The organism is Streptomyces sp. NPDC090445 (assembly GCF_044769385.1).
Lineage (GTDB): Bacteria > Actinomycetota > Actinomycetes > Streptomycetales > Streptomycetaceae > Streptomyces.
In genome coordinates, this window is record NZ_JBIVXV010000013.1 from 1 (window position 1) to 57671 (window position 57671).

Below are 57671 nucleotides of genomic sequence, written 5' to 3' on the forward strand. Positions count from 1 at the left end.
GCCCATTCCGTCAGATTCACGCTCTGACAACGACACTCACTCATACATGGTTACGCTCACTTACCCGACTTCAAGGGCCAACAGGTGGAGACCCCTCCGGATCCTTGGCCCGCTGCGTGCGCTGGACCTCGGCAACAACCTCCGCAATGGCCTCCAAGGCCTTCGTCCGCTCGCTCATGGCACCGATCGTGCCGCCTCAAGTGTGGTTGAGGTCAAGGGATGTGATCACATGTCGGTATGACCCGCACCAAGAGTCTCTACCTGCTCTGCTCCGCAGCCCCGCCCGTCTTCGATGTGGCCCACGTGATCGAGGACGCGCAGGCCCGCGGCTGGGACGTCTGCCTCGGCCTCACCCCCATGGCCGCCCACTGGATCTCCCAAAGCCTCGACGGCCTGGCGGCTCTGACCGGCCACCCGGTGCGCTGGCAGTACAAGCTCCCCGGCGACCCCGACGTCTGGCCGGCCGCGGACGCCCTGCTCTTCGCTCCGGCGACGTTCAACTCGCTCAACGCCTGGGCCCTGGGGCTGACCGACAAGTTCGCCCTCGGCGTTGCCGCCGAGGCCGTCGGCAAGGGCACCCCGGTCGTCACGATGCCCTGCACCAACGCCGCCCTCGCCGCCCACCCGCAGTTCGAGCAGTCCCTGGCCACCCTGCGCGGGGCCGGCGTCACGGTCCTGTTCGGCGAGGACGGCTTCGTCCCCGGCCCGCCCGGCGTCGACGCCCCGCCGCACTTCCCGTGGCAGCTGGCCCTGGACTCGGTGGACGCCACCCCCACCCGCGTGAGCCGGAACCATTAACGGCGTTAACACTCACCCACCGGTCCCGCTGTCACCACCCCCCGCCCCGTTAACGCCGTTAATACCCGGGGCGGGGTCGAGGCGGGGTCGGACCGGAATCGGAGGACCGGAGTCGGGGACATCGGGTAACCCACTGGCGGGGCCGCCGCACGTCTACCCCGACATGTGGGCCGACCCGGACGGCGATCCCCGCAACAACGAGGACAGCCCGGAGGGCGAACTCGCGACGCTCCTGGACTTCCTGAAGAACTACCGCATCACCCTGCGGATGAAGTGCGAGGGCCTGGATCCGGAGCAACTGGCCCGCCGGTCGGTTCCCCCTCGACGATGTCGCTGCTCGGCCTGCTCCGGCACCTCGCCGAGGTGGAACGGGACTGGCGCAACTGGCTCGACGACGCTGATCCGCTGCCGAAGCTGTACGGCGTGAAGGACGCGGACTTCCACGGGGCCGTCCCCGAGCAGGCCGTGGTCGACGCGGCGTACCGCGACCTGGAGCACGAGCAGGCCGCAACCGACGCCGCACTGGCCGGATACACGGACCTGGGCGAGCGCGTGGGGAAGGACGGAACCTCGATCCGCGAGCTGATGGTCCACAGGGTCGAGGAGTACGCCCGCCACTGCAGCCACGCCGACCTGCTGCGCGAATGCGTCGACGGAAGGGTAGGCCATTGGCGAGGCCCGGCCCGGAGCGTTAACGCCGTTAACGCCGTTAACGCTCCGAAGACGGCCGACAGGGCCGCTCAGGCAGCGCACCATGGAACTCGGCAGGTGTGGGGCTCCGTTCCCTCCGGGCACAAGCCCTTGATCACTGCCTTGCGGATCGCCCGCCATGTCCGCAGGGAACACTCCAGGCGGACACGTAGCTCGACCGCTTCCCGCTCGCCGCTGTTCTGACCGGGGTGCTCGATGGCCCACTGTTCCGCCAGGAGCTCGTACGCTTCGGCGGTCGTCAGGCGGCTGTGAGCAAAGGTGCGTGCGATGTCCGCCTGGACGATCCGGGCGCTCCGACGAGCAACCGTCCGGTCGACGAGTTCCCCGACCGATGCCAGCCCCTGCTCGTCCGCGTACAGGCCGAACCTCAGAATGCGCGTCTTCATGATCGCGGAACCTACCGACCCTCAGCCCTTCGGCGGAAGCGAGAGGGCGGTGGTGAACCAGTCGTGTACGGGAGCGAGGGTGGGTGATGCCGGCCAGCCGTTGACCGCTGCCACGAGGTTCCAATACTGCGCAGCGAGGGGCTCGGAGCTGGTCTGCAGGCGGGTGAGGAGCCAGCGGCGCAGGTCGCCGTCACCGTCACCGGCGTTCGCGAAGGCGTGGCCGTAGAGGTCGCTCAGCGCTCGCGCGCGAGGAGTGACCGCGGCGGAGGCGGGGAGGAGGCCCGCGGTTACCGCTTCGTCGATGCGTTCGAGCAGTGCCCGATTGAGGCCTTCGTGCAGGTTCTCGATGTCGTCGCTGGTGGCGAAGTCTGCCGCCTGCGCCTCGGCGCCACGGCGTACTGCCGTCCGGAACGGCGCGCTCTGGCAGAGCTCGGCGAGCTCCACCCAGGCTTCGACCTGCTCGGGCGTGGGATCGTCGGGGAGGTCCGGCAGGGTCGTGCGCAGAAGGGCCTCGAGTTCGGGGTGGGCGTGGGGCTCGGCAAAAGTGGCGTCGACGAAGTCGGCGATCAGCTGGTGTCGTTCGGTGCGGGAGAGCATGGCGAGTCGGTGCATGAGGCTGATCTCCATGGGAGTGGGTCCGCGTCGGGCGACTGCGCGCAGTACGCTCCGGCGCAGGCGCAGGGTCTGGATTTCCACGTCGAGGGCATCGGCGTGTGCTTCCGCGACATCGGCGAAGGATGCCTTCCGGTCCAGCACCTTCCGTACGGCCGACAGGTCCAGTCCGAGGTCGCGCAGCGTGCGGACCAGGTTCAGTCGTGCCAACGCGTCGACGTTGTAGAGCCGGTAGCCTGCCGGGCTCCGGTCGGTCGGGGGAGCGATGTCCTGGTCGGAGTAGTACCGGATGGCCTTCACCGTCAGGCCCGTCAGGCGGGACAGGTCCCCGATGGAATAGAGCGTGTCGCGGTCCATGCCCCAAGTGTGGAGTCTCCCCCTACAGGAGACTCAACGGTGCGCAGCCGAAGCCTCGCCCGCCGACCATTAACGCCGTTAACGCCCACCACCCCAAAGCCCACCCGCCCCAAACCCGCCCCACACCGTTAACGCCGTTAACGCCCACCGCCCCAATGCCCGCCCGGCCCGAACCCGGCCCGCCACCGTTAACGGCGTTAACGCCGAGCCTCCCCGGACCTCTCTCGCCCCTGGGGGCGCCCTCAAACCGTTAACGCCGTTAACGCCAGGCCCAGAACCAGCCGGACGCAGACGAAGTCCGTGCGCAGCACGGGCCGGACCGTTAACGGCGTTAACGGTCCGGCCCGAACCCGCGCCACAGGCGCCCCGTACCGGCGGGGTCTGGGGCAGAGCCCCAGTTTCGGGAAGGGGCGGGTAGGGGAACAGCCCCGCAGGACCCACGCACACCGAGCCAGCCCGCAGCCCGGGGCCGGGCCGGCCCCAGACCATTAACGGCGTTAACGCCCGACCGCCGCCCAGACCACTCGGACCGCAGGCCAGCCGACACCGCCGACACCATTAGGGTCTGTCCGGCGGATCATGCCGGGCGGCCCCGTCGGCGCTGAATCGCTGTAGCGACCTGCCGGACAAGGAGCTGGGTGGAGCAGGGCGGGTCCGTCGGTAATTACCTCGACATCGGTCGCGGTGATCGGGGACGCTTCACGCGATGACCAGAATCGACGACACGCCGCCCGCGTGGGACGAGCGCACCCAGCTCACCACGTTCCTCGACTACGCACGTGACACCGCCCGCGCCAAGTGCGCCGGCGTCTCCGCGGAGAACGCACGCAAGGCACTCCTGCCGGGCTCACCCCTGATGACCATGAGCGGAGTGATCAACCACCTCCGCTGGGTCGAGTACTACTGGTTCCAAATGGTCTTCCTCGGCGAGGAAGACCGGGGCCCCTGGACCGAGGAGGACCCCGACCGCGAGATGCGTATCGCCGTCAACTTCCCGCTCACGCAGTTGCTCGACGAATACGCCGAACAGAGCGCCCGCTACCGCGAACTGGTCGCCGGGAACGGCCTGGACAAGCAGGCCCAGCGAGCCGTCCGCAACGGCCTCCACGTCGACCTGCGCTGGATCCTCCTCCACCTCATCGAGGAGACGGCCCGCCACAACGGTCACCTGGACATCCTGCGCGAGATGCTCGACGGCACGACCGGCGACTAGGGCGCGTATTTGGTCGTGATCAAGCGGTGGTTCTGGTGAGGTCTTTGATCCAGATCATTGCGCCGCGAAGGTGGAGGCCGGCGAGGTAGCTCGCGGGAGTCTTGTCATAGCGGGTGGCGATGCCTCGCCAGGCCTTCAGCTTGTTGATCAGGCGCTCGACGGTGTTCCGGTCCTTGTAGAGCTCGGCGTCGTGGCTGACGGGTCGGCCGCCCGTGCTGCCCTTCTTCTTGCGATTGGCGGTCTGGTCGGCCTTCTCCGGGATGACGGCCTTGATGTGGCGTTTTCGCAGGTGATTGCGGTTACCTCGGGACGAGTAGGCCTTGTCCCCGGCGACCGCGTCGGGCCGGGTTCGGGGACGGCCGACCGGCCCACGGACCCGGACCTTCCGCAGCACGGGGACGAACTGCGGGCTGTCGGCGGCCTGCCCCTCGGTCAGCACGAAGGCCAGCGGGCGGCACCTGCGCTCGCCGGCGATGTGGACCTTGCTGGTCTGCCCGCCTCTGGAGCGTCCGAGCAGGGCGGCCTTCAGGCGGAGCTTGCGCCGACGTCGGATGCGCCGCTCTTCCCGTTCCGGGTCGTCCTGCTCGTCTTGTTCCGGCGGGCCTCCCCCTTTTGCCGGGCCTTCTCCGCCTCCTCGGCCGCTTTCTCCAAGGCGGCCAAGGCGTCGGGCTCCAGGTGCATCCCGGCAGCGTCATGATGGGCCCGGACGGTGGTGGAATCCACGCTCACCAGGGACAAGTCCACCTCACCGCGCTTGGCGGCCTCCGCGATCGCGCCCTCCAGCACGGCCTCGAAGACGCCGGCGTCCCTCCACTGCCGGAAGCGGTTGTGGACAGTCGACCAGGCACCGAACTCCCTGGGCATCTCACGCCACTGGCTACCGGTCTTGAAGTGCCAGATCACGCCCTCGAACTGCTGGCGCAGCCGCTCGGGGTACGGGCCGTACTCGCCGATCGGCAGATACGGCTCGATGAACTCCCACTCCGCATCAGATAGTTGCACTCGCGTCACGGAACACGGTCTACCGGGTCAGGCCGCGCCGCGAGGGCATCTTCCCAGAATGATCACAACCGAATACGTGCCCTAACGGCGTTAACGCCCGACCGCCGCCCGGACCACTCGGACCGGAAGCCAGCCGACACCGCCGACACCATTACTGACTTCGGCTCTTCAGGGTGACGTTGGGTCGTCGAGGGTCAGGCCGGTGCCGGCTATGAAGCCGTCGAGGGTGTCGGGCCGGTACTGGAGGCGTTTGAGGCGGTTGCGGACGAGGGCTTCCAAGCGGTCGAGGGCCATGACGGCGAGGTTGGCCAGGCTGCGCTTGACGTGCGCCCACACGCCCTCGACCGGATTCAGGTCGGGTGAGTAGGCGGGCAGCAGGAACACCGTCAGCCACTCACGGTCGTCGATCAGCTGCCGCATCCTGCGCGAGACGTGGGTGTTGAGCCGGTCCCAAACCAGCACGATCGGCGCCCTGACCAGCTGATGGACACCGTCGACCAGTGCGATGAAGTCCCGCTCGCCCATGCTGCGGCGCTTGCCCTTGCCCGCGGGGTGGGTCCGCAGACGATGGCGCAGCCGGGTCCGGGAACCTGGCCGCATGGCGATCAGCCCGGCCACCGACAGCCGTCCCGAGCGGCGCCCGCTCACTGTGACGACCGGGGTGATACCGCGCCGGCCCCAGGTCCGTCCCCTCGGCGGCCGTCGGGTGAAGCAGGCTTCGTCCTCGAAGCAGACGTAGCCCCCGCAGGCCGCCCTCGCCCTTTTACCTCCGCCCAGGTCGCCTCCTTCCAATCGGCGACGGCCTGTTCATCCCGTTCGGCGACCCGCCGTGCGGGAACCTGCGGGGAGAAGCCGAGCCGGTGCATCAACCGAGTGGCACCGGAGACGCTGTAAGAGGCGTGGAACTTCCTGCCGATCAGCGTGGCCACCCTTGATGCGGTCCACACCTGGTCCTCCACCCAGCCGTGCGCTGCCGGCCCCTCCTCCCAAAACCCCGCCGGCTTCTGAAGGCAGTACGGCGACAGCCGGCATCTCGATCCACTCGGTCCGCGCGAGGACAGAGCCGTGACTCCGCCGTCCCGCCACAGCTGATGCCACTGGTAGGCCGACTTCCGGCTCACCCGCAGTTGGCGCGCGACCTCCACGGGCTTGATCTTCTGCTCGAACAGCTCAGCCGCCTGCATCCGCACGGTTTCACGGCGCTGACGTCCCACAGCGGTCAGCCCGACCCCATCCGCGTATCTCACACACCACGGGATACAGCCACCGAGCCAAATCCTCAGCCACTTCGCAACGAATCACCCTGACGAGCTGAAGTCAGTAACGGCGTTAACGCCCGCCCCTCCCCGCCCCCTCAACCTCCGCACCGCCGCCCCGGATCCGGCCCCCATTTCCCGGCGACCGCGACACCCAGCACCGCCGGTGCCCACCACCACTCGCCGCCTCCGACGGGCAGCCCCGTACCCGTCCTGAGCCCGCTCCCCACGAAGAACAGAGCGGCAGCAGCACCGGCGCCGCGAGCTCCGGCATCCGCTCCGGCGCCGGCGCCTCCACCACCGCCACCCGCGGCAGCACCGCCCCGAACACGAACGCCCCGAACAGCGCGTGCACCCCCTCCGCTTCCGTGGCGTACGCCGCCAGGCACAGCTGCTGTACAGCCCCACCTCCGCTCCGGGTCCCGCGGTGGAGCCGCCTCACCGTTCCACCGCCCGGGGGAGCAACGGCCGCACCCCCCACCACATCGCCGCGAGGAACACCCTGGCGAGCGTTGTGGTGCCGACGGTCTCCCAGCCGCTCCCCGCTCCCGCGGAACCGGCTGTGGCCGCCACCAACGTCAGCAGGCCACCACGTCGGCCACCGCCGCACATGCCATCGCCACCGTTCCCACTGGCGTCTCGTGCAGCTGCTGATCCGCCAGGTTCCGTGCCAGCACGGGGAACGCGGTCACGCCCAGCGCGACGGCCACGAACAGCGCGAACTCCCCCGCCCCACCTCCTCCGGCGCGAACGACCCGTACATCGCCAGTGCCAGCAGGGCCCCCAGCCCCCACGGCACCCACAGGCTCGCCTGGCTGACGGCAGCGACGGCCCGAGCACGATCCCCGCCAGGATCTCCCCCACCACGGCGGGTTGCCTGAGCCAGCCCTGCGCACCGCGGCGCCGGCGATCCCGCATGCGAGCACCACCACGGGTACGGCAGCGGGCACTGCCTCAAGCGGTTCATGTATCGCCCCGCCACCGCCCCGGGCTTCCGCCCGCATCTCCGCGCGGCAACGAACACCCCCACGCTTCCGGGGGGTCGGCGTTAACGCCGTTAATGCCTGACCGGCCGAGCCGACGGGTGCCGGCCAGGCAGGTCTTGCCGCTTAGGATTCCGGAATGGAAATCGAACTGAGTTACGACATGGACGAACTGATCGAGCTGCAGGAAGCGGCCGACGATGCGCATGCCGTGGTGAAGCGCCTTCAGGAGGAACTCGGCGGTGTTCAGAAGTGGACCGACGAGCAGCACGTGGCCTGGCGGGACGCGTGGGAGGACTGGCGTGCGGTCTGGGAGCCGCTGGACGACGCCCTGACCCACCACGCGGAGGCGTTGGGTCTGGACCGTGACGAGCTGGAGGCCGCGGTACGGCAGGCTGCCGGCGTCCCGCTGCCGGTCGAGGACTGACGGGCGGCGGCGGCACCCACGCCGCCGCCCCGCTCCACGGAGATTCACCCTGACGGGCCGAAGTCGGTAACGCCAACTCCCTCAGCCCCTGCCCGCGCAACTACATTGGCGGCAGCCCGGCAACCCGGGCAACCCCGACAAACAGGGGCGGGGCGCCACTCCCCCGCGGCAGAACCGGTGCGTTCGGCACGCCGGAGGCCGACACTGCACCCAATCCGTTAGCAAAACCCAAGCGTGGCGCCCGCATCCGCCTCAGAACGTTAGTAAAGTCCCTCTCATGACTTCGCCTTCCTCTCAGAGCGACCGCGAGAAGGTCGTCTCCAAGCTGCCCCCGTGGCTCCGCCAGGAGTTGAAAATCCGCACCGCCCAACTCCGGGTGGACATCCAGGACGCCGTCCACCAGGGCATCGCCCACTGGAGCGCGCTCGCGTCCGCCCCTTCCCCGGTCGACACCTCGGGCGCCGAGTCGTTCTCGACCTGGCTGCCCGCCGGCCAGTGGGAGTCCTTCCGCGCCGATGCCAAGGACCGCGGTGTCTCTCTCATCCAGGGGCTGGCCCAAGCCGTCCGCCTCTGGCTGGAGATGAACCCGGCCCCCACCGTCAAGCGCCCCTCGGTCGTGCGCCGCATCGTCGTGTGCAACCAGAAGGGCGGCGTCGGCAAGACTGCCGTCACCGCCGGCACCGGCGAGGCGCTGGCGGAGGACCCCGACGTCCTCCACCCCGTCCGCGTGGCCCGCCAACTGGCCCGCCGCTCCTCCGAGGAGGAGGCTCCCCTCCACCCGGACGCCGCCACCCCGCCCCTGGACCTGGAGGACCTCCCGGGCCTCGGCATGCGCGTCCTGCTGGTCGACTTCGACCCCCAGGGCCACCTCACCAAGCAGCTCGGCCACCACCCGCTGCCCATCGGCGGCGACAGCCTCACCTGCCACATGGCCGGCGAGGCCAAGGGCCCGCTCGCCGATCTGGTCGTCCCCATCGAGCACGACCGCTTCGGCGACCGCCTCCACCTCCTCCCCGCGTGCACGGACGCCTTCCTCCTCGACGTCCGCCTGTCCACCGTCCGCGCCCGCGAGGCCTCCCTCGAACGCGCCCTCGCCCCGGTCGAGTCCGACTACGACGTCATCCTCATCGACTGCCCCCCGAGCCTGGGCCTGAGCATGGACGCCGCCATCTACTACGGCCGGCGCCGTGAGACCGAGCAGCAGGGCGCATCGGGCGCACTGATCGTCGTCCAGGCGGAGGACTCCTCGGCCGACGCGTACGACCTCCTCACCTCCCAGATCAACGACCTCCGCGACGACCTCAGCCTCGACATCGACTACCTCGGCCTCGTCGTCAACCTGTACGACGGCCGGCGCGGCTTCATCGCGACCTCCTCGCTCCAGGCCTGGATGGACATAAAGGATCCGCGTGTCGTCGCCGTCGTACCGGACCTCAAGGAACAGCGCGAGGCCGTCCGCATGAAGCAGCCCCTCTTCGTCTACGCCCCCAAGGGCGACCAGGCAGTCGCCCTGCGCGCCCTCGCCCGGGAGATCTCATGAGCAGCAAGGCCGAAAAACTCGGAGTCTCGGCGTCCTTCGCACGGGCCCAGCCCGTGAGCGTCAGCTCCCGCCGGGCGGCCATCGCGGAGGCCACCGGAGCTCCCACCTCCGGTGTGCTCCCGCCCTCCGAGGTGCCGATCGAGGCCCTCGCCCACAACCCGTTCAACCTCCGCGAGGACCTGACCGAGCTCGACGAGCTGGCTCAGTCCCTCGCCTCCCGGGGCCAGCTGCAGCCCCTCGCAGTCGCCACCCGCATGGCCTTCATGGAGGCGCACCCCGGGCAGACGGAGGGCCTGGGCCGCGCCCCGTACGTGGTCATCGACGGCAACCGCCGCCTGGCCGCGGCCCACCTGGCGGGCCTGCGCACCCTGCACATCCACGTCAACGACGCCCTCGCCGCGTCGGCCGCGGACATCCTGGAATCGGCGCTCATCGCGAACGTGCACCGCGTGGACGTGGCCCCCATGGACCAAGCCCGCGCCCTCCAGGAGCTCGTGGAGGTGCACGGCTCCCAGGCTCAGGTCGCCAAGCGCCTCGGCAAGACCCCGGCCTGGGTCTCCCAGCGGCTGACCCTGCTGAATCTGACCCCGGCCCTCCAGGAGAAGGTCGACACGGGCGAGCTGAAGGTGGAGCCGGCCCGCCGCATCGGCCGCCTCCCTCAGGAGCAGCAGGAGGCGGCGGCTTCGGAGTCCATCAACGCCCCCGCGCCGCCCCGCCAGCGCTCGACCCCGGCACCCCCGCCGCCGGCACCCGCCCCCACGCCGACACCGGCACCGGCACCGACACCGGCCCCGGCGCTCGCGCCGCCCCCCGCACCCGCGCCGCCCGCCTTCCCTGCGGCCGCTTCGGTCCCTGCGGCGACCACACCCGCCACCCCCCGCATCATGATCGCCACGGACTCCCCGGAAACGATCGCGGACGCCCTGACCGCCCACCTCACCCCGGACGACCTCAAGGCCGTGACGGAACTCCTGATCACCCGCATCTGAGGCGGGGCGGAGGGAGCAGCAGCAGCACCACCACGCCGGGGGCGCTGACGGCATTAACGCCGTTAACGCCCCCACGTGTGTTCGGCGGGGCGGATTCCCGCAGGGAGGCGTTAACGGCGTTAACGGTCGAGGACAGGGACCAGTGGAGAACCGGGGTGGAGACCCGGGGAGACCCGGAGGGACCGGGGGAGAACCGGGGAGACCCGGAGGAACCGGGGGAGACCCGGGGAGACCCGGAGGAACCGGGGGAGACCCGGAGGGACCCGGAGGAACCGGGGGAGACCCGGAGGGACCCGGAGGAACCGGGGGAGACCCGGAGGGACTCAGCCGGGCGCAGCCGGACGTACAGCGAACAGGCACTCTCAGGGGGCCCGGAGGGACTCAAAGGGTCCGGAGGGACTGAAGGGACCGAAATTCGCCATTGGCTTCAGGCACTATCCGGCCACCCCATCCGGCCACCGTCCGGGCAGCCACATGCGGCCCCTGAAGCGGAACAACAGGCATGCGCCCACCGCGGCGCAGCACAGGAGCAGGCCGAGGAAACCGGAACCGGAGAGGGTCCGAAGGGACCGAAGGGACCGAGTCAGGCAACTGTCGGCGCGGACGCGGACAGCCCGCGCTGCGAGCGGACGGTCTTCTTGCCGACCTGCCGCGGCGCGATCGTGCGGGGGTCCACTGCCTCGCCCGGCGCGCCTTCCTTGTACAGGCCGTGCGGCTCGGCGTCCCGGTCGTGCGGCAGCAGGTAGAACACCCGCCGCTTCTGCAGGCCGCTGTCGGGGTCCGCCTCCGCGGTGTCGCCGAGCTCGGTGAAGCCGATCATGCGCCCGTCACGGTGGTAGCGCGGCTTCCCCCGGCGCCGGGGGGTCTTGTCCAGGGCCTGGCGGACGTAATCGAGCTCTGCGGGGTCCTCTAGCCACACCACTTTGTCCTCGTGGGTGAGATCGCTTGCCGTCAGTAGCGAGCTCATGGCCTGGATCCTTCCTCGTTCACGTCGGCCCTTGCGGGCCCTCGATTCCTCCACGCCGCGAGCGGCGCCGATGCCGATGGCGATATGCGGCAGCGCTCTGTGGGCCACCGCCGGATGGTGGGTCTGTTCATCTTCCTTGTCCATCGTAGGCGTGCCCACCCCGGGGAGGCAGCACACATCGGCCGATCACGTCGCGTTTGCCCGGTTTGCGTGGTGCGGTGTCTACTCCTCGTCGGCCAAGAGAGCCAGACCGGGGTAGAACTTCTGCCCGTTCGAGCGCAGCATCTCACTGGGTGAGGCCACACCGACCTCCGCGCGGATGCGTGTGGCGAACGCGCGGGTCGTGGCCGGGCGCAGGCCCTCGCCGTCCTGGCACCAGGCACTGTAAGCCCGGTAGAGGGCTCCCTGCTCCACTTTCAGATCACGTGAATCGGGCAGGTCCGCCCCAGTGGTGCAGCATTCCACAAGGAACCGCCCGATGTGGTCCTCGGTGGTGGCGTAGGCCTGGGTGGCGGTGCGGACCACGCTGGGCCCGGTCAGGGCCGGCTTGGTCGCGAGGTAGGCCTTGGCTCCCTGGATCATCCAGTGCAGGATGCCCGGGCCCTCCTCCTGGACGAGTGCCTCCGCCAGGTTGTCGATCTTACGGTGGTCGGGTACGACCCGCTCGAAGGGGATCAGCCGGATCCGCCGCCAGAAGGCGTGGCCGCCGGTGCCGACCTCGGGGCGGTGGTTGCCGAGCAGCCACAGCTTGTGGGTGGGCTCGAAGCTGAAGAAGTCCTGCCGCATGCGGCGCGCCTTGAGGCGGTCGCCGCCGGTGAGGAGCTTGACTCGGGCCTCGTCGAACTTGTCGTGCGGCTTGAGCTCGCTGCACACGAACAGGCGGCGCCCGTGGAGCTCCGTCAGCTCGGTGGAGTGCTCGTTGAATTTGCCGCGCTCCATGAGGAATCCGGGCGGGGCGACGTCCGCGTAGTCGCCGAGGATCTTGATGACGACGTCGAGGAGGGCCGACTTGCCGTTGGCGCCGACGCCGTACAGGAAGGGCAGGACCTGGCCGCCGACGTCGCCGGTGATGGAGTAGCCGAGCAGGAGATGAAGGAAGTTGATCATCTCCTTGCCCTTGTCGTCGTCGCCGAAGGTCTGGTGGAGGAAGTCGTGGAACCTCGGGGTCTGCATGGCCTCGGGGGCCAGGTACGTGGCGCGGGAGTGCAGGTCCCGGGTGGGGTCGGGCTTGTGCAGGTCGCCGGTGCGCAGGTCCACGACGCCCGCCGGGGTGCACAGGGCGTACTTGTCGCCGTCGAGGGAGTCCGGGTCCAGGGCGAGTTCGGGGGAGGCCTTGGCCTGGGCGAGCATGGCCTTCACGCCCGAGGTGGACATGGCGCGCTTGCGGTGCTGGGCCAGTTCCCGGTCGGTGAAGACGCCGCGCGGGTCGTGGCCGGGCAGTTCCTCCGCCATCTCGCCGGCGGCCCAGATCGCGGCCTTCTCGCCGCCGGTGCGCTTCCACCGGTACTCGTCCCACACGTACCAGCCCAGTCCCTCGACGTGGCGGAACCGGTCGTGGTGGAGGTGCGCGAACAGCTTGGCGTTGCCGCGGTCGGTGAGGTTGCGCAGCAGTCCGACGGAGATGAAGTCGCCGCCGGCGGCCGCTGCCGGGGCCGCGGTCTGCTGCGCGGGCAGGCGGCGCCGGCCGCCCCGCCGACCGGGCTTGGCGGTGTCGGCAGGCGGGGCGTCCGCGGGCGTGTCGGCCGGGGTGCCGGCGGAGCTGTCCGTGGTGAACGCGGCGAGCTGTTCCGCCGCGGCCTGGGCGTTGAACCCCGTGCTTCCGGCGTTGCTCATGGGCGTTCCTCGGTGTGGATGGGTCGGTTGCTTCCGGCGCGCAGCCCTGTTTCGACGATGAGGCGGTTCCGGCGCGGCTGGTGGGGGCGTGCGTGGTCGGCGGCTTCGAGGAGCAGCCGGCGGCACTCCTCCGGGTCGAAGTGGCCCGTGGCCGCCAGCCCGCCCGCGGTGAACGCCGCCCGGTTGAGCTTCTCGCTGAACGCCGTTCCGGCAGGTCTGGCCGCGCAGGCCCGCACCTCGTCGACGAGCGGGGCCAGGACGCGTTCTCCGGCCCGCGCGCGCCCCTGAGGACCCCGAACATGCGGGAGTCTCTGACGGGCCGCCACAGGGCCGTCAGAGGGCTTTGCGGGGGCGTCCTCGACCGAGTGCCCGGTGCGGGCGAGTTCGGCCGTCAGCCACAGCGGCAGGGGCGCGGGGAGCCGTGCTCCGGGCAGCGCCTCGTACACACCGGCGGTCGTGCGCGTCGCGGGCGCCACGATGTATCCGCCGACCGCCCGGACGTCCACCTGCCAGGCGAGCGCGACCTTGGGGCTCGATCCGCTGGAGGACCGGAAGTGCGGACCGTCCTTGGCCGCCCGGTACCAGATGTGCATGCCTCCGGAGGGCGTACGGACGCGCAGGGTCGACGTGTCCTCGCAGGGGTTGGGCCGCGAGCGGTACGCGGCCAGCAGCGCCAGGGTGTCGAACCCGCTCTGCAGCCCGGTCAGGTCCACCCGGTCGTCTACGGGGATGCCCGGCAGCAGCCGCCCGCGGTCGGGCAGCGGGGCCGGGTGGGCGTCGACGTCGATGACCACGAGCCGGGCCGGGCCGCAGGAGACACCCGCGCCGAACCCGGGTTCGGCCTCCCACCACCGCAGCACCGTGGGCACGTCCGTGGTGGCGGCGTGGAAGCCGTGGCACCAGCGGCCCAGGGCGTGGCAGGGGCATTCCTGCGGGAGGTGCTGGCCGCCCCGGCAGTCGGGGCAGTTCGCGGCGGGAGTCTTGGTCCCCGGCGCCAGCGGGTGCACGGGGTGGCCCCTCCGGGCCAGCCAGACGGCCACGTCCCGCGCCGTCCTGCCACTCTCACCGTGTGGCAGGCTCTGGGAATGGACGGGCACTGGCTCTTCCTTGACGCATTGTGAGCGGCGGCTGCTCCGGTCCCGGGGCTGTTCTCCGAGGAGCGCTTTGACCTGCGCCTCAGGGACCAGAGGGACTGAAGATTCACTATGCCGGAGACTACCCCAGAGACTGCCGCAGCCAGGGATGCAATCTCCGCTGTATCGAAAGTTCAGTCCCTTCAGTCCCTCGGTCCCTGACATTTTCCAACCGGTTTGTCCGGGTAAGCCCTTCTCCGAAGCCAGTTCGCACCCGGGCGTGTCGCAACCGCACCCCTACGCCGGCCAAGGTTCCGGGCCCGCCCACTCCTTGGCACCGCCCGTAGCCGCCGGTCGTCGCAGCCTCCGCACAGACAGACCTGCCGGGCGGTGGTCGCCCCCTCCCCGCGTTCGGTCCCTGCGGCAGTCGGGGCCACAGTCCCTCGGTCTCTCTCGGTCTCTCTCGGAGTCGCTCGGTCCCTTTCGGTCCCTGCGCCGCACGAGACCCCCGAGGCGGCTCCGGAAGCGGTCCGTCCGCTCCAGGGTCTGAATCTGCTGGATTCGCGTTCAGTCCCTGCTCGTTCAGTCCCTGGAGAAAACTGCAGGTCACAGCCGTGTGTATCGAGCCTCAGGGACTGAAGGGACTCAGAATCACTATTTCCAGCCTTTACGTGCGTGCGTGTATGCGCGCCTGTAAGTAATCAGTAGGTATTACTGGAGTAGCGTGAGCAGCTCATAACTAGGGATTTGAGTCCCTTCAGTCCCTCTCAGTCCCTGCCCGAGCCGCTGACCTGCAGGTTTCTTCAGTGACCGAAGGGACAGGGACTGAAGGGTGCCCACCGGGCTTCAGTCCCCCGAGCCGGGGAGGGAGTACAGCGGGAGGGGAGGGCCGTCCAGGTCCCTGAAGATCGGGAAAGGGACTGAATGCCCCGCCGCGCATTCCTCCGGCGTATTCGACGGGGCCGGGATCCGGCGATCGGTCGCAAACACCGGGAGGGGGGCAAGATCATCTTTTCCCCGTCCAGGGGATGGCGTCCTGCCGGGGGTTCGAGCATGCCCATCGCAGGAGGCCGTGGGCGCCGACCGCGCCGCAGCCCGGCGCCGATTTCGTCCTGCCGGCCGAAGCCCTGGACGTCCCGGGCGGACGCGGGGGACGTCCAGGGGGAGTGGGCCCGCCCGCCCTGCGCCGCGCGCCCTACAGCTCGAACTCGACGTGTTCCAGGTCGGTGTACTCGACCAGCAGGCCCTGGGCCCGGCGCCCGCGGTCCTTGAAGTACGTCTCCTGCAGGCCCTCGGCGGCGATCTGCCGGAGCCGCTGCTCGGTGGCCCCGGCCTCCTGCGCTTCGAAGAGGCGGCCGGCGAACTCCGGCGGGAGCGCCACGGTGAGGTGGCGCAGGCGGGCGTCGTCGGTGGTGCCGGGAGCGGCGGTGTAGCCGAACCGGGCACGCGTGTCGATCATGATGCCGGCGGTGGTGGCCGCGGCCTTCCTCGCCCGGGCCCGGACCTGCGGCTGCCACCGCTGCCGGACCTCCCGCTCCATGCGGGCGGCGAGCTCCGGCCGGGGCCGCCTGATCTCGTCCTTCACGTACCGCTCGACGGTCCGCTGGCTGATGCCGAGCAGCCGGGCGACGTCCTTCGTGCGGCCCTTGTGCTGTTTGACGAGGTAGCGCATCTGCGCTCCGGCGCTCTTGGGGATCGGGCGGGTGAACGCCCGCTGCAGCGCTTCGTCGAGTCCTTCGCCGACCGTGGCCATCGGGATCCGCCTACTCTCCGCTGTCCTGGGCCGAGATCTGGCCGTCCTTGATGTACCGGGCCAGGTTCAGGTCGCTTCCGTACTCCTCGCGGACGCCTTCGGCCCACAGTACGGTCTGGGTGCCCTCGTGCTTGACCATGCCCGGGGAGACGCCCAGCTGGAAGCCGCCCTTGAGGGGCTTGCCGTCCTCGTAGGGCAGGACGTCGAGCGGGCCGGGCCCGTCGGAGGCGTACACGACGCAGTCGGACAGCACGGCGACCGGGAAGCGGCCGGTGGCGGCGGCGAGTTTGAGCATCTTGCGGTGCATGTTGGTCCGCGTCCGGGAGATGACGGCGGCGCGGATGTCCGGGCGCCAGGTCGGCCGCAGCAGCGCCGGCCAGGGCTGGCCCGGGCGCCAGCCGCCGCCCCGGGGGCGTTCGCGGAGCTTGCCGATGCCGCCCTTCACGGTCGCCTTGATCGCGGACAGGACCACCGCGAGGTCCGGGTCGACCTCCCGGTGCCGGGCCATCGCCTCCAGGAAGGCCTGCGGCTCCATGCCGGTGGTGACGCCGAGGTCGGCCATGGTGGCGACGTAGGCGTCGCGCAGCCGCTGGTACCAGGCGTCCAGGTACCGGCCGGTCTCCCTGCGCAGGTAGCCCTCGGCAGGCCGGACGTCGTACCCGAGCTCCACCGCGTAGGCGACGGTCGGGGTGGTGTACCAGGCCGGCCCCCGGGGGCGCTCGCCGGTCGGCGTGAACGGCGACGGCAGCCGCGGGTCGAGCTCCACGTGCGAGAGGTCGACCAGCCAGCAGCCGGGCACCTTCGCGTCGAACGCGGGACGGGTGACGTGCGTGGGCGCGCCGAGGCCGACGACGGCGCCGTTCGCGCCCGCGGCGAAGGCCATGTTCACGTCGACACCCACCACGTACGGCTTGAGGCACTCCTCGTCGGTGAGGGGCCGGGCCCAGTCGTACGCCTCCTCCATCAGGACCTCGGCGGGCCCGCGCTGGTGGAACCGGGGCAGGTGCGCGAGGAGCGGGTGCCCGTCCGGGGCCTCCGGCGGGGCGCAGTCCACCGGCTGGGAGCCGAGCGAGCCGGGGTTGTACTCGCTGTGGCGGCGGCCGTCGGCGTCGGGCCGGCCGGCCCGCGTCGGCGGGTGCAGGGCGGTCATCAGCTCCAGGCCGTTGACCGCGGTGGTCCCGCGCGGGGTGATGACCCGGTCGGCATACGTGCCCAGCAGCCGGGCGAGCTCGGGGGGCGGCAGCTGCGCGGCGTGGCCCCAGGAACGGCTGTCGAGGGCGTCCCAGCCCAGGATGCACAGCTGGACGGAGAACCGCTTGCCGCCCTGCGCGGGCCGGTAGATCCACGCCCACGGGCCGAGCCCGCGCCGCGTCAGCTGCCACTGCGCCCTCGCGAGCTGCCTGACGGCCTTGTGATCGTCCGGCAGCCGCCCGGTGTGCCGTTCCTCCTCGGACAGCCGGGACGGCAGCCCGTACCGCTCGGCGGCGGCATCGGTCAGCACGAGCACCGGATCGGCGTCCCACCCGTTGGGGTTGAGCCGCGCGGCACCGAGCCCGGACTCCGTGAGCGTCCACTCCACCAGTGCCGGGAGGGACTTGGCGGGTACGTCCAGTACGAGCCCGCCGACGCAGTACGCGACGACCCGCCCGTCGGCACAGGCGTCGACGACGGCCAGCGGCCCGTGCGGGTACCGCGCATCGGCCGCCACCGGGGAACCGGACGCCTCCCGCGCGCCTCGCGACGGCGGGGGAGACGCCACCGCGGGACGCGCGGCAGGCGCCGGGCGGCCGGCAGGGGGTGCGGGGCGGCGGTCGGCCGGCGCAGGGGACACCGGGGACACCGGCGGCGTCGGCGGTGCCGCTTCCGCGGCCGGGGCGACAGGAGCCGCCGGAGCGTCGGCGGGGGAGGGGACAGGAGCAGGGGAGGTGGCAGCGGCGGGGGAGGAGGAGGCAGTGGCGGGGGAGGGGGCAGGGGCAGTGCCCTCCGTCTCGGGGAAGCGCTCGGCCAGACCCTCCAGCAGCCGGGCGTACGCGGCACGCTTCGGCGGGCGCGGCTCGGTCCGGCCGGACTCCCAGCCGCTCACGGTCTCGCGCCGGGTCTTCAGCACGGCCGCGATCTGGTCCTGGCTCAGCCCGGCAGCCTCACGCAGCCGCTTGCGCTCGGCCGGCGGTGGCAGGGGATCCTGGGAAACCCGTTCAAGCAGCGCATCCACCGCGCTGAACAGCTCTTTCTCCGTGGACACAGAGATCACCTCCTCTCGGTACCCTATCTCAAACGCACATGGATCGCACGTGAATCACACGCGAATCGCATGGCCAGTGTCGTGTGAACCACGTGGGCGCGGAGGCCGGTGGCCCGTTTCCTCGGCGAGGGCACGGGCCACCGGGATCAGGGCGGCGGGGCCTCGGCTCAGGGCAGTGGGCGGTGCAGCCTCCGCACCGCGGCACTGCCGCCCGCACCGGTACTGCCGCCCGCACCAGTGCAGGCGCCGGTGGCACCCGGGAGCGGTTCGGCCGTCGTGCCCTGGCCCTTGCCGGTCAGGGCGATCCGGTAGATCTGGGCCAGGACCCCCCACGGCGTGTGCATCGGAGCGTCAACCACCTCGGCGGCCCAGCCGGTGTCCGCGCGTGCCACGACGGTCAGCCGCGACGGACGGTCAGCGGGAGCGAGCGGGCGCCGAACAGCCCCTCGCGGTGGAAGTCGTACGGCGCGCCCGGAGTGACCCTGATGTCCTCGAACCGGTCCAGCAGCATCTCCAGGGCGATCCGGCCCTCCAGGCGGGCCAGCGGTCCGCCGAGGCAGTAGTGGATGCCGTGGCCGAAGGCCAGCTGCGGGTTGGGGCTGCGCTTGGGGTCGAAGACCTCCGGGTCCGGGACGTGCCGCTCGTCGTGGTTGGCCGAGAGCAGGGACGCCATGACCATCCGGTCCTTCGGGACGGTCACCCCGCCGACGACGACCTCCCGGGTGGTGACCCGGGCCGCGACCGTGATCGGGGGCCGCATCCGCAGGACCTCCTCGATGACGCCGGAGAGCAGGGAGCGGTCGGCCCGCAGCGCGGCGGCGGTGTCGGGGTTCTCCTCCAGGCAGAGCACCGTGTTGCCGAGCAGCATCGACGTGGAGACGTGCCCGGCCATCAGCAGCAGCGCGCCGAACTCGACGATCTGGCGGTCCGTCAGCCTCTCGCCGGCGATCTCCGCGGTCACCAGCCGGGACAGCAGGTCGTCGCCCGGCGTCTCGCGGCGGGCGTCGACGTGCCGCTGGAGGTAGGCGTGCATTTCCTTGAGCGGCTCCTTGACCAGCCGCTCGTAGTCCTCGCCCGCCCCGTCCCCGAACTGCATCTCGACGGCGTCGTCGACCTGCATCGAGAGCATCCGGTCGGACCAGCCGCGGAACAGCTCGCGGTCCTCGGCCGGGACGCCCAGCAGCTCGGCGATCACGATCACCGGGAGCGGGTAGGCGAAGTCGCCGACCAGGTCGAACTCGCTGCCCTCGACCTTCTCCAGCAGTTGGCCGGCGAGTTCGGTGACGCGAGGCTCCAGGTCGGCCACGGTGCGCAGGGTGAACGCCTGGCTGACGAGGCTGCGCAGCTTGCGGTGGAGCGGCGGGTCGATGACGGAGAGGATCTCCTCGCTGAGCGCGCTGGAGTCCGGGCGCAGCCGGCTCAGGTCGGAGGAGAAGACGGCGGGGTCGGAGGTCACCGCCAGGACGTCGCTGTGGCGGTAGACGTGGAACACGCCGTACTGGTCCTCGTGGACGGGGTGTTCGTCACGCATGGTCCGCAGCCAGGCGAGCATCGCCTTGCCGCCGTCCGCCATGGACGGTGGTGCGGGAGGGGTCTGCTGGGCCATTGTCGGCTCCTTCGGTGCAGGGGGGCTGGCGGTGCGGGTGGGGGTGGGGGGCTGTCCGGTACGGGGCCGGGGCAGGCGCCGGGGCAGGGGCAGGGCGGGTTTGGGCGCGGGGCACGGTGCGCGGTGCGCGGGTTGCGGTCCCGCGGCTGCTCAGGCGCGGTCGACGGCCATGGCGGCGGTGTTCGCTGCGGTGTGCGCGGCGGTGTCGGCGTCCGCGTGCGCGCCGGTCATGGCGTACGGGTCGAGGGCGTCGGCGGGGTGGTGCTCGATCTGGAGCCGCAGGCCGAGGTCGTGCTCGGCCGCGACCTCCAGCAGCACCTCCATCGCCAGGTGGTCCTCCAGCGCGAAGCCGGTCGAGTCGAAGACCGTCAGCCGGCCGCGCAGCGCGTCGGCGGCCGACGGATCGGCGCAGAGCTCGCCGAGGCTGAGCCCGATCTCGTGCGGCGCCAGCCGCTGGCACTCGCCCTCGTGGCGGGCCTGCTCGGGGTGGTCGGGGCTGACGTAGGCCCGGCGCAGCAGGTCGAGCGGCAGCTCGGTCTTGCCGACGAGGTCGGCGCCGATGGCGTTGACGTGCAGGTGGGGGCGGATGGTGGCGTCGGCCGGGAGGACGGGCCCGCCGCCGACCGGGACGGTGGTGGCGGTGCAGATGATGTCGGCCTCGGCCGCGATCCGGTGCGGTTCGGCGACCTGCACGTCGAGGCCGAGGAACGCCACCCGGTCGGCGAGGCTCGCCGCGTGCGCCGGGTCGGTGTCCCAGGTGAGCACCCGCTCGATCGGGAAGACGCGGGTGAGGGCGTGGAGCTGGGTCACCGACTGGGCGCCGGACCCGATGAGTCCGACCACGCGGCTGTCCGGTGCGGCCAGCAGCCGGCTGGCGACGGCGCTCGCCGCGCCCGTACGGATCGCGGTGAGCAGCACGCCGTCGATCAGCGCGGTCAGCGAGCCGGTCGTGTCGTCGAAGCGGGCGACCGTGCCGATGATGGTCGGCAGGCCGAACCGCCCCGGGTTGGCGGGGCTGTAGCCGACGGTCTTCAGGGTGATGCTGTCGCCGGCCTCGCGGTGCGGCATCCACTCCCAGATGCCGGGGACCGGCTCCTCGCGGTTGAATCCGCCGCGCTGCGGGGAGAGCGCGCGGCGGCCCCGGCCGACCTCGGCGAGGCCCTCGGTGAGGCGGTCGATGACGCGGTCCATCAGGGCGTCGCGGCCCACGCTCTCCACAGCCCGTGTCACGTCGCGCTCGCTCAGGACCCAGGTCTCCATCAAACGCTCCCAGAGTTTCTCGTTGGCCGGCGCTTCCGGCGCCGGCCGGAGGCTGAGCGGACATCGTCGGAGGGCCTCTTGACACGCGCCTGATGCCGCTGACGGGGCGTACGGCGGCCCCTGCGGCGCCGGCGGTCCCTGCGGCACCGTCAGCGGCCCCCGCGGCGCCGTCAGCCGGCTCAGCGCCGTGTCAACGGGCCTGCCGAGACTCGCCGGGCACCCGTGCCGTCGCCCGCCCGAGGGCGCCGGACCCTTGGTGAGCACGACGGAAGGACGAGCAATGCTGGATGGATGCGTGCCGTGGCCCCCGGAGGTCGCCGAGCGCTACCGCGAGGCCGGGTACTGGCGCGGTGAGACGCTCGGTGCCCTGCTGCGCGGCTGGGCCGCGCGGTACGGGGACCGGGTCGCCCTGGTGGGTGACGACGGCACCCGGGTGACGTACCGCGAACTGGACCTGTGGTGCGACCGGCTGGCCGCCGGTTTCGCCGGGCAGGGTGTGGCGCCGCGTGAGCGGGTGCTGGTGCAGCTGCCGAACACCCCGACGTTCGTGGCGGTCTGTTTCGCCCTGTTCCGGGTGGGCGCGGTGCCGGTCTTCGCGCTGCCGTCGTACCGCAGTGCGGAGCTGCGGCACCTGGCGGAGCTGTCGGGTGCCGTCGCGATGGTGATCCCGGACGAGGTCAGGGGGTTTGACCACCGTGCGCTCGTGCGCGGCCTGCTGCCGGAGCTCCCGCACGTGGCCCGGGTCTTCGTGGCGGGCGATCCGGGCGGAGAGGAGGACGGCCTGGTCGCCCTGGCGGCCCTGGAGCGGGATCCGGTCGCACTGCCCGAGCCGGACGCCTCCGACGTCGCGTTCTTCCTGCTGTCCGGCGGTACGACCGCGCTGCCGAAGATGATCCCCCGCACCCACGACGACTACGCGTACCAGACCCGGATCACCGCCGGGATCTGCGAACTCGGCGAGGACACCGTCTACCTGGCGGTGCTGCCGGTGGAGTTCAACTTCCCGTGGGGCTGCCCCGGCATCATCGGCGTGCTGGGCGTCGGCGGCCGGGTGGTGTTCGCCCCGGACCCGACCCCGCAGACCTGCTTCCCGCTGATCGAGCGGGAGCGGGTCACCATGACCTCGGTCATCCCGACCATCGTGCACCTGTGGCTGGACGCGGCCGGGCGCACCGGCCACGACCTGTCCAGCCTGGACGTCGTACAGGTCGGCAGTTCCAAGCTGCACGACGAGGTGGCCGCCCGGATCGAGCCCGAGCTCGGGGTGCGGCTCCAGCAGGTGTTCGGCATGGCGGAGGGGCTGCTGACCTTCACCCGCTACGACGACCCGCGGCAGGTCGTCCTGACCACCCAGGGCCGGCCGGTGTCGCCGGCCGACGAGATCCGGGTGGTGGACGGCGACGACCGCGAGGTGCCGGACGGTACGGTCGGCGAGCTGCTGACCCGCGGCCCGTACACGCTGCGCGGCTACTACCGCGCTCCGGAGCACAACGCCTCGGCGTTCACCGCGGACGGCTTCTACCGCAGCGGCGACCTGGTCCGCCGGACCCCCACCGGGGAGATCGTGGTGGAGGGCCGGGTCAAGGACGTGGTGATCCGCGGCGGCGACAAGGTGTCCGCGACGGAGGTCGAGGGCCATCTGACGGCGCACCCGGGGGTGCAGCAGGCCGCGGTGGTCGCGATGCCCGACCCGGTGCTGGGCGAGAAGACGTGCGCCTACGTGGTCGCCGACCGGGACGGCCCGGCGCCCATCCTGCCGGAGCTGCGCCGGCTGCTGCGCGCCCGCGGCCTGGCCGACTTCAAACTGCCGGACCGGCTGGAGGTGGTGGAGGACTTCCCGCTGACCGGCCTCAACAAGGTGGACAAGAAGGTCCTGGCGGCCCGGGCCGCGGCCCTGGCCGGATCCGTGCCGGGTGGCTCGGTCGCGGGCCGAGGGGGTGCGCGGTGACGGCGGCGCAGCGCTACCTGGTGCCGTTCCAGCGCCGGGGGAGCATCGTGGGCCAGGCCGACCTGGCGGCGCTCGCCTCGGTCGTGCACTCGGCGGAGCCGCTGTCGGCGGGGGTGTGGCGCGAGCGGTTCGAGCAGCGCTTCCGGGAGGTCACCGGGGCCCGCCACGCGCTGACGGTGACCAGCGGGACGGTGGCCCTGGAGCTGGCCGTCCGGCTGCTCGACCTGCAGCCCGGCGACGAGGTGATCGCCACTCCGCAGACGTTCCAGGCGACGGTGCAGCCGTTGCTCGGCCACGACGTCACCGTCCGGTTCTGCGACGTCGACCCGGACACCCTGAACATGGACCCGCAGGTCCTGGATTCGCTGATCACCGACCGGACGAAGGCCATCCTGCTGGTGCACTACGGCGGCCTTCCGGCGGACATGGCGGCCATCCTGGCCCGGGCCCGCCGCGCGGGCGTCGTGGTGGTGGAGGACTGCGCGCACGCGCTGGGCGCCTCCTACCGCGGGGTCAGCCCCGGCGCGCTCGGCGACATCGGGTGCTTCAGCTTCCACTCGACGAAGAACATCACCACGCTCGGCGAGGGCGGCATGATCACGCTGAACCGGGCCGACTGGGCCGAGCGGGTCGAGCGGCTGCGGGGCAACGAGGTGGACGGGGTGTTCGCCCCGGTGCCCGGCTACGCCGACGACGAGCCGGCGCTGCTGCCGTGGATGCGCTTCTCCGCCGACGTCTACCGCCGCCGGGCGGTCGGCATCCGGGGGGCGGGCACCAACGCCACCATGTCCGAGGCCGCCGCGGCGGTCGGGCTGGTGCAGCTGGACGCGCTGGAGCGCTTCACCGAGCGCCGCCGGTGGATTGCGGCCCGGCTGGACGCCGCCGTGTCGGCGTTCCCCGGCACCCGCCTCCAGCGCACGCCGGAGGGCAGCACCCACGCCTACCACCTGTACACGTTCTTCGTCACGGCCGGGCGCGAGGTGCGCGAGCACTTCGTGCGCGCCCTGGACCGCATGGGCGTGGAGGTCCAGCTGCGGTACTTCCCGCTGCACCTGCTGCCCGAGTGGCGGCTGCGCGGCCACGGCCCGGGCGAGTGCCCGCAGGCCGAGCGGGTCTGGTTCGACGAGCACCTGAACCTGCCCTGCCACCCCGGGCTCACCGACGAGCAGGTCGACCACCTCGTCGAGTCGGTCACCGCCGCGCTCCACGAGGCCACGGCCCTCGCCGGGAAGGGCCGGCCGCTGGCCGTCCGATGACGGCCCGCCGGCCCGCCGGGCTGCCGGAGGCTCCCCGGCCCTCTTTCACCGACCAGACCCGAAACGGACCCGAGAAAGGCTCCTGACGTGCCCTTCATCGACGTGAAGATCTACGAGCGCCGCTTGGACGAGCGGACCGAGCGCGAGCTCGTCGAGCGGATCACCCAGGCCGTGGTGGACGTCTTCGACGAGTCCATCCGGCCGCAGACCTGGGTGGCGCTGACGGGCGTCGAGCCGCGCCGCTGGGGGATCGGCGGTGTCACCGGCAGCTGACCGGCTGCCGCCGTGCGGGCCTGTGGGACTCAGTCCGACAGGCCCGCACACATGCCGGCGATCAGCCAGTCGAGGGCGCGCTCGAAGTCGAGGTCGCGCATCTCGCCGAGGCTGAGTCCGGAGCGGCGTTCCATCAGTCCGCCGCCGGCCGCGATCTCGGGGGCCTGCGCGATGCTGCCGGCGACCTCCTCCAGGAACTCGTCGGCCGTACGGCCCGCTTCCTTGCCGTACTCCAGCCAGCGGCTCTCCATCGAGGTGAAGCCGTACACGTACTGGAAGACGGCCGACAGCGCGGCGGGCCGTTCGGCCTCGGGCAGCGGCGAGCGGGCGATGACCGCCTGCGCGCAGGCGGAGAACTGCATGCTGTGCGGGCCGATGTTGAGGTACTCGCCGTACGAGCGGATCGCCCACGGGTGGCCGACCATGGTGCGCCGCCAGGAGAGCGCCAGCGCACGCAGGTCCTCCCGCCAGTCCCGGCCGGCCGCCGGGTCGGGGAGCTCTATCTCCGCCGCCACGGCGTCGAGGGCCAGCTCCATCAGGTCGTCCTTGTTCGCGATGTACCAGTAGACCGACATCGGGGTGACGCCGAGTTCCGTGGCCAGCACGCGCATCGTGAACTTCGCGTCGCCCTGTTCGTCGAGCAGCCGCACCGCGGCGGCGACGATCCTCTCCCGGTCCAGACTGCCCGCTCCCGAACCGCGTTCGGGACCCCGGCGTCCGCGGGTCGTCGGCTCCGGGGTGAGCCACACGCTGCTTCTCGGCTGCGAGGCGCGCTTGGCGGCCACGTTCGTCCTCCCTGGGGTCGTCCTTCGGCTACGGGCTGTACAAAGGTACGCGGCCGGGTGCGAGCAGGCTCGCACCCGGCCGTCGGGTGGGGATCAGGCGGCGGCCGGGTCCCCGGCGGGGGCCGCGGAGGCTTCCGCCGTGGCGGCCGCGGCGGCCTCGGCGCGCGCCGCGCGGTGGAGGAGCAGGCCGGCCAGCAGGCCGCCGGCGAACACCGCCGCGGCGCCGATCAGCTGGCTGGTGCCGACCCCGGACGCGAACGCGTCCCGGATCTGGTCCTGCACGTCCGCAGAGGAGTCGGCGGCGAGCGCCTCGTGCAGCGACCCGGCCGTGCCGGCCGCCACGGTGGCCGGAAGCAGCGCCGCGAAGCGGGAGTTCAGCACGGCACCGAGGATCGCGACGCCGAGGCCGCCGCCGAATTCGGTGATCGTTCCCTGGACGCCCGCACCGACACCGGCCTTCTCCGGCGGGATGGAGCCCATGATGGCGTTGGCCATCGCGGGCATCGCCAGGGCGATGCCGGAGCCCATCAGCACCAGGCCGACCAGCATGCCGCCGTAGCCGCTGCCGCCCACGGTGGCGACGGCCGCGAGCCCGCCGGCGAGCAAGGTCATGCCGGAGGCGATGGTCCCGGCGGCACCGAGCTTCGGCAGCACCTTCGCGCCGACGCCCGCCAGGTTGAGCCCGACGATGGTCAGGGCGAGCGGAGCCATCCGCAGGCCGGCTTCCAACGGGCTGTAGTTCAGGACGAGCTGCAGGTGCTGCGTGAGCAGGAACAGCGAGCCCGCCATGCCGAACGCGACGAGGATGCCGCCGGCCACGGCGCCGTTGAAGCGCCGGTTGCGGAAGAAGCTCATGTCGAGCATCGGCGCCGGGACGTGCAGCTCCCAGCGGACGAAGGCGGTGAGGCCCGCCAGGCCGATCAGGGCCGGCACCAGCACGGTGACGGACGTCCAGCCGTGCTCCGGGCCGGAGATGATCGCGAAGACCACGCCGACCATGCCGACCGTGGAGAGTACGGCGCCGACCAGGTCCGGGCGCTTGCCCAGCGGGTTCTTGGTCTCCGGGACGAGCTTGGCGACGGCCAGGCCGCCGATCAGCGCCACCGGGATGTTGATCAGGAAGATCGAGCCCCACCAGAAGTGGGCCAGGAGAACGCCGCCCAGCAGCGGGCCGCCGGCGAAGCCGAGCGAGCTGACGGCACCCCACAGGCCGATCGCCTTCGGCAGTTCCTCGCCGTCGAACACCTGCATGATCACCGCCAGGGTGGTGGTCATCAGCAGGGCGCCGCCGATGCCCATGCCCGCACGGGCGGCGATCAGCTGGCCGGACGACGCGCTGAAGGCCGCGGCCGTGGAGCACAGGCCGAACACGACCAGGCCCGTGATCAGGGCCTTCTTGCGGCCGTACCGGTCGCTGAGGCTTCCGGCGGTGAGCAGCAGGCCGGACTGGACCAGCGCATAGGCGTTGATCATCCACTGGATGTCCGCCGTGCTCGCGCCCAGGTCTTCGGTGAGCGCGGGGATCGCGAGGTTCAGGACCGTGTTGTCCAGGAGGACGACGAGCTGGGCGAGGCAGATGACGCCGAGGATCACCCAGCGCCTGGGGTTGCGGGCCGTTACAGGCGCCGCCGTGATCTGTGTGTCTTGCAAGGAGACCTCCCAGGAGTGAGTGAGGAACTGTTCTACAACGTATATGAGAGCTATACGATGTACAAGTGGATTGCGGGTGAAGCCTGCCCGGGGCGCGTGAAGTGCGACCCGGACACGGAAAGGGGCCGTCCGGTCGGGGACGGCAGGGGTGGGGGCCGGTTCTCAGACGGCGGTTGCGCGCGGGGCGCCGGCCGGGACGGCGGGCTCGCAGTCCAGTTCGCCGCGCTCGACCGGACCGGCCGCGATCAGGGGGAGCATCAGCTTCCAGAATCCGGAGAGGGATCCGGAGGCGAGCCAGGCGGAGTCGAACCGCGCCAGCACGCCGAAGCCCAGGACGGTGGCCGTCACGACCCCGGCGACATCGGAGGGCGTCACGGCCGAGGTCAGCGAGCCGTCCCGGCCGGCCTGCTCCAGCAGCCGCACGACACTCCGGCGCCACTGCTCCGGGAGGTCGTGAGTGGCCTGCCGGGCCGCGTCGCCGCTGAGCCGGAACCCGGCGCGCACCACCACGTCCTCACGCAGCCGGAGCATGAGGGCGTGGCTGGTGTCGACCAGGGCCTGGAGGGCGGAGGCGCCCTTCCGGGCCGCTCCGTCGACGAGCGCGCGCATCCGCTCGGCCGCCTCCGCTTCGACCGCGGCGGCGAGCGCCTCCTTGCTCTCGAAGTGGAAGTGCAGGGCCCCGTTGCTGACACCGGCGCTGTTGCTGATGGCGGTGAGCGAGGCCACCGCGAAGCCCTGCCGGTCGAAGGCCTCGGCCGCCGAGAGCACCAGCTGGGTGCGGGTGCGGACGGCGCGTTCCTGTTTGGGCGTCAAGGGAACTCCTGGCGTGCACCGTCCGGCTGCGAACAAACGAACCGTTCGGTTCGCTGAACGGCTCGTGTGCTGCCGACGGGCGTGATTCGGGTACGGGCAGGTCAGGGCCGCGTGAAGGGCGGCCGAGCCCCCGGATGAAGGGAAGGTGCCCGCTGCCCGCACCTGACGCCGAGCGGGCGCCCGGTGCGAGTTGCGGCGCTGCGGCATCACGATACAAACCGTCAGACCCGATTGCCAAGCCAAAGCAGACCGCTTGCCTTGTTTTTGGCCGAAGTTCCCGCCGGCCTGCCGTCCGGCGGTCCGATTCCGGCGGGCGGGACGGCGGACGCAGACATGCCGGGCGCCCCCTGGGTGCCCGGCATGGCCTGACGTCGGTGTTCCTACTCGCCGGCGGCCTTGGTGGCCTCGGCGGCCTTGCTGGCCTCAGCCTCAGTGGCCTCAGTGGCCTCAGTGGCTTTGGCGGCCTCAGCAGCCTCAGCAGCCTCCGCAGCCTCAGCAGCCTCCGCGGCCTCGGCGGCCGCCGCGACCTTCGCGATCCGCTCCTCGCCGGTGTCGATCCAGGTCAGCATGGACGCCGGTACGATGCTGGGCAGCACGTGGTTCCACATCACCGAGATCCGGTGGCCGAGGTCCTGGCGGTCCGAGGCGACCCGGGAGACCGCCTGGAGTCCGGTGAAGCAGCCGACGATGAAGTCGCCGGTTTCCTTCGGGTTGACGTGCGGAAGCACCTCCCCGCGCTCCTGGGCCTCCGCCAGCAGCCGGGCGCAGATGTCGCCCCACGCGCCGAAGGGGTTGGCGTCGGAGAAGTCCACCGCCCCCTGGTCCAGCGAGAGCCGCGTGCCCGCCCGCAGGATCGGATCGTGCAGCATGCCGTGGGCGACCAGCATGGTGAGGTCGACCAGCTCCTGTGCCTTGGAGCCGGACTCCGGCACCGCCACGTGCAGGGTCTGCTCGGCCAGCACGCCGCGGGCCAGCTCTTCCTTGGAGGCGAAGTGGAAGTACATCGCGCCCTTGGTGACCGAGGCCCGCGAGAGGATCTCCGCCACCGAGGCGGCCTCGAACCCGTACTCGTCGAAGACCGAGGCGGCCGCCCGCACGATCGCCTGCCGCGTGCGGACGGCCCGTTCCTGTCGCACTGCCACCCGTTCCTGTCGCACTGCCATAGGGCTACTCCTGTCATACATCCGCCGCTGTCGGACGACCCGGCCAGTCAGCCTAGATAGATCAACATCCGGCTATCAAAAGAACCGGTTGGTATGTATCTTATCGGCAAGGGGGGACGGCGGAAGCGCCCGTCCCGTGGCATCGGCTTTTATGGGGGATTCCATGTCTGTTGTGATGCTTCAGCACGAAACCGCGCCTGTGGCGATCCCGGCCCAGCGCGCGGCGTCCCAGACCGGTCGACCGGCCCACGTACCGGCCATGACCAGCACGGTTCCGCGGCAGCTGGTCCACCGGGCGGCGGTCGCCGAAGTGTTTCTGACGGGCTGGAGCCGGACCGCGGAGAACCGGTTCGCGCTGACCGCCCAGTGGCCCAGGGCGCACAGCTACTTCACCCCGGTGAACGGCTGCTACGACCCGCTGCTGGCCTCCGAAACCATCCGACAGGTCGGTACCCTGCTCTCCCACGCGGAGTTCGGCGTCCCGTTCGGGGACCAGTTCCTGATGTGGGACCTGCACCACAGCGTCAGGCCCGAGCAGGCGGGCGTGGGTGCCGCGCCGGCCGACCTCGAACTGGACGTCATCTGCTCCGACATCCGCCGCCGAGGCCGCCGCCTGGCGGGCATGCGCTACGAGGTCACCCTCTACTGCGGCGGCCAGGTGATCGCCACCGGTGGCGCCGCCTTCGACTGCACCAGCCCCGCCGTCTACCGGCGGGTCCGCGGCGACCGGGCCGGCGCCAAGGGCCTGCGGCCCCTGCCGCAGCCGCTCGCCCCCGCGTCGGTCGGCCGCTTCCTCACCACGGACGTCGTCCTGTCCGCCACCGAGCGCCCGCTGGAGTGGCAGCTGCGCGTGGACGACCAGCACCCCGTGCTGTTCGACCACCCCGTCGACCACGTTCCCGGCATGGTGCTGATGGAGTCCGCCCGCCAGGCCGCCCAGGCCGTCGACCCGTCCCGGCCGTTCCTGCCGACCACGATGCGCTCCGAGTTCATCCGGTACGCCGAACTCGACAGCCCCTGCTGGATACAGGCGGAGCCGCTGCCGGCGGCCGACAACGGCGACCGGCAGGTCCGCGTCACCGGCCACCAGGACGACACCCTCGTCTTCAGCTGCCTGATCGGGGCCCCGGGCGCGGCCGAGTGAGCCGCCCGGCCCCCGTCGCACCCGCCCCCGAGTGGCTTCCGACGGCCGGGGCCGCCCCGTACGGCCCCCCGGCTCCCCGGCAGATCCTGGTCACCGGATCCACCGGCTTCATCGGCGGCCGGGTCGCCGCCGCCGCCCGTACGCTCCCCGGCGCCCGGCTCGTCCTGGCGAGGCGTTCGGCCGACCGCCCGGACGAAAACGATCCCGCGGTCCGGTACGTCCACGCCGACCTCGCCGACCCGGCCGGCCTGCAGGGGCTGTGCGAGGGCGTCGACATCGTGCTCCACTGCGCCGCGCAGGTCGGCGGCCCGGAGCAGTCGGCCCGGACGGTCAACGAGGAGGGCACCCGGGCCCTGCTGGCCGAGGCCGAACGCGCCGGAGTCCGCCGCTTCGTGCAGGTCGGCACCGCCTCCGTGTACGGCCGGGGGGTCTTCCGGAACGCCGGACCCGAGCACCTCCCCGTCGCGCCGCTCTCACCCACCAGCCGGACCCGCGCCGCCGCCGAGCGGCTCGTGCTCGCGGCCGGCGGGACGGTGCTGCGCCCGCACCTGGTCATCGGTGCCGGCGACCGCTGGGTGGTGCCGGGCATGGTCCGCCTCCACCGGCGGCTCGCCGCCTCCGTCGACGGCTGGCAGGCCCGGATGTCGGTGGTCGACGTCGACGACCTCGCCCGTGCCGTGACCGCCGTCGCCGTCGACCCCCGGGACACCTCCGGCGTCTGGCACCCCAACCACCCCGAACCGGTCGACTGCGCCCGGATCTTCGGCGCGCTGGTACGCCTGCTCGGCCTGCCCGCGGGCACCGGGGACATCGAAGCCGGTGAGGCCCGCCGCCGCCTCGCCGACCACCCGGTCCTGCTGCACCACCTCGCCATGCTGACCACCGACCACTGGTTCGCCAGCTCCCGGCTCTGGCGGGAGACCGGCTGCCCGGCCGGCGGCGCGTTCGAGGAGAGCCTCGCCCGCCACGCCCCGTGGTACCGCGAGCACCTCGGGACGGACGCCTGAGGCCGGCCGGGCCGGCCCGGCCGGCCTCAGGCGTCCGGAATTCGGACGTCTTCCAGAGGATCGTGAACTAGAGGATCGTGAACCCGCCGTCGACCACCAGGGTCGACCCGGTGACGAAGGACGCCCGCTCGCTGCACAGCCACGCGGCGGCCTCGGCGATCTCCTCGGGCTCGGCGGTACGGGGCTGCGGCGTGGCCCGGTGCAGCATCTCCTCGGCGTCCGGGTTCTGTGCGAACCAGTCCGACACCATCTCGCTGCGGGTCGTGCCGGGCGCGATCGCGTTGACCCGGATGCCCCGGGCGCCGTACTCGGCGGCAGCCGCCTTGGTCAGGCCGATCACGGCGTGCTTGGACACCACGTACGGCGCGGCGACCGGAGTGGCGACCAGGCCGCCGGTGCTGCTGGTGTTGACGATCGAACCGCCTGCTCCGGATTCGAGCATCGCCGTGATCTCCGGGCGCAGGCAGTTGAACACCCCGCGCACGTTGGTGTCCATGATGTCGTCGTAGACGCGGTCGTCCATCAGGTGCAGCGGCGTGCGGGCGGCCCCGTAGCCGGCGTTGTTGAACGCGGCGTCGAGCCTGCCGAAACGTTCCACCGTGAACTCCACGGCACGCACCGCGTCCTCGGACCGGGTCACGTCGGCGACCACGTACGCGGCACGGGCGCCCTGCGCCCGCAACTCGTCCACCAGTCCGGCCAGCCGCTCCTCGCGGCGGGCGGTGACCACCACCGCCGCGCCCTCCCTGGCGAACACCCGTGCCGCGGCCGCGCCGATGCCGCTGCTGGCTCCGGTGATCAGTACGGTCCTGTCGGCCAGAAATCCTTGTCGATCAGTCATTTCCGGAGTCTTTCATCCGATGATCAGGCTCCGGCGGGCGGGTTGTCGGCGCATCCGGCCGGGCACCCGCCGCCTGAAAAGACCGGCACCCGGCCGCGCCCCCGGGGGTTAGGGCGTACGGCCGGGTGCCGGCTGCGGGCGGCGGCACCGATCACATCGGATCGATGTCCGCCGTCCCGCCGTCGACCCGGATCCACCGGGTGATCTGGAGGTCCCGCAGGAACGCCAGGTCGTGGCTGACCACGATGAGCGCGCCCTGGTAGGACTGCAGGGCCTGGGTGAGCTGCTGCACGCTCGCCAGGTCCAGGTTGTTGGTCGGCTCGTCGAGCATCAGCAGCTGCGGTGCGGGGTCGGCCAGCAGCAGCGCCGCCAGCGTCGCCCGGAACCGCTCGCCACCCGAGAGAGTACCGACCAGTTGGTCTGCCTTCCGGCCGCGGAAGAGGAAGCGGGCCAGGCGGGAGCGGATGGCGTTGTCGGTGGCGCCGGGAGCGAACAGGCCGACGTTCTGCGCCACCGTCAGCTCCTCGTCTAGCAGGTCGAGCCGCTGCGGGAGGTAGCGCATCGGGACGGCGGCCTTCACCTCGCCCGCCACCGGCGGGATCTCGCCGACGACGGTGCGCAGCAGCGTGCTCTTGCCCGCTCCGTTGCGTCCCACCAGGGCGATCCGCTCCGGCCCCCGCACCTCGAAGTGGGCCCGGCCGCCGAAGCGGAGCTCGACGTCGCGCACGGTGAGGACGGTGCGGCCCGCGGGTACCGAGGTCTCGGGCAGGTCGACCCGGATCTCCCGGTCGTCGCGCACCGCCTCCTCGGCCTCGGTCAGCCGCTCCTTGGCCTCCTCCAGCCGCTCCAGGTGCATGTTGCGGTGCTTGCCCGCGGCCACCTGGGCCTGGCGCTTGCGCTCCTTCATCACCACCTTGGGCTCCCGCTTGTTCTCGTACATCTTGTTTCCGTAGCGGACGCGGCGGTCCAGCTTGATCCGCGCGTCGGCCAGCTCCCGCTTCTGGCGGCGGACGTCGGACTCGGCCACGCGCACCATGCGCTCGGCCGCCTCCTGCTCCACGGCCAGGGCCTCCTCGTAGTCGCTGAAGTTGCCGCCGTACCAGCGCACCTCGCCGCTGCGCAGGTCGGCGATCTGGTCCACCAGGTCGAGCAGCTCCCGGTCGTGACTGACGATCACCATCGAGCCCTTCCAGGAGCCGACCGCCTCGTAGAGCCGGCGGCGGGCCTCCAGATCGAGGTTGTTGGTCGGCTCGTCGAGCAGCAGGACGTCGGGACGGCGCAGGAACTGGGCCGCCAGGCAGAGCAGGACGGACTCCCCGCCGGACAGTTCGCCGATCCGGCGGTCCAGCGTGACGTGCGTCAGCCCCAGCTTGTCCAGCGTCGCCCGGGCCCGCTCCTCGACGTCCCAGTCGTCACCGATCACCGTGTACAGCTCCTCGGAGGTGTCGCCCGCCTCGATCGCGTCGATGGCGGCGCGGATCTCCGCGATGCCGAGCGCCTGCTCGACCCGGACCTCCGGCTCCAGCACGACGTTCTGCGGCAGGTAGCCGAGTTGACCGGTCACCTTGACCGAGCCGCCGCTCGGCTTGAGCGCTCCGGCCATCAGCCGGAGCAGGGTGGACTTGCCCGAGCCGTTGACGCCGATCAGCCCGGTCCGGCCGGTGCCGACGACCAGGGAGAAGTCGGTGAACACCGGGGTCCCGTCGGGCCAGGCGAAGGAGAGGTCGGCGCAGACGACGGATGTGTTGGTCAAGGTCATGAGTCCTCCTGAAGTCATGTCTGTCCCGGGACGGCGGGACGGCGGTCGCGGGCGGACGCCGTCGGCCCCGCGGCGTGCGGGTGACGGATCGTCTGGTGGCGGGCCGGAAGCGGCTCGCCGGCGGGAGCGCTGCACGCACCACCCCTCCGGGGGCGCGGGCACCACATGACTTCAGAAGAGCAACGGCGTTCTCCCATGAACGGCAGCAGTTCTTCTACAGCGTATACCTATTGGCGCCCGAGCGCTCCACCAATCGGATGCACCGTCAACTGACGGCCCGGTGGGCGGTGGTCGGTGCCGTGCGCGACACCGGCGTCCCGGACGCCACTCTAAAACAGACCGACTGGTCTCTGAACCACAAACCGTATAGTCTGTTTTTATTGCAGGGGGCGGCGCACTCGCCGGCCCCAGGGCCCCATGCTGGGCAAAAGAACAGGGGAGACAGCGTGGACATCGACGTGCTGGGATCGCTGACCGTACGAGAGGGCGGGGCGCCCATGGCCCTGACCGCCCCCAAGCCGCGCCAACTGCTCGCCGTCCTGGCGATGCACGCGGACCGGACGGTGCCGGTACCCCTCCTGATCGAGGAACTGTGGGGCGGCCGGCCCCCGAGATCGGCCCGCAACACCCTCCAGACCTACATCCTCCAGCTCCGCGAACTGATCGGCCAGGCACTGCGGCTCGCCGGCGACCCGCACGACGCCAAGCGGGTCCTCGCCACCGAACCCGACGGCTACCGCCTCGACACCAGGGGCGGCGCCATCGACACCCACGAGTTCGAGCGCCGGGCCGCCGCCGGCTACCGGGCCATGGCCCAGGAGGACTTCGCCACCGCCTCCCGCCGCCTGCGCGACGCGCTCGCCCTGTGGCAGGGACCGGCCTTCGCCGGCATACGCGCCGGCGCGCTGCTCGAAATGGAGATCCGCCGCCTCGAAGAGGCCCGGCTGTGCGCCCTCGACCAGCGGATCGAGGCCGACCTGCGGCTCGGCCGCCACCGGGAACTGGTCGGCGAGCTGACCGTCCTGACGTCCCGCCACCGCATGCACGAGTCGCTGCACCGCCAGCTGATGATCGCGCTCCACCGCTCGGGCCGGCGCGGCGAGGCACTCGCCGCCTACCAGCGGCTGCGCATGACGCTCGTCCGCGACCTGGGCCTGGAGCCCTCGCCGGCCCTGCGCCGCCTCCAGCAGTCGATGCTCGCGTCCGGCCCGGAGCGGGAGGCCGTCGAACCGTCCTGGGGACGGCTCGCCCACGCCGGCTGAGCGGATCCCGTTCCCCGAACGGAACCGGATCCCCGACCAAGAGAAAACGGACCGGGATCCCCGACCAAGGGAAACGGACCGGATCCCCGACCAAGAGAAGGAGACCTGCGATGCAGGAGAGATCGGTGATCACCTGCCGGAGGCTGGTGACCGCCGCAGCGGAACTGTTCGACCGCAAGGGGTACGTGAACGCGACCCTGGGGGAGATCACCGGTGCGGCACGGGTCACCAAGGGGGCCCTGTACTTCCACTTCGCCTCCAAAGGCGAACTGGCCCACGCCGTACAGACCCGCGGCTGCACCCTGCTGGCCCAGTCGGTCGACCGGCTCGCCGCCCGCAGCAGCTCACCGCTGCAGACCCTGATCGACTTCACCCACTGGCTGGCCCGGGGGCTGCGCGAGGAGGCCGCCCTGCGCGCCAACTTCCGCCTCAGCAGGGAACTGCGCGGCGAGGAGGTGGCCGGCGGCGACTTCACCCGGGCGTGGATGACCACCGCCTGGTCGCTGCTCGACCGGGCCGGCGCGGCCGGGGAACTGCAGGACGGCGCCGACCGCACCGGACCGCAGACGCTGCTCGCCGCGGCGGTGGCCGGCATCGAGCTGCTCGCCGCCACCGACATGCCCGACGAGGAACTCACCGCCCGGGTCGCCGCCCTGTGGGACCTCGCCCTGCCCGGCCTGGTCGGGCCGTCCGGGCGGACCGACTACCGGACGACTCCCCCCTGAGAGGGAGCCCCGCCCCGCATCTGGTCCTTACGAGGGAGCAGGCCCCGGCCGGTCCCCATTCCGGCGGAGCGGGAACGACGGGAGACCCCCCGGATGGTCCTTCGGGACCACCCGCGAATCCCTCACCGCGAGCGATGGTCCGGAATCCTTGGCGCCACCAGAATTCCCTTGTACCCAAACCGGGTTGGAATCCTGAAGACCGTGGAGACGTGCTGTGCCCGACGCTGCTCCGGTTGCGAAGACGAAGAAGGACAAGAGTTCCGAGAACGTGCTGTCGCACGCCGGAGGAACCGGGGACGGAATTCCCGGGGACCGGCGGGCCGCCTTTCTCGAGCAGATGATGCTCTCCCGCGAATGCGACCGGCGTTCCGGGATCGTTCTGCGGCAGGGCCAGGCGTGGTTCCACATCTCGTCGGCCGGCCACGAGGCCCTCGCAGCCCTGTGTGAACTGCTGGAACCCGAGGACCTGATCTTCCCCCACTACCGCGACCGCACCCTGATGCTGGCGCGCGGAATGGACGCCGAAGGACAGGCCCGCGACCTCATGGCCAAGAGCGGATCGCATTCTGCCGGACGCAATATGAGTTCGCACTTCAGCCACCGTCCGGGAAATGTCTTCTCGCTCGCCAGCCCGACCGGAAGCCAGTGCCTGCCCGCAGCCGGCGCCGCCTGGGCGGCCGTACTGCGCGGCGAGGAGAAGGTCGTCGTCTGCTCCATCGGCGACGCCTCGACCCGCCAGGGCGAATTCTTCGAAGCCGTCGCCTTCGCGGTCGAACGGAAACTCCCGGTCGTCTTCCTCGTCTCCGACAACCGCTACGGGATCAGCACCCCGACCGACGGCCTCTCGCCGCAGCGGCTCGGCCTGATGCCGGACGCGATCACCAGGGTCGTCGACGGGTCGGACCCGGACGCCGTCCACGCCGCCGCGGCCGCCGTGCTGCCGGACGTCCGCGCCGGCCGGGGCCCGGCCGTGCTCTGGTGCCGGCTGGACCGGCTCGACTCGCACACCTCCTCCGACGACCAGCGGCTCTACCGCACGAAGGACGAACTCGCCGCCATGCGCGACCCGGTGGCCCTCTTCACCGACCGACTGGAAGCCGAGGGGACGATCACCCCCGGCTGGGCGGACCAGGTCCGGACCCGGCTCGCCGACGACGTCGAAGAGGTCTTCGACCGTGTGGCCGGGGAACCCTCCGCCGACCCCGGCCGGGTGATGGACCACCTGTTCGCCGCGGCCGACGAGCAGCCGGCCGCCCCCGCCGACACCCGCCCCTGCGGCGGCACGATGGTCGAGGCGGTGAACCGCGCCCTGCGCACCGGACTGGAGAGCGACCCGACGCTCGTCCTGTTCGGCGAGGACATCGAGGACCCCAAGGGCGGCGTCTTCGGATTCACCAAGGGCCTCGGCACCCTCGCCGGCCCCCGGATGACCAACTCCCCGCTCGCCGAGGCCACCATCGTCGGCGCCGCCGTCGGGCTGGCCGCCGCCGGCATGCGGCCGGTGGTCGAGCTCCAGTTCGTCGACTTCGCCGGACCGGCCTGGAACCAGATCGCCTCCCAGCTGACCACCCTGCGCTGGCGGACCGCCTCCGCCTGGCGCTGCCCCGTCGTGATCTACGCCCCCTGGGGCGGCTACCTGCCGGGCGGCGGGATCTGGCACAGCCAGAGCAACGAGAGCCTGTTCACCCACCTGCCCGGGCTGCGGGTCGTGGTGCCCTCCACCCCCGAGGACACCGAGGCGGTCTTCCTGGAGTCCTTCGCATCCCCCGACCCGACGCTGATCCTGCTCCCCAAGCACCTGATGCGCCGCCAGCACCCGCCGCAGCCCGGACCGGCACCCGCCCGGGGCGCCCGGCTGCTGCGCACCGGAGCCGACGTCACGGTCGCCACCTGGGGCAACGGCACCGAACTGGCCACCGAGGCGGCGGACCGGCTGGCCGCCGAGGGCATCGGCACCGAGGTGCTCGACCTGCGCTGGCTGACCCCGCTCGACCGGGAGGCGGTCGCCGCCTCCGTCCGGCGGACCGGCCGCCTGGTGGTGGTCCAGGAGGACAACCGCACCAGCAGCTTCGGCGCCACCGTCCTCGCCGACCTCCTCGGCAGCGACGACGAGTTCTACTCGCTGCTCGCGCCGCCCCGGCTCGTCTCCCGCCGGGACGTCCACATCCCCTTCCACCCCGACCTGGAGAGCGCCGTGCTGCCCGCGGCGGACGACGTGGTCGCGGCCATCCGATCGGTGCTGGCATGAGCGAGAAGAAGACAACGACCACGCTGACCGTCCCGCGACTGGGGGAGGGGATCGTCGAGGTCCTGATCCTGCGTCTGCTGAAGCAGCCCGGCGACCTCGTCGCCAAGGACGAACTGCTCTACGAGATGGAGCACGACAAGGCATCCCTGGAGATCGAGTCGCCGACGGCCGGCAGGCTGACCGCCTGGCTGGTCGAAGAAGGCCAGCGGGTGCCGATCGGCGGAGCCGTCGCCGAGATCGAGCCGGTCGCCGAGACCGCCGAGTCCATCGAGCCGGGCGCAGCTGCCGACGGCGTCGGCGCGGCCGCCGCACCCGCGCAGGGCGCGTCCCCTGCCGGACCGCCCGGACGGGCCCGGACCGGCGCCGTCCGCATCCCGCCCCGCACCCGGGCCCACGCCCGCCGGCTGGGCCTGGACGAGGCGGTCCTGGCAACCCTGGTCCCCGCCCGGGGGCGCAGCCTGATGCCGGCCGACCTGGAACGCCACGTCGCCGACCGCGCCGCCGCCTCCGAGCCGCAGCAGGCCCAGCCTCAGGCCCAGGCCCCGATCGAGCCCCAGGCCCAGGCCCCGGTCGAGGTTGCGAAGCCCGTCGCCGCGGCGCCGCTCACCGGCGCCGGCCACGACTTCACCGACCTGCCCGTCAGCCCGCGCCAGAAGGAGCTCAACCGGGCGCTGCGCTCCGGCACCGGTGACGTGGTGCCCGCCGTGGTGGCCACCGAGGTCCGCGAGGAACTCCTCGCGAGCGCGCTGCGCGCCCGCCGCGCCACCGGCGACGGCCAGGGCTTCACCACCGCCTTCCAGGTCTTCGCCCACCTGGCCGCCCGCGTCGCCGCCGGCTTCCCGTTCCTGAGGTCGCGCCGCCTGGGCGAGGACCACCTGCGCGTCTTCGACCACGTCGACCTGGGCATCGCCTGTGCCGGTGAGGAGGGCGACCTGACGATCGGCGTGGTGCGCGGCGCCGACCTGCTGGACGCCGGCCGGTTCGACGAGCGCTACGCCGACGCCGTCGAGCGCGCCCTCGGCGGCGAGTCCCAGGCCGACGGCCGGGTCACCCTGATGCTCTCCCACCTCGGCGACCAGGGCGCGACCTTCGCCGTCCCCGTCGTCGTGCCGCCCGCCGCCGCCACGCTGTTCCTCGGAGCACCGTCCGGCAGCGGGCCCAAGACGGTCCGCCGGATCGTCCTGGCCTTCGACCACACCGTGTTCAACGGCCAGGAGGCCGCCCGCTTCCTGGACGCCCTGCGGGCCGAGCTCGCACAGGCCGGTGCACCGGAGGCACCCGTCCCGACCGCGACGGCCGACCGGACCGGGGCCGACGGACAGCAGGCCCGGGAGGTCCGGGAGAGCGCTCTGGAGCGGCTCACGGCTCTCGCGAGCGACGTGGCCGACCACCCGGTGGACCCCGACCGCCCCCTCGGCGAGCAGGGCATCGACTCCGCCAAGGCCCTGCGCCTGACCCGCGAAGCGGGCCGGATCTTCGGGACCAGGCTGCCCGCCACCGCGATCTGGAAGTACCCGACCCTGCGGGCCCTCGCCGAGCTGCTCCCGCAGACCGCACCCGGCACCGCGACACCGGCCGCGCCCACGCCGGCTCCGTCTGCGCCGACCGCGTCTGTGTCGGCCACGCCTGCACCGGCCACGCCTGCACCGGTCGTGTCCATGCCGGTCGCGTCCGGGCCGGTTCCGGTGGCCGCTTCGGCGGCGGATGCCCGCGGACAGGCCGAGGACGATGCCCGGGGCGCCGTCGCCGTCATCGGCATGGCCTGCCGCGTCCCCGGCGCCGACGACGTGGACGCGTTCTGGTCCCTGCTGGCCGAGGGCGGCTGCCGGATCGAGCCGGTGCCCGCGGGCCGCTTCGCCGGCTCCCCGGCCGGGGACCCGGCCGCCGAACCGCGGGCCGGGCTGCTGGACCGGATCGACCTGTTCGACGCCCGCTTCTTCTCCGTCACCCCGCGCCAGGCCGCCTCGATGGACCCGCAGCAGCGCGCGCTGCTCGAACTGAGCTGGCACGCCCTGGAGCACTCGGCCCTCGACCCGGACGACCTGGCCGGCACGCCGGTCGGCGTGTTCGCCGCCGCGTGCAGCTACGACTACCGCGAGCAGCTGGTGGAGCGGGACGCCGCCGACGGGTACGCCACCGTCGGCACCTTCCCCGCCTTCCTCGCCAACCGGATCTCCCACACCTACGACTTCACCGGCCCGAGCATCACCGTCGACACCGCCTGCTCGGGCGCGCTCACCGCCCTCTCGCTCGCCGAGCGGGCGATCCGCTCCGGAGACTGCGAGATCGCCCTCGCAGGCGCCGCCAACCTGCTGAGCAACGGCTTCAACAACGAGGCGTACCGGCGCGCCGGCATGCTCTCCCCGCAGGGGACCAGCCTGGTGTTCGACCGCGGAGCCGACGGGTTCGTCCGCGGCGAGGGCGCCGGCTGGGTGGTGCTCAAGCGGCTCGACCGGGCGATCGCGGACGGCGACCCGGTGCTGGCCGTCCTGCGGGCGACCGCCGTCAACCACGGCGGCCGCGCCGCCGCCCTGACCGCCCCCAACCCCCGCGCGCAGGCCGCCCTGGTGCGCACCGCCCTGGACCGGGCCGGTCTGCACGCCGGAGACCTGGGCTTCCTGGAGGCGCACGGCACCGGCACCCCGCTCGGCGACCCGATCGAGATCGACGCCGTCCGGGAGGTGCTGGACGGTGGCGCCGAGGGCCCGGTCACCCGGGCCGCGGGCCCGCTGGACCGGCTGTGGGTCGGCTCGGCCAAGGCGAACATCGGGCACCTGGAGGGCGCGTCCGGCCTCGCCGGCCTGATCAAGGCCGTCCAGGTGCTGCGGAACGAACTGATCCCCGGAACACCGAACTTCACCGAGCTCAACCCGCACATCGACCTCGACGGGACCCCGCTCACGGTCGCCGACCGCCCGGTCCGCTGGCCGCGGGTCGACGGGTCCCCGCGCCGGGCCGCGGTCAGCGCCTTCGGCTTCGGCGGCAGCAACGCGCACGCCGTCCTGGAGGAGGCCCCGGCCCTCGACGGCGCAGGCGCGGCGAGCGGGAACGGGAACGGGAACGGCACACCGCTGGCCGTCCCGCTGTCGGCCGCCACCGCGCGGTCGCTCGCCCGGCTGGCCGGCGGCCTCGCCGACCGGATCGGGCGGGAGCCGTCCGACCTCGACCTGCGGCAGATCGCCTGGTCGCTGCAGAGCGGCCGGCGCGCCCTGGCCGAGCGGATGCTCGTCGTCGCCCGCGACACCGGCGAACTGGCCGACGCCGCGAGGGCGTTCGCCGCGGGGGAGACCCACCCGGCGACCGCCACCGCCGGGCGCCCGGACGCCCTCGCAGCCCTGGCCGACGACCGGGCCCGCACCGCCCTGCTGGAGTGGCTCTCCGGCGGCACCGCCGACTGGGCGGCGCTGTGGACCGGAGGACAGCCGCCCCGGCGGGTCCCGCTGGTGCCCTACCCGTTCGAGCGCGAGCCGTACTGGCTGCCCGGCGAGCCCGCGGCCCGCCCCGCGCCGCAGCCCGTGCCGACCGCTGCCCCGTCCGCCACCGCGCCGACGGCCACCGTGCCGACGGCCGCCGCCGTGACCGGCGGTCACGCGGACGTATTCGTGCTGCCCGCCGGCCACCCGCTGGCCGAGCACCGCGTGGCCGGCCGGGCCGTCGCCCCCGGCGCCCTGCTGATCGACGCCCTCGCGGGCGGCGGACCCGTCGCCCTGCGCGGCGTCCGCTTCCTGCGCCCCGTCCCGTTCGACGCCGGCCTGCGCCTGGAGCGCGGCACGGACGACGGCCACGGCCCGACGGCCCTCACCGTCACCCGCGACGGCCACGTCCACGCCAGGGCCGCCGCCGACCCCGGGACCCCGGAGCCGCTGGCCGCCGGCGACCGCACCCCCGCCGGCGGCACCCCGGTCGACCTCGCCGGTGTGCTGCACCGCGCCGGCATCGACGTCGGCACCGCCTACCACGCCGTCACCGCCCTGGTGCGGTCCGGCGACCGGGCGACCGCCCGGCTGACCCCGCCGGCCGGCGACCCGCTGACCCGCCGGGTCGGCTGGCTCGACGCCGCCCTGCAGGCCGCCTGCGCACTGACCGCCCCCGACCGCACCCTGATGGCCGCCGCCATCGGCCGGGTGTCCTGGAGCGGCGAACTGCCCGACCGTGCGGACCTGGTGCTGCACCTCGTGGAGGACGCCCCCGGACACGTGCTGGTGGACCTGGACGCCGTGACCGAGGACGGCCGGGCCGTCCTGCGCGTCCGCGGCCTCCGCCTCGTGCAGGCACCGGCCGCACCCGCACCGGCCGCACCCGCACCGGCCGCACCCGCACCGGCCGCACCCGCACCGGCCGCGCAGGACGGCGACCCGATCCGCGTGCTGTCGCCGGTCTGGGCCGAAGAGAGCACCCCCGGCCCTGCCCCGGCCGACACCGCAACCCGCACCGTCGTGCTGTACGACCGGCACACCGAGCGGGCCGCCGACGGCCTGCGCGGAGGCACCACGACCCTGCTCCCGGTCGGCCCGGACGGCGTCGACCGCGACCGCCTCGGCACGGCCGTCCGCGCTGCCGCCGGATCTCCCCTCGCGGTGACCCTCCTCGTCGGCGGCTGCCGGTGGACGGAGGACACCGCCGGCGTCACGGCACTGCGCCACTGGCTCACCGCACTGCTGACGACCGCCCAGGTCCTCGCGGAGAGCGGCGCACCCGCCGGGGTGCGGCTGCTGACCACCGGCCTCGGAGCCCCCGACGGCGAGTCCCCGGCCGCCGGCGCCTCGCTGCAGGGCGCGCTCCTCGGAGCGCTGCGCACCCTGCCCCTGGAGGTGCCGGCCGTCACCGCCGCCGCCGTCGACCTGCCCGCCGACGCGCTCCGCGGCGCCGCCGGCGACCTGATCGCCGCCGCCCTGGCCGAGCCCTGCGGCCGGGCCGTCCCCCTGGTCGCGCTGCGCGGCGCCCGCCGCCTGCGCCAGGTGCTCGCCGAGCGGCCGCTGCCCGCCGACGCCCGGGGATTCCGCCCCGGCGGGGTGTACGTGGTGTTCGGCGGCGCCGGCGGGATCGGCGGCGAGGTCGCCCGCCATCTCGCCGCCCGCTACCGCGCCTCGCTGCTGCTCGTCGGCCGCTCGGCCGAGGGCGAGGACGTCCGGACCCTGCTGGACGACCTGCGGGCAGCCGGCGGGCAGGCCCACTACCACCGCGGCGACGTCACCGACGCCGGCGACGTGGCCGACGCACTCGCCCGCTGCCGCACCGCCTTCGGCGAGCCCGACGGCCTGCTGCACAGCGTCGGCTCCGTCAGCGACGGCCTGCTGACCGGGCTCACCGCCGCCGACATCGACCACGTGCTCGAAACCAAGGTCACGGCGGTCCTGACCCTGCGCCGGGCCCTGGCGGGCCGGCCGGACACCGCCCTCGTCCTGTTCTCCTCCGTCGCCGGCCTGTTCGGCAGCGTCGGCGGCCTCAACTACGCGGCGGCCAACGCCTTCCTCGACCACTACGCGGCAGCCGTCGACGGCGACGGCGGGCTGGTGGTCCGCACCTTCGACTGGGGCCTGTGGCGCGGCACCGGCCTCGCACGCCAGTACACCGCACACGTCCGGCGCCAGTACCCGGGACTGACCGACTTCGAACCAGAGAGAGGGGTGGCCGCCTTGGAAGCGGGCATGTCCGGCACCGATCCGCAGACCGTCGCCATCAGTGGCGATCCGGAGCCGCTGCGGGCCCTGACCCGTCCGGCCGCCGCCGACCCGGCGCACCTGCTGGAGCGCTACGCACGCGGCGCCCTGGCCCAGACCATGGCCGACCTCGGCCTGGACCGCGGCACCGCCCGGGCGGGCCTCACCGCCGCCGCCGACCTGCTCGGCGTCGTCCCCGAGCACCACCGCCTGCTCGCCGCCGTCCTCGACCTGCTGGAGGGCGAGGGCCCCGACGCCCCGTCGGCCGCGCACCCGGCCGCCGACCGCGCCGCCCTGCTGGCCGCCCACCCCGACCTGCTCGGCCACGTCGAGCTGCTGGACCGCGCCCTCGCCTCGTACGGCCCGGTGCTGCGCGGCGAGCAGCCCGCCACCGCCGTGCTCTTCCCGCGCGGCGACCTCGGCGCGGTGTCCGCCATCTACAGCGGCAACCGGCTCTTCGACCCGGTCAACGCGGCAGCCGCCCGCGAGCTCGCCGCCGACGCGGCCCGGATCGCCCGCGAGGGCCGGCGCCCCCGCATCCTGGAGATCGGCGCGGGCGTGGGCGGCACCACCGCCTCCGCGCTGGCCGCGATGGACGCCCTCGGCGTCACCGACGCCGAGTACACCTACACCGACGTGTCCCGCGCGTTCCTCCAGCACGCCCGGCGCCGTTTCGGCGAGCGGGTCAGCCCCCAGCTCCTCGACATCGAGAAGAGCCCCGCCGGTCAGGGCTTCGCCACCGGCCACTACGACCTGGTCGTCGCCAGCAACGTGCTGCACGCCACCCGCGACCTCACCCGGGTGCTGCGCCACGTGTCCGAGCTGCTCGCCCCGGGCGGACGGCTGCTGCTCGTCGAGATCACCGTCCCGGCCGCGGTCTACACCCTCACCTTCGGCCTGACGGACGGCTGGTGGCGGTACGTCGACACCGAATACCGCCTGCCGCACGGGCCGCTGCTCGACGGCGCCCGCTGGCAGGCCCTCCTCGAAGCCGGCGGCTGGACGCTCGCCGGGATCGGGCACCTGCGCGACGCACCCGGCTGTGTGGCGCTGCTGGACTGCCGAGCCCCCTCCGCCCCCGCCGAGGACGAGCCGGCCGCCGCAGCGGCGGCCTGGGCCCCGGCCGCCGACGGTACGGACGGCACCCGCGACCGGCTCCGGGAGATCGTCCGGGAGCTGCTGGGCGACCCGCAGGCCGCCATACCCGGCGACCGGCCGTGGCAGGAGCTGGGCATCGACTCGCTGCTCAACCTGGAGCTCGTCACCGCCGTGTCCAAGACGTTCGGTGAGATGTCCAGCACCGCGCTGTTCGAGCACCGGACGCTCGACGACCTGGCCCGGGCGCTCGACGGACGGGCCCGCCCGGCCGACGCCACCGCTCCGGCCATCGCTCCGGCCATCGCCCCCGCCCCGGCCGAGGCCCCGACCGCCGGCAACGGAGACGCCGCCGGCGACGGTGCGAGCGCCGCGGACCTGCTCGCCGAACTGACCGGGCTGGCCGCCGACCTGACCGGCCAGGACCGCGCACTGATCGACCAGGACTCCGACTTCCCCGGCATCGGGGTGGACTCCCTGCTCAACGGCGAGTTCACCGCCGCCCTGCGGCAGCGCTTCCCCGACCGGGCGATCCCCTCCACGGTGCTGTTCGAGCACACCTCGCTGCGCTCCCTGACCGCCTGGCTGGCGGCCCCCGCACACCAGGCCCGCCCGCACACCGTCCGGGCGGCGGCCGCCGCGACACCGTCGGCACCCGTCACCCTCCCGGCCATGCCTGCCGTCCCTGCCATGCCTGCCGTCCCGGCGATGCCTGCCGTTCCGACCGCCGGCCTGCCGACCGCGGCCCGCATCGGCGCCGACCCGCGCCCGGCCCGCCGGGCGGTGCCGGCCGCACCGAGCGGGCACCGCGCACCGGTCGCCATCGTCGGCCTGGCCGGACGCTACCCGGGCGCCGGGGACCTCGACGCCTTCTGGCGGCTGCTGTCCGAGGGCCGGACCCCGGTCACCGAGGTCCCCGCCGACCGCTGGGACTGGCGCACCGCCCGCACCCTCGGCGGCGGCTACGCCCGCTGGGGCTGCTTCCTCGACGGCTGGGACCGCTTCGACCCCGAGCTGTTCCGCATCACCCCGCGCGACGCCGCCGTGATGGACCCCCAGGAACGGCTCTTCCTGGAGGTCTCCTGGGAGGCGTTCGAGACCGCCGGCTACAGCCGCCGCACCCTGTCCGGCAGCGCCGGCGGGCCGAAGGTCGGCGTCTTCGCCGGCGTCACCGCCAACAGCCACCTGATCGCCCAGCACCAGGCGCGGCTGGCCGGCGCCGACAACCCGGAGTACGCCGTCACCGCGGCGGCCTCCGTCGCCAACCGGGTCTCCCACGCGTTCGACCTCAGCGGCCCGAGCCTGACGGTCGACACCATGTGCTCCTCCTCGCTGACCGCCCTCCACCTGGCCTGCCGCGCCGTCCAGGACGGCGAGGCGGACCTCGCCCTCGCCGGCGGCGTCAACCTCTACCTGCACCCGGACCGGTTCGCCGGCCTCTGCGCGCTCGGCATGCCCTCGCGCGGCGACCGCACCCGCGCCTTCGGGGCGGGCGGCGACGGCTTCGTCCCCGGTGAGGGCGTCGGAGCGGTCGTCCTCAAGCGCCTGGACCGGGCCGAGGCCGACGGCGACACCGTCTACGCGGTGATCCGCGGCACCGGCCTCAACCACGGCGGCGGCACCGGCGGATACACCGTGCCCAACCCGCTCGCCCAGGCCGCCGTGATCGGCACCACCCTCGACGACGCCGGGATCGACCCCGCCGCGGTCGGCTACCTGGAGGCCCACGGCACCGGAACCGAACTCGGCGACCCGATCGAACTCCGGGCGCTGTCCCTCGCCTTCGACGGCGACCGCCCCGCCACGGCCGGCCTGCGGATCGGCTCGGTCAAGTCCAACATCGGCCACGGCGAGGCCGCCGCGGGCATCGCCGGCCTCACCAAGGCCGTCCTCCAGCTGCACCACGGCCGGCTCGTCCCCACCCTGCACGCCGAGCAGCTCAACCCCAAGCTCGACCTGGACGGCACCTCCCTGCACATCCAGCGCCGCGCCGAGGTCTGGCCGCAGCCCGTCGACACCGAGGGCCGGCCCCTGCCGCGGCTGGCCGCCGTCAGCTCCTTCGGCGCCGGCGGAACCAACGCCCACGTCCTGCTGGAGGAGTACCCGCAGACCGCCCGGTCCGAGGCCGCCCGGTCCGAGGCCGCCCGCACGCCGGTGGTCCTCCCGCTGTCGGCCCCCGACCCCGAGCGGCTGCGCACCCTCGCCGCCCGGCTCGCCGCCCTGATCGCCCATGCTCCCGGCAGCGAGACGCTGCTGGCCGCCACGGCCACGCCGGCCGACCTCGCACACACCCTGCGGGTGGGCCGCGAGACCTGGCCCCACCGCGCCGCGGTCACGGCCTCCGACCCGAGGCGGCTGCGCGAGGCGCTCACCGCCCTCGCCGAGGGCCGCCCCCACCCGGACGTGGCCACCGCCGACACCGCCGACACCGCCGACCACGCCGAGCCCGCCGCCCGGGCCTGGGTCGCCGACGGCCGACTGCCCGCACAGGACCGGCCCGGCCGCCGCGTGGCGCTGCCCACCACGCCGTTCGCCCGCCGCCGCTGCACCCTGCCCGCACCCGAGGGGCACGACCCGCGGCTGGGCGACCCGGTCGACCTGCCGCTGGCCGGCTCCGTACGGATCCCCGCGGCCCGGACGGTGACGGCCCGCCTCGGCGGCGCGTCCCGCTGGGTGGCCGACCACGTCGTCGACGGCACCGCGCTGCTGCCCGGCGCCTTCCACCCCGAACTCGTCCACGAGGCGCTGCTGACCGCCGGCGAGTCCCCGTACCGCCAGGTCATCCGCGACCTGATGTGGCCCGCCCCGGCCGCCGGGCTCCCCATGACGGTCCGCGCCGAGCTGGCCGAACCCGGCGCCGACGGCGCACGCAGCTTCACCGTCGAGGCGGTCACCGCCGCGGACGGCGAGCGGACCGCGGCCTGTGGCTGGACCGAAGCCGCCGTCGCCGACCGGGTCCGGCCCTCCCTGCGGTACCGGCCGGACGACCTGGCCCGGCACCTCGCCGAAGGCGTCGACGCCGACGACTTCTACCGGGTCTTCGCCGGCCACGGCTTCGCCTACGGTCCGCTCTACCGGACCGTGCGCCGCGCCCTGCGCGACGGCGAGGAGACCACCGCCCGGCTCCGGCTGCCCGACGGCGAGGACCGCGACGGCAGGCAGGTGCTCCACCCGGCGCTGTTCGACGGCGCCTGCCAGACCGCGGCCTTCCTGCTGCTCTCCGAGGACCCCGCCGCCCGGCGCCGCTACCGGCCGCTGTCCGTGGACCGGCTGGCCGTGCACGCCCCGGTGACCGGCGAGGCGTACGTCCACACGCGTCGGGTCCGCGCCGAGGAGGCGTCCGGCACGCACGTCTTCGACGTGCGCCTGGTCGACGCCGGCTCGGGCGAGGTGCTCGCCGAGGCCGAGGGCTTCCGCATCAGGGTGGAGGACCGCGACGCCCCGGCGACCCCGGCCCGTACCGGCGACACCGCCACCCCGGCCCGTACCGCCGCCGCCTCCGCTCCGGCCGCCGCTTTCGCCCCGGCTGCCACCGCCGCCCCGGCCGCCACCGCCGCTCCGGCCGCCGTCTCCGTCCCGGCCGCCGTTTCCGCCGCGGCGGACGGCGACCGTACCCCGGCCGTCGCCACCTACCGGCTCGGCTGGCCGGACGCCCCCCGGCCCGCCGCCGGGCGCCCGATCGGCACCCTCTGGACGGTGGGCGACGGCGCCCTCGCCGACGGCCTGGCCCCGCAGGCCGCCGCCCGCCTCTCGTTCGACCGGGCCTGCGACGCCGCCGCCCTGGCGGAGACCGCCGGGCGCACCGGCGCCCCCGCGACCGTCCTGGTCGACCTCACCGGCGGCCCGCGCGGCCTCGGGTTCGGCGCCGGCCCGCTGCCCGCGGGGCAGATCGCGGCCGACTGGACGGACTTCAGGACCGGCCCGATCGCACAGGTCTTCGGCCTGCTCCGGGCCCTGGTCTGCTCCCGCGCCCTGGACGGCGTCCTGGTGCTGTTCGCCACCGACGACTCCGCCACCGGACCCTCGCCCTTCCAGCGCGCCCTGCACAGCCTGGTGCGCACGGTGGCCGGTGAGACCGGCCGGCTGCGGCTGCGGATGGCCTCCGTCGACTCCGGCACGGCCGGCACCGGCGGACTGCAGGACGCCGTCGCCGCCGTCCGGGCCGAGCTCACGGCCGAACCGGCCGACGGCGAGGACTGGGTGCGGATCGGCCCCGGCGACCGCCGCCGGCGCGCCGCCCTGGCCCCCGTCCGGGACACGGGCACGGCCGACCCGGCCGGCCTCCTCCGCGCGGACGGAACCTACCTGGTGATCGGCGGTCAGGGCGGCCTGGGCCGCGAGATCGCCGCCGCCGTCCGGGCCGCCCGGCCGACCGCACGGCTCGTCCTGGTCGGCCGCTCGGCCCCGGACGAGGCCGCCCTGGCCGGGCTCCGCGGGCCGGCCGGCACCGGACCGGTGGACTACCGCCGGTGCGACGTCACCGACCTCGCCCGGCTCGCCGACCTGGCCGCGGAGCTGAAGCGCTCCGGCACCGAGCTGCACGGCATCGTGCACACCGCGGGCGTCCTGCGGGACGGCTTCCTGCGGGGCAAGACCCCCGAGGTGATCGAGGAGGTCTGCCGGGCCAAGGCGCTGGCCGCGGTCGCGGTGGACGCGGCATTCCACGACCACCCGCTGGACTTCTTCGTCGTCGCCTCCTCGCTGGCCGCCCTGGTCGGCAACCAGGGGCAGTCCGACTACGCCTTCGCCAACGGCTTCCTGGACGGCTTCGCGGCCGTCCGGGCCCGCTGGACGGAACAGGGCCTCCGGTCCGGGCGCAGCCTCTCCGTGGGCTGGCCGGTGCTGGAGGGCGCCGGCATGGCGCCCGAACCCGCCGCCCTGGGCTACCTGGCCGACACCTTCGGGCTGCGCCCGCTGCCGGTGCGCGAGGCCGTACGCCGGATGTGGCCGCTGCTCGACCTGGCCACCGGACCCGGGCAGGCGCACGCGGCCCTGGTCGCGGGCGACCAGGACGTGTGGTCCCGGGCACTGGGAGTCGTCGCCGACGGCACCGCCGACACCCCCGAGGCACCGGCCGCTCCCGCTCCTGCGCCCGCTGCCGCGGACCCGGCGCCGGCCGCTCCCGCGGACGGCCGCACCGCAGCGCTGCGGTGGCTGGCCGAGCGGGTGAGCCGCGCGATCGGCGTCCCCGCGGCGATGATCGCCGCCGACCGCCCGATGCTGGACTACGGCGTCGACTCCATCGCGGTCATGCGCCTCAGCCGGCTGCTGGAGGACGACCTCGGCCGACTGCCGGTCGCCCTGCTCCTCGACAGCTCCACCCTCGGCGAGCTGACCGACCGCCTGCTGCGCGACCACGGAGCCCAGCTCACCGCGGCGGTCGCCGCCGAGGCCGCGCCGACCGCCCCCGAAGCCCCTGAGGCCCGTACGGTTGCCCCGGCCGCCGCCCCGGCCGCCGAGCCGACCCCGGCCGCCGAGGCCGTCCCCGCGGGCGGCGCCGGAAGCGCCGAGGCCGTACCGCTGCCCGACCGCCTGATCGGGATGTGGACCTCCGACCAGGCCGCGGCTCCGCTGGCGCCGTACAACGTCTCCCTGGCCTGGCGGTCGACCGGCGCCGACCGCGCCGCGCTCGCCGGCGCGGTGGAGGACCTGGTGCGCCGTCACCCGGTGCTCGGCTGCTGCGTCCGCCCGCACCGCGGCGAGCCGTCGTTCGTCCCGGCGCAGACGGCGCCCGCCCTGGTGGACCGCTCGCCCGAGGCCGGCCTGGACCTCGCCGCCGCCGTGCGGCAGGAGGCCGACCGCCGCTTCGCGCTCGCGACCGAGCCGCTGCTGCGGGCCGTGCTCTGGCGGGACGGCACCGACACCGTCGTCCAGCTGACCACGCACCACCTCGCCGCCGACGGCCGGTCGGCCGAGCTGATCGGCCGCGACCTCGCCGCCCTCTACGCGGCCCGGACCGGCGGGGGCACGGCCCTCGCCCCGGCGCCCTCCTTCGCCGACGTCCTGCGCCGCGAGCGCGAGGACGCCGCCCGGACCCGCGCCGCGGACGAGTCCTTCTGGGCCGGCCGGCTGGCGCGGCCGACGGCCGAGCCGCTCTTCCCGGACACGGGCGCCGACGCGGCCTCCGCGCAGCGCGAGTACGGGCTGGGCGCCGACCTGTCGGCACTGCTGTCCGGCACCGCCCGCACCGCCGGCGTGACCCCGTTCACCGTGCTGCTGGCCGCCTTCGCGGCCTCCCTCGGCCGGCTGACCGGACGCCGCTCGTTCCTGCTCGCGGTGCCCGCCTACGGCCGGGCCTCGGCGAGCGAGGACGAAGCGGTCGGCTGCTTCGTCAACTCCGTGCCGCTGCGCATCGACCTGGACCCGGAACGGCCGGTCGCCGACTGGCTGGCCGTGCTCCACGACGAGGTGCGCGGCGCGGTCGGCCACGCCGGACTGCCCTACCCGCGGCTCGCCGAACTGTGCCGGGCCGCCGGGGAGCACACCGTCCCCACGGTGACCTTCGCCTACCAGAACTGGCGCCGCGAGACCGCCGGCTCCGCCCCGGCGGCCGGACCCACCGAGATCGGCCTGCCGGTCCACCGGCGCGGCCAGCGCGGCCACTTCGACCTCGGACTGGAGGTCACCGACGGCCCCGACGGGGTGGAGGTGCTCGCCAACCACCGCACGCGTGCGCTCGACGGCACGGCCGTCGACGGCCTCGTCGAGGACCTGCGGCGCATGGTGGTCGAACTCTCCCGGGACCTGGACGGCGGCCTGGACGGCGGCGTCGGCCGACTGCTCGACCCCGCCGGGTCCACCCTGGTCAGCCGGTTCGCCGACGCGGTCCGCCGCACCCCGGACCGCCCCGCGGCCGAGGACCGGGAGGAGACGCTCAGCTACGCCGCGCTGGACGAGCTCTCCGACGCCGTCGCCCGGCAGGTGTCGCGGGCCGCCGGGCCCGGCGAGCCGGTCGCGGTGCTGATGCACCGCTCGGCCCGGCTCGCGGCCGTCCTGCTCGGCATCCTCAAGAGCGGCCGGCCCTACGTCCCGCTCGACGACTCCTACCCCGCCGACCGCCTGCGGATGGTGGTCGAGGGAGCCGAGTGCCGGCTCGCGGTCGCCGACCCGGACCTGTCCGCCCTGCTGCCCGCCACCCTGCGGGTGCTGCCCGCGGCCGAGGCCCTCGACCCGGACGCCGCCCCGGAGCCGGGCTCCGGGCAGGGCACCGCACCCCTCCCCGGCGACCTGGCCTACCTGATGTTCACCTCGGGCAGCACGGGCCGGCCGAAGGGAGTCGGCGTCACCCACGGGAACGTCGTCCACACCCTGGAGGCCATCGCCGCCACCACCGGGACCGGCCCGCAGGACCGGCTCCTCGCCGTCACGACGGTGTGCTTCGACATCTCCGTCCTGGAGCTGTTCATGCCGCTGCTGACCGGCGGCACCGTGGTCGTGGCCCGCCGCACCGACGTCATCGACGCCGGACGGCTGGCCGCCCTGATCGAGAGCCGGGACGTCACCGTCCTCCAGGCCACCCCGGCCGGCTGGCAGCTGCTGCTGGACGGCGGCTGGCGGGGCCGCGCGGGGCTGACCGCGCTGTGCGGCGGCGAGGCGCTGCCGCCGAACCTGGCCGCCGAGCTGGTCTCCCGCACCGGCAGCCTGTGGAACGTCTACGGGCCCACCGAGGCCACCATCTGGTCGACGATCGGCCGCGTGGACGGTGCGACCGTGCACCTCGGCGGTCCGATCGGCGCGACCGGCCTGGCCGTCACCGAGGTCGACGGCACCGCCGCGCCCGCCCCGGGCGAGCCCGGCGAGCTGTGGATCGGCGGCCCCGCCGTCGCCCAGGGCTACTGGCGCAGGCCGGACCTGACGGCCGAACGGTTCACCGCCCACCCGGCCCGGCCCGAGGGCGGCGGACGCTGGTTCCGCACCGGCGACCTGGTGCGGCGCGACGAGCAGGGCCGGCTGGTCTTCCTCGGCCGGGCCGACAGCCAGGTCAAGATCCGCGGGCACCGCGTCGAGCTGGGCGAGATCGAGGCCGTGCTCGGCACCCATCCGGGCCTGGCCCGGGTCGTGGTGGTGCTCCGCGGCACGGGGGCGCTGGTCCGGCTGGTGGCCGTGGCCGTCCCGGCGCGCGGCGCCGCCGTACCCGGCCTCGACGAGCTCCGCGCGTTCGCGGCGGCGAGCCTCCCGGCCTGGATGCTGCCGGACCGGCTGGTCACCACCCCGGAGCTGGCGCTCACGCCCAACGGCAAGGTGGACCGCAAGGCCGCCGCACTGCTGGCCCAGCCGTCCGCGGAGCGGGAGACCGCCACCGGTCCGGCCCGGACCGCGGATCCGGCGCCGACCCCGGTGCCGCCTGCGGCCCACGTACCGGCGCAGGCCGACCCGGCGGAGATCCGGCAGAGCGTCACCTCCTTCTGGGCCGAGCTCCTCGAACTCGACCGCGTCCCCGGTGACCGGCGGTTCTTCGACCTCGGAGGCAACTCGCTGCTGCTGGGCCGGCTGTTCGCCCGGCTGGAGGACCGCTTCCCCGGCACCGGTCTGGAGGTCGCCGACCTCTTCGCCCGCCCCACCCTCGACGACCAGGTGGCCCTGCTCACCGAACGGCTCGCCCCGCCCGCACCCGCCGCACCCGCCGCCCCGGCCGCACCCGCCGCACCCGCCGGCCGGACCCCGCTGCCCGCCCCCGCCGCCCGCCCGTCCCGCCGCGAGGCGCGGCGCGCCCTTCGACTCGGAGACGACCACCGATGAACCACGACCACCACCCGTACGACGCGGTCGACGACCCGAACGCGGTGGCCGTCGTCGGCCTGTCCTGCCGCTTCGGCCCCGCCACCTCGGCGGACCGGCTCTGGGAGCTGCTGGAGCAGGGCCGCAGCGGGATCCGCCGCCACTCCACCGAGGAGCTCGTCCGGCTGGGCCACCGGCCGGAACTGGTCCGACGCCCCGGCTTCGTCCCCGCCGGCGTCGTCCTGGAGGACGCCGACGCCTTCGACAACGAGTTCTTCGGCTACAGCCCGGTGCACGCCGAGTGGCTGGACCCGCAGCAGCGGGTCCTGCTGGAGACGGCCTGGCACGCCCTGGAGGACGCCGGCTTCGCACCGGACCGCACGGGGCTGCGCACCGCCGCGTACGTCTCGGTCGGCCAGTCCACGATGCCGCAGGTCGGCATCACCGAGCTCGACGCGGCCGGCATGATCCGCTTCTCCTCCTCCGACAAGGACTTCGCCGCCAGCCGGATCTCGTACAAGCTCGGCCTCACCGGTCCCAGCCTGACCGTGCAGTCCGCCTGCTCCAGCGGCCTGGTCGCCGTCCACCTCGCGGTGGAGAGCCTGCTCGGCGAGGAGTGCGACCTGGCCGTGGTCGGCGCCGCCTCGCTGCACTTCCCGCAGGCGGGCTACCTCGCCGCGCCCGACATGATCCTCTCGCCGAGCGGCGCGTGCCGGCCGTTCGACGACAGCGCCGACGGCACCGTCTTCGGCAACGGCGCCGGCGCGCTCGTACTGCGCCGGCTGGCCGACGCCGTCCGCGACGGCGACCCGATCCGCGCGGTGATCCGCGGCAGCGCCGTCAACAACGACGGCGCCCGCAAGATGGACTACCACGCCCCGTCCCCGGAGGGGCAGGAGGCGGTCCTCCGCGAGGCGCTGGCCGTCGCCGGGATCGACGCACACACCGTCGGCTACCTGGAGACCCACGGCACCGGCACCCACCTGGGCGACCCGATCGAGTACGCGGCCCTCGACCGCGTCTACGGCGGCGACCGGCCGCACCCGGCCGCCGTCGGCTCCGTCAAGAGCGTCGTCGGCCACCTCAACACCGCAGCCGGACTCGCCGGCCTGGCCAAGGCGATCCTCACGCTGGAGCACGCCGCCGTGCCGCCGCAGGCCCCGTTCGAGACGCCCAACCGGCGGCTCGCCGGGACCGGCGGCCTGCGGATCGCCGCCGGCCCCGGCGACGGCTGGCCCGTGCCGGACGGCCCGCGCCGGGCCGCGGTCAGCTCCTTCGGCATCGGCGGCACCAACGCCCACGTGGTGCTGGAGCAGGCGCCCGACCTGCCGGTCCCGCCCGCCGGTCACGGCCGCGACGAGCACCGGGTGCCCGTGTCCGCCCGCACCGAGGAGGCCCTGCAGCAGCTCGCCGCCTCCCTGGCGGACGCCCTCAGCGGCCCCGGCGCCCCGGAGCCGGCCGACGTCGCGCACACCCTGCGCACCGGCCGCAGCCACCGCGCCGTCCGCGCCGTGCTGACCGCACGCACCACGGCCGAACTGGCGGAGCAGCTGCACACGCTCGCCCGGGAGGGCTCCGCAGCCGCCGCTGCCCCGGCCGGCCCCTACCGGGCGTGGGTCGAAGGCACCGGCGAGCTGCCCGAACCGGAGGCCGCCGCCGGCCGGACCGGCCGCCGCGTCCGACTGCCCGGCTACCCCTTCGCCCGCCGCCGGTGGCCCCGCCCCGACGCCCCGGCCGCCACGCCGGACAGCCGGTCGCCCGAGGCGCGCACCGCAGCGGGCACCGGCGCGCTCCCGGTCCGGACGGTGCGCCCCTCCGACCCGCTGGCGGCCGACCACCTCGTCGGCGGGCTGCCGGTCTTCCCGGCCGCCGCCCAGATCGACCTCGCACTGACCGCCGCCGGCCGGCTCGCCGGCGGACCGGCGGCCGGCCTCGCCGACCTGGCGTTCCGCCGCACGATCGAGGTGGCGGACCCGGTCGAGCTGCGGGTGGAGATCGAGGACGGACAGGTCCGGGTGGCCTCCACGGACGTCCACTCCCAGGCCCGGCTGCTGCCGGCCGGCGCACCCGAGCGGCCCGCCCCGCTCGACCTCGCCGCCCTGCGCCGCGCATACCCCGAATCGGCGGAACCCGCCGCCCTCTACCGCTACTTCGCGGACAACGGCGTCGGCTACGGCCCGGCCTTCCGGGTCCTGCGCGAGCTGCACCACGGTCCCGCCGGGGTGCTGGCCCGGGTGGCCGCCGCACCGGAGTCCGTGCCCGGCGAGACGGTCTCGCCCTGTGTCCTGGACGGCGCCCTCCAGTCCGTCATCGGCTGCGTCCTGCGCGAGGACCTGGCCGGCGAGACCTTCATCCCGTTCGCCGTCGACGAGCTGACGGTGCACGCTCCGCTGCCCGGCCAGGTGTGGGTCACGGTCAGCCCGCAGCGGCTCGCCGGCGGCGGCCGGCGGGTGCGCCGGTACGACGTGACCGTCGCGGCGGAGGACGGCGCCGTACTGCTGACCCTGCGCGGCCTCGCCCTGCGCCCGGTCACGGCGCCTGCCGCGGCCGGTGCGCCCGGTGCGGCCGGTGCGCCCGGTGCGGCCGGTACGGCCGGTGCGGCCGCGGTGCCCGCCGTGCCGCAGGACGTCCACCTGTTCGCCTCCGCCGAGCAGGAGTTCACCCTGCCCGGCGAGGACGCCGCCGCCCCGGCCGGACCGCTGGTGCTGATCGGCGACACCGCCCTCGACGGCGCCGACCTGGTGCTCCCGGAGCCCGCCGACCCGGACGCCGCCGCGGCGGCCGGCGCCGAGCTGGCCGCGCGGCTGCCCGCCGGCGGCGGACGGCCGACCATCGTGTGGCCGGCCGCCGCCGACGACCCGCACACCGGCCCCGCGGCCACCGCCGCCGACGGCGCCCTGCGCGTCCTGGCCCTGCTGCGGGCCCTGCTGCGCCCGCTCGGCCGGCGCGGCGCGCACCTGGTCGTCCCGTACCCGGCCGGCTCCCCGGCGGGCGCGGTGACCGGCGCCGGCCTCGCGGCCCTCGGCCGCTCGCTGACCGGTGAGAACCCCCGCTTCGACCTCACCGCCCTCGCCGTCGAGGACGGCGCCGGGCCGGCCCGGCTGCGCCGCGCGCTCGACGCCCTGACGGTGCGCGTGCCGCTCTCCCGTGCACTGACCGTCGCGGCCGACGGCGCGCTGAGGACCACCGTCCTGGCACCGCTCAGCCCCGCCGCCGGCCCCCGGCCGGTCCTGCGCCACGGCGGGCGCTACTGGATCCACGGGATGGGACGCCTCGCCGCCCTCCTCGCCGAGCACCTGCTCGACCGCCACGCCGCACGGATCGTGCTCACCGGCCGGTCCGCCGCCGACGGCGCCCGCGGCGAGGAGCTGCGCCGGCTCGCCGACCGGGCGGCACGGACCGGCGGCTCGGTCGAGTACCTGCGGCTGGACCCGGCCGACCCGGCCGCCATCGGCGACACCGCCCGGCGGATCGCGGCCGGCGGCCCCGCCGTGAACGGCGTCTTCCACTGTGCCGGGGTCCTGCGCGACGGGTACGTCCTGCGCAAGACGGTTGCCGACGCCCGCGAGGTGATCGTCCCCAAGCTGGTCGGCGCGGCCGAGCTCGACACGGCCACGGCCGACTGGGACCTCGACTGCTTCGCCGTCTTCTCCTCCGTGTCGGGCGCCCTCGGCAGCGCCGGCCAGGCCGACTACGCTTTCGCCAACGCCGCCGCGGACGAGCTGGTCCGCCGCCGCGCGGACCGGGCCGGCCGAGGCCGGTCGGTCTCGATCGCCTGGCCGTTCTGGGCGGACGGCGGGATGCGCCCGGACGGGCCGGCCCAGGAGGAGCTGGCCACCCTCGGCATGCGGGCCCTGCCCACCGAGGCCGGGCTCGCCGTACTGGAATCCCTGCTCGCCGGTCCCGCGACCGCGCCCGTGGTGCTGTACGGCGACCGGGAGGCCCTGCTCGCCGCCTTCCCGCTGCTGACCTCCGAGACCCCCGCGGCCCCGGCCGCCCCGGCCGCCCCGGCGCCGACCCCGGCTCCGGTCGCGGAACAGGCGGCCCCCGCCGCCGCGCCGGCCGAGGAGGTGGCCGGCGTCCTGCACCGGCGGCTCGCGGAGGTCGTGGCCGAGGCGACCCGCACCCCCGTCGCCGACGTCACCGCCGACCGCCTCTTCGACGACCTGGGGATCGACTCCCTGCTCGCCATCCGGGTCGTCGAGCTGCTGGAACAGGACTTCGGGCGGCTCTCCAAGACCCTGCTCTTCGAGTGCCGCTCGGTGGCGGAGCTCGCCGAGTACCTGATGGAGGAGCACCCCGAGCGGTGCACCGCG

32 protein-coding genes and 3 pseudogenes (1 of these 35 running past the window's edge) are annotated in these 57671 nt (G+C 73.8%); 16 read left to right on the forward strand and 19 right to left on the reverse strand.

Features of this window, described 5'->3' with window-relative positions; all coding sequences use genetic code 11:
• Positions 1 to 237 precede the first annotated feature (237 nt).
• Positions 238 to 798 carry a flavoprotein gene (locus ACIQUT_RS23515; protein ID WP_403565361.1) on the forward strand — a complete coding sequence of 187 codons (561 nt, stop codon included), beginning with the start codon at positions 238 to 240 and terminating at the stop codon, positions 796 to 798.
• 163 nt (positions 799 to 961) lie between these two features.
• Positions 962 to 1464 (forward strand): annotated as a pseudogene (locus tag ACIQUT_RS23520) (DinB family protein); the annotation flags it as partial.
• Positions 1465 to 1916: 452 nt separating this feature from the next.
• Here the strand turns inward: ACIQUT_RS23520 and ACIQUT_RS23525 are convergent.
• Positions 1917 to 2864: a MerR family transcriptional regulator gene (locus ACIQUT_RS23525; protein WP_403565363.1), complete on the reverse strand. Its 948-nt coding sequence runs from the start codon at positions 2862 to 2864 to the stop codon at positions 1917 to 1919.
• A 706-nt stretch (positions 2865 to 3570) separates the two neighbouring features.
• Here ACIQUT_RS23525 and ACIQUT_RS23530 point away from each other — a divergent pair.
• The gene (locus ACIQUT_RS23530; protein ID WP_403565365.1) at positions 3571 to 4077 is read left to right on the forward strand and encodes a DinB family protein; all 507 of its coding nucleotides are present in this window, start codon (positions 3571 to 3573) and stop codon (positions 4075 to 4077) included.
• A gap of 19 nt (positions 4078 to 4096) precedes the next feature.
• Here the strand turns inward: ACIQUT_RS23530 and ACIQUT_RS23535 are convergent.
• The 4 genes and pseudogenes from ACIQUT_RS23535 to ACIQUT_RS23550 all read right to left on the reverse strand — a co-directional run bounded on the left by ACIQUT_RS23535 (position 4097) and on the right by ACIQUT_RS23550 (position 7045).
• A pseudogene (locus ACIQUT_RS23535) lies at positions 4097 to 5088 on the reverse strand (IS5 family transposase).
• A 159-nt stretch (positions 5089 to 5247) separates the two neighbouring features.
• On the reverse strand, positions 5248 to 5856 hold the full coding sequence (locus tag ACIQUT_RS23540) for a transposase (protein WP_403565541.1): 609 nt from the start codon (positions 5854 to 5856) through the stop codon (positions 5248 to 5250).
• Positions 5748 to 6269, reverse strand: a pseudogene (locus tag ACIQUT_RS23545) (winged helix-turn-helix domain-containing protein); the annotation flags it as partial. The gene ACIQUT_RS23540 and the pseudogene ACIQUT_RS23545, both read right to left, overlap by 109 nt.
• A 644-nt stretch (positions 6270 to 6913) precedes the next feature.
• Entirely contained in the window at positions 6914 to 7045 is a 132-nt protein-coding gene (locus tag ACIQUT_RS23550) for a hypothetical protein (RefSeq protein WP_403565367.1), read from the reverse strand.
• A 412-nt stretch (positions 7046 to 7457) separates the two neighbouring features.
• Here ACIQUT_RS23550 and ACIQUT_RS23555 point away from each other — a divergent pair, with 412 nt between their 5' ends.
• From ACIQUT_RS23555 to ACIQUT_RS23565, 3 genes are all read left to right on the forward strand, one after another.
• The gene (locus ACIQUT_RS23555) at positions 7458 to 7745 is read left to right on the forward strand and encodes a hypothetical protein (RefSeq protein WP_403565368.1); all 288 of its coding nucleotides are present in this window, start codon (positions 7458 to 7460) and stop codon (positions 7743 to 7745) included.
• 277 nt (positions 7746 to 8022) lie between these two features.
• Positions 8023 to 9285, forward strand: coding sequence for a ParA family protein (locus tag ACIQUT_RS23560; protein WP_403565369.1), 1263 nt, complete (start codon positions 8023 to 8025; stop codon positions 9283 to 9285).
• Positions 9282 to 10274, forward strand: coding sequence for a ParB/RepB/Spo0J family partition protein (locus ACIQUT_RS23565; protein WP_403565371.1), 993 nt, complete (start codon positions 9282 to 9284; stop codon positions 10272 to 10274). Before ACIQUT_RS23560 ends, ACIQUT_RS23565 begins: the two co-directional genes overlap by 4 nt.
• Before the next feature lie 583 nt (positions 10275 to 10857).
• Here ACIQUT_RS23565 and ACIQUT_RS23570 read toward each other — a convergent pair.
• The 8 genes from ACIQUT_RS23570 to ACIQUT_RS23605 form a co-directional block, all read right to left on the reverse strand.
• On the reverse strand, positions 10858 to 11241 hold the full coding sequence (locus tag ACIQUT_RS23570) for a DUF6009 family protein (RefSeq protein ID WP_179175019.1): 384 nt from the start codon (positions 11239 to 11241) through the stop codon (positions 10858 to 10860).
• 222 nt (positions 11242 to 11463) lie between these two features.
• Positions 11464 to 13074 carry a phage/plasmid primase, P4 family gene (locus ACIQUT_RS23575; RefSeq protein WP_403565372.1) on the reverse strand — a complete coding sequence of 537 codons (1611 nt, stop codon included), beginning with the start codon at positions 13072 to 13074 and terminating at the stop codon, positions 11464 to 11466.
• The gene (locus tag ACIQUT_RS23580) at positions 13071 to 14114 is read right to left on the reverse strand and encodes a bifunctional DNA primase/polymerase (protein ID WP_403565373.1); all 1044 of its coding nucleotides are present in this window, start codon (positions 14112 to 14114) and stop codon (positions 13071 to 13073) included. The genes ACIQUT_RS23575 and ACIQUT_RS23580 overlap by 4 nt, the downstream gene beginning before the upstream one ends.
• 1228 nt (positions 14115 to 15342) lie before the next feature.
• A complete protein-coding gene (tpg, locus tag ACIQUT_RS23585) occupies positions 15343 to 15900 on the reverse strand; it encodes a telomere-protecting terminal protein Tpg (RefSeq protein WP_403565374.1) in 558 nt (185 codons plus the stop codon).
• Between the two features lie 10 nt (positions 15901 to 15910).
• Positions 15911 to 18142 carry a telomere-associated protein Tap gene (gene tap, locus ACIQUT_RS23590; protein ID WP_403565375.1) on the reverse strand — a complete coding sequence of 744 codons (2232 nt, stop codon included), beginning with the start codon at positions 18140 to 18142 and terminating at the stop codon, positions 15911 to 15913.
• Between the two features lie 167 nt (positions 18143 to 18309).
• Positions 18310 to 18486 carry a hypothetical protein gene (locus tag ACIQUT_RS23595; RefSeq protein ID WP_403565376.1) on the reverse strand — a complete coding sequence of 59 codons (177 nt, stop codon included), beginning with the start codon at positions 18484 to 18486 and terminating at the stop codon, positions 18310 to 18312.
• 53 nt (positions 18487 to 18539) lie between these two features.
• Positions 18540 to 19748 (reverse strand): cytochrome P450, encoded by a 1209-nt coding sequence (locus ACIQUT_RS23600; RefSeq protein WP_403565378.1) that lies wholly within the window; start codon positions 19746 to 19748, stop codon positions 18540 to 18542.
• Positions 19749 to 19898: 150 nt separating this feature from the next.
• Complete coding sequence (locus ACIQUT_RS23605) at positions 19899 to 21008, reverse strand: ornithine cyclodeaminase family protein (RefSeq protein ID WP_403565379.1); 1110 nt, start codon at positions 21006 to 21008, stop codon at positions 19899 to 19901.
• 280 nt (positions 21009 to 21288) lie between these two features.
• Here ACIQUT_RS23605 and ACIQUT_RS23610 point away from each other — a divergent pair, with 280 nt between their 5' ends.
• The 3 genes from ACIQUT_RS23610 (at position 21289) to ACIQUT_RS23620 (ending at position 24485) form a co-directional block, all read left to right on the forward strand.
• Positions 21289 to 22956 (forward strand): (2,3-dihydroxybenzoyl)adenylate synthase, encoded by a 1668-nt coding sequence (locus tag ACIQUT_RS23610; protein ID WP_403565381.1) that lies wholly within the window; start codon positions 21289 to 21291, stop codon positions 22954 to 22956.
• Positions 22953 to 24212: a DegT/DnrJ/EryC1/StrS family aminotransferase gene (locus ACIQUT_RS23615; protein WP_403565382.1), complete on the forward strand. Its 1260-nt coding sequence runs from the start codon at positions 22953 to 22955 to the stop codon at positions 24210 to 24212. Before ACIQUT_RS23610 ends, ACIQUT_RS23615 begins: the two co-directional genes overlap by 4 nt.
• Positions 24213 to 24299: 87 nt before the next feature.
• A complete protein-coding gene (locus ACIQUT_RS23620) occupies positions 24300 to 24485 on the forward strand; it encodes a tautomerase family protein (RefSeq protein WP_179175028.1) in 186 nt (61 codons plus the stop codon).
• Positions 24486 to 24514: 29 nt separating this feature from the next.
• Here the strand turns inward: ACIQUT_RS23620 and ACIQUT_RS23625 are convergent, their stop codons facing one another.
• The 4 genes from ACIQUT_RS23625 to ACIQUT_RS23640 all read right to left on the reverse strand — a co-directional run bounded on the left by ACIQUT_RS23625 (position 24515) and on the right by ACIQUT_RS23640 (position 28896).
• Entirely contained in the window at positions 24515 to 25270 is a 756-nt protein-coding gene (locus ACIQUT_RS23625) for a TetR/AcrR family transcriptional regulator (RefSeq protein WP_403565383.1), read from the reverse strand.
• Between the two features lie 93 nt (positions 25271 to 25363).
• On the reverse strand, positions 25364 to 26920 hold the full coding sequence (locus ACIQUT_RS23630; protein WP_403565384.1) for an MFS transporter: 1557 nt from the start codon (positions 26918 to 26920) through the stop codon (positions 25364 to 25366).
• A gap of 162 nt (positions 26921 to 27082) precedes the next feature.
• Positions 27083 to 27733 (reverse strand): ScbR family autoregulator-binding transcription factor, encoded by a 651-nt coding sequence (locus ACIQUT_RS23635; RefSeq protein ID WP_403565386.1) that lies wholly within the window; start codon positions 27731 to 27733, stop codon positions 27083 to 27085.
• A 380-nt stretch (positions 27734 to 28113) separates the two neighbouring features.
• Positions 28114 to 28896 carry a ScbR family autoregulator-binding transcription factor gene (locus tag ACIQUT_RS23640; protein WP_403565387.1) on the reverse strand — a complete coding sequence of 261 codons (783 nt, stop codon included), beginning with the start codon at positions 28894 to 28896 and terminating at the stop codon, positions 28114 to 28116.
• A gap of 259 nt (positions 28897 to 29155) precedes the next feature.
• On the opposite strand from ACIQUT_RS23640, the gene ACIQUT_RS23645 reads away from it, so the two are divergent.
• Together ACIQUT_RS23645 and ACIQUT_RS23650 are read left to right on the forward strand one after the other, a co-directional pair.
• On the forward strand, positions 29156 to 30040 hold the full coding sequence (locus ACIQUT_RS23645) for a ScbA/BarX family gamma-butyrolactone biosynthesis protein (RefSeq protein WP_403565389.1): 885 nt from the start codon (positions 29156 to 29158) through the stop codon (positions 30038 to 30040).
• Positions 30037 to 31047: an NAD-dependent epimerase/dehydratase family protein gene (locus ACIQUT_RS23650; protein WP_403565391.1), complete on the forward strand. Its 1011-nt coding sequence runs from the start codon at positions 30037 to 30039 to the stop codon at positions 31045 to 31047. The genes ACIQUT_RS23645 and ACIQUT_RS23650 overlap by 4 nt, the downstream gene beginning before the upstream one ends.
• Before the next feature lie 67 nt (positions 31048 to 31114).
• Here ACIQUT_RS23650 and ACIQUT_RS23655 read toward each other — a convergent pair whose 3' ends face one another.
• On the reverse strand, positions 31115 to 31888 hold the full coding sequence (locus tag ACIQUT_RS23655) for an SDR family NAD(P)-dependent oxidoreductase (protein ID WP_403565392.1): 774 nt from the start codon (positions 31886 to 31888) through the stop codon (positions 31115 to 31117).
• Positions 31889 to 32039: 151 nt separating this feature from the next.
• The gene (locus ACIQUT_RS23660; protein ID WP_403565393.1) at positions 32040 to 33647 is read right to left on the reverse strand and encodes an ABC-F family ATP-binding cassette domain-containing protein; all 1608 of its coding nucleotides are present in this window, start codon (positions 33645 to 33647) and stop codon (positions 32040 to 32042) included.
• 446 nt (positions 33648 to 34093) lie between these two features.
• Between ACIQUT_RS23660 and ACIQUT_RS23665 the strand changes: the two genes are divergently transcribed.
• The 5 genes from ACIQUT_RS23665 to ACIQUT_RS23685 all read left to right on the forward strand — a co-directional run.
• Entirely contained in the window at positions 34094 to 34909 is an 816-nt protein-coding gene (locus ACIQUT_RS23665) for a BTAD domain-containing putative transcriptional regulator (protein ID WP_403565395.1), read from the forward strand.
• 110 nt (positions 34910 to 35019) lie between these two features.
• Positions 35020 to 35634 (forward strand): ScbR family autoregulator-binding transcription factor, encoded by a 615-nt coding sequence (locus ACIQUT_RS23670; RefSeq protein WP_403565397.1) that lies wholly within the window; start codon positions 35020 to 35022, stop codon positions 35632 to 35634.
• Positions 35635 to 35848: 214 nt separating this feature from the next.
• Positions 35849 to 37882, forward strand: a complete 2034-nt coding sequence (locus ACIQUT_RS23675; protein ID WP_403565399.1) for a thiamine pyrophosphate-dependent enzyme — start codon at positions 35849 to 35851, stop codon at positions 37880 to 37882.
• Positions 37879 to 53376, forward strand: a complete 15498-nt coding sequence (locus ACIQUT_RS23680; protein WP_403565401.1) for an amino acid adenylation domain-containing protein — start codon at positions 37879 to 37881, stop codon at positions 53374 to 53376. The genes ACIQUT_RS23675 and ACIQUT_RS23680 overlap by 4 nt, the downstream gene beginning before the upstream one ends.
• Positions 53373 to 57671, forward strand: partial view of a beta-ketoacyl synthase N-terminal-like domain-containing protein gene (locus tag ACIQUT_RS23685; RefSeq protein ID WP_403565403.1) — the 5' portion only. The gene runs 3129 nt beyond the window's last position; only the first 4299 of its 7428 coding nucleotides appear in the window; the start codon lies at positions 53373 to 53375; the stop codon falls past the right edge of the window. The genes ACIQUT_RS23680 and ACIQUT_RS23685 overlap by 4 nt, the downstream gene beginning before the upstream one ends.

Bases quoted from the DNA above. Each gene is read 5' to 3' on its own strand.
- ACIQUT_RS23570 (WP_179175019.1), bottom strand. From the start codon at position 11,241: ATGAGCTCGCTACTGACGGCAAGCGATCTCACCCACGAGGACAAAGTG.
- ACIQUT_RS23680 (WP_403565401.1), top strand. From the start codon at position 37,879: ATGAGCGAGAAGAAGACAACGACCACGCTGACCGTCCCGCGACTGGGG.
- ACIQUT_RS23515 (WP_403565361.1), top strand. From the start codon at position 238: ATGACCCGCACCAAGAGTCTCTACCTGCTCTGCTCCGCAGCCCCGCCC.
- ACIQUT_RS23670 (WP_403565397.1), top strand. From the start codon at position 35,020: ATGCAGGAGAGATCGGTGATCACCTGCCGGAGGCTGGTGACCGCCGCA.
- ACIQUT_RS23605 (WP_403565379.1), bottom strand. From the start codon at position 21,008: ATGGAGACCTGGGTCCTGAGCGAGCGCGACGTGACACGGGCTGTGGAG.
- tpg (WP_403565374.1), bottom strand. From the start codon at position 15,900: ATGGCCACGGTCGGCGAAGGACTCGACGAAGCGCTGCAGCGGGCGTTC.
- ACIQUT_RS23525 (WP_403565363.1), bottom strand. From the start codon at position 2,864: ATGGACCGCGACACGCTCTATTCCATCGGGGACCTGTCCCGCCTGACG.
- ACIQUT_RS23575 (WP_403565372.1), bottom strand. From the start codon at position 13,074: ATGAGCAACGCCGGAAGCACGGGGTTCAACGCCCAGGCCGCGGCGGAA.
- ACIQUT_RS23660 (WP_403565393.1), bottom strand. From the start codon at position 33,647: ATGACCTTGACCAACACATCCGTCGTCTGCGCCGACCTCTCCTTCGCC.
- ACIQUT_RS23600 (WP_403565378.1), bottom strand. From the start codon at position 19,748: ATGGCCCAGCAGACCCCTCCCGCACCACCGTCCATGGCGGACGGCGGC.
- ACIQUT_RS23560 (WP_403565369.1), top strand. From the start codon at position 8,023: ATGACTTCGCCTTCCTCTCAGAGCGACCGCGAGAAGGTCGTCTCCAAG.
- ACIQUT_RS23595 (WP_403565376.1), bottom strand. From the start codon at position 18,486: ATGCACACGCCGTGGGGGGTCCTGGCCCAGATCTACCGGATCGCCCTG.
- ACIQUT_RS23640 (WP_403565387.1), bottom strand. From the start codon at position 28,896: ATGGCAGTGCGACAGGAACGGGTGGCAGTGCGACAGGAACGGGCCGTC.
- ACIQUT_RS23530 (WP_403565365.1), top strand. From the start codon at position 3,571: ATGACCAGAATCGACGACACGCCGCCCGCGTGGGACGAGCGCACCCAG.
- ACIQUT_RS23645 (WP_403565389.1), top strand. From the start codon at position 29,156: ATGACCAGCACGGTTCCGCGGCAGCTGGTCCACCGGGCGGCGGTCGCC.
- ACIQUT_RS23565 (WP_403565371.1), top strand. From the start codon at position 9,282: ATGAGCAGCAAGGCCGAAAAACTCGGAGTCTCGGCGTCCTTCGCACGG.
- ACIQUT_RS23555 (WP_403565368.1), top strand. From the start codon at position 7,458: ATGGAAATCGAACTGAGTTACGACATGGACGAACTGATCGAGCTGCAG.
- ACIQUT_RS23655 (WP_403565392.1), bottom strand. From the start codon at position 31,888: ATGACTGATCGACAAGGATTTCTGGCCGACAGGACCGTACTGATCACC.
- ACIQUT_RS23610 (WP_403565381.1), top strand. From the start codon at position 21,289: ATGCTGGATGGATGCGTGCCGTGGCCCCCGGAGGTCGCCGAGCGCTAC.